This window comes from uncultured Alsobacter sp. (genome assembly GCF_945952055.1).
Classification (GTDB): Bacteria; Pseudomonadota; Alphaproteobacteria; order Rhizobiales; family Beijerinckiaceae; genus Alsobacter.
This window is the reverse complement of sequence record NZ_CAMFHB010000017.1, coordinates 1-57671: the sequence shown is the minus strand read 5'-3', so window position 1 is coordinate 57671 and position 57671 is coordinate 1. Positions and strand designations below refer to the sequence as shown.

Here is a 57671-nt window from a genome sequence, read left to right as displayed (position 1 = left end):
GCGATGGCCGGTCACAACGCGCGGCTGAGGGGCCTTGGCCTCGCCCGCGAGATCCTGCGCTACGCGATCGCAGGCACCGGTGTACTGAGCTACGGCGCCTCGGAAATGGGGGCCTTCGTCCGGTCCCGTCCGGAGGTGCCCTACCCCGATCTCCAGCTGTCGCTCTCGCCCTACACCTTCGCGCGCGGGCTGCTGCCCGGCCGGCTGCGGATGGAGCGCGAGCCCGGCCTGACCATGATCGGCTACATGCTGCGCCCCGAAAGCCGGGGGCGGGTCGGCATCCGCAGTCCGGATGTCGAGGTCCCACCGGTGATCACCCCCAACTGGCTGGCGACCGAGTCCGATCGCGGGACGGCAGTCGCCATGATGCGCGCGATGCGGCGCTTCGTCGACCAGCCGGCCCTGGCCGCGCTCCTCGAAACGGAGTTGTGGCCCGGGCGCTCGGTCGACGGCGACGCCGAACTCCTCGACGCTTTTCGCGGGCGGTTCGTATCGGGGCTCCATGCGGTGGGGACCTGCCGCATGGGCAATGACCCGCTCGCCGTCGTCGATGGCACCCTTCGCGTCCGGAGCGTGGACAACCTCAGAGTCGTCGACGCCTCCGTCATGCCGTCGCCCATCTCGAGCAACACGAACGGCCCGGTGATGGCCTTGGCGTGGCTGGCCGCTGATGTCATGAGCGGCAAAGCGGGCAGCGGACCTCAGTCGGCCCCACCCACCGCGAGCCCGTGAAACCGACGCGCCAGGTAGACCATCGCCATCCCCTCTTCGCCGGCGTGTGCTCGCTGGATCAGGCCGGTGAGGATGATGTGGTCTCCACCGGGCAGCATCTCGTCCCGTTCGCACTCGAACGTCGCGAGGGCGCCGTCGATAACCGGCTGGCCCAGCGCTCCTCGGGACCACGACACGCCGTCGAACTTGTCGGTGGCGTGCTTGGCGAAGCGAGATGCGAGGTCCCGATGCTCGGGCCGCAGCATGCTGACCGCGAACCGCCGCGCTTGAGAAAAAGCCGGAAGGCAGTGAACCGAGCGGTTCATGCAGACGAGCAGCATCGGCGGTTCGAGCGAGAGTGGCGTCACCGTGCTTGCCGTGAGCCCCTGCGGCACGCCGTCCGCGTCCATCGTGGCCACGATGGCAACCCCTGCCGGAATGCGGGAGAACGCGTGCTTGACCTGATGCGGGGGTGCGAGGGCCGACCGACACTCGGCCGGCATGAGGATGGATTCGGGGGACATGCTGGACATTCGATCTCCTCGGTCACGTTGAGGTTCGGGCCATGGCCGCCGGGTGCGGTGACCTCAGGCGAGGGCCAGCGCCGAAGATCTTCTCGCGCAGGGTTCCGGACCGGTACTCGCGCTTCAGAAGACCGCGCTCCTGCAAGGCGGGCACGGCGAGTTCCACGAAGTCCTGCAACGTCTCCGGCATGATCAGCCGGGCTACGTTGAACCCGTTGACCCCGGTCTTCGCCATCCAGTCCGCGAGTTCGCCGACGACGTGCTCGACGCTGCCCACGATCAGCAGATTGCGCGCCGAGAGCGCCATTTCCTCGGCGATCTGCCGCGGCGTGTAGGTCCGCTTCGCGTTGCGGGTGAACATCTCCATCGAGGTGCGGTTGGCGTCCGTCTCCTGATACGTCAGAGGCTCGTCCAGCGGGTAGCGCGACAGATCGACCCCCAGGCCACCCGCCGCATGGGCCAGCACGGCTTCGGGGTCGGCGCAGCGCCGATACGCGTCGGCCTTCTCGCGCGCCTCTGCATCGGTGCGGCCGACGATAATTGTCGCGCCGGCAAGCACGAGAACGTCGGCGGGATTGCGCCCCTGCGCGGCAGCGAGCCGGCGGATGTCCGCGACGTTGGCGGCCACGGACTCCTTCGACACCCCGTTCACGAACACACATTCCGCGTGGGTGGCCGCGAAGGCCTTGCCGCGCCCGGAGGCCCCGGCCTGGAACAGGAACGGCGTGCGCTGCGGCGATGGCAGGCAGGGATGGACGCCCTCCATCTTGAAGTAGCGTCCGTCGTGGTGGACCGGATGCACGCCACGGGGGTCGGCAAACAGGTGCTTCTCGCGATCGAAGCGGACCGCGTCGTCGTCCCAGCATCCCTCCCAGAGCTTGTACATCAGCTCCAGATACTCATCGGCAACATCGTAGCGTTCGTCATGGGCGACGATCTTGTCGCGTCCCATCACCTTGGCTCCACTGGCCAGGATCCCCGTGACGATATTCCAGCCGACGCGGCCGCCGGTCAGGTGGTCGAGCGTCGACATGCGCCGGGCAAAGAGATACGGCGGCTCGTAGATCACGTTGCCGGTGATGCCGAACCCCAGGTTCTTCGTCACGGCAGCCATGCCCGATACGACGACCGACGGATCGTTCATCGGAAGCTGGACGCCACCGCGGACGGCCGCGTCGATCGAGCCGCCGTAGACGTCGTAGGTCCCGATCGTGTCGGCGATGAACAGCATGTCGAACATGCCGCGCTCGAGCAGGCGGGCGTAGTCGAGCCAGTAGTCCAGCGTGTTCATCCGGGTCGATCGGTCGGCCGGATGTGTCCAGACCCCCTGGGCCAGGAAACCGACACAGGACATGTCGAGAGCGCTAAGCACCATTGGCTGCATGATGCGTACCTCCGAAAGGGTTGGTCAGGACCAGTTCGTGCGGATGGGATCGTCACCCCTCCAGGTCCGCCCGGCTTCCGCCACGAGGTCCTGGAAGGCGCGCCGAGGCGGGGTCCGTTCCGTGATTTCAAGGATGTCGTCCGGCGAGGCCGGGTTCTCGAGATAGACGAAGCGGCCGCGCGTCGTGGCGCCGTCCTGGTACACGCGATAGCCGCGGCCCAGCGCATCCGCGAGCGTCGCGTCATAGTCGTCGGGCCACAGGCACCAGTGGTGGAAAGCCTCGCGGATGAACGGCCGCGCGAGCGCGTCACGCCACATGCTGGGCTCGTCGTTGTCGAGCTGCATGAGCTCGAATTCGAGGCCACGGGCGCAGGCGAACGCCGTCGTCAGGACCGGCTGGCACGGGATTCCGCGGTAGCGGCATTCGCTGAAGCGCCCACCCTCGATCATGTACCAGGGCCCGATGCCGAGGTTCGACACGAAATGGGCGATCGTCCCCCGGATATCGCGGGTCATGAACGCGGACTGGGTGACCTGTCCAAGAGATGTCAGCACGTCGTTCCTCCCCGCTTTCGTCGGACTTTGCTTGCCCTCATCCGCGATTGCCAATACCGAGTTGAGAAGAGGTGATCTCGAATCGAGATAGGCCGGCATGAGCGAGTTCCACCAGCTTCGCTATTTTCTGGAAGTGGCCGAGCAGGAAAGCTTCCGACGCGCCGCAGCCGCGCTGAACATCGCCCAGTCCGCTCTTTCCCGCCATGTCAAGGAACTCGAGGACCGCCTGGGCACGGTCCTCCTGGACCGGCTTCCCAACGGCGTCAGGATGACGCCGGCCGGACAGGTCTTCGCCGTCGAGGCGCGCCGGGGGCTGGAGGTCCTGGACCGCGCCGGGACCCGTGCACGCCGCGCGGCGGCCGGCGAAATCGGACGCCTCGCCCTCGGCATGAACGACATCGCGGCCCGCAACAGGCGCGTGGCCCGCTGCCTGAAAGCGTTCACGCACGCCAATCCAGGCATCCAGCTGGACATCGTCTCCATGGTCTCGCAGGAGCAGGTGACAGCCCTGCAGGGCGGCAAGATCGACGCGGGCTTCATGATCGAGCGACCCGAACATGCCGGGCTCGACCACGTCTGCATCGAGAACGATCCTTTCTGGCTGGCCCTGCCGATCGGCCATCGCCTCGCGGCACGTCCCACGGTGCCTATCGGCGAACTGGTGGACGAACCGTTCGTCTCGGTGTCGATGACCGCCTACTGGCTCCCGCAGACCCGGCTCCTGGCGCAGTGCCGGACCTTCGGTCTCGTGCCGAAGATCGTCCAGGAGGCCAGCAACGACCTCATGCAGCTGAGCTTCATCGCCGTCGGCATGGGCGTGGGCTTCGTCAATGCGTCCTCGGCACTTTTGGCCGCCGACGACGTGGTGCTGCGGCCCGTGGAGGGGCTGACGGTGACACTCGGCCTCGACCTGGCCTGGATGAGGCAGTCTGCCCTGCCCTCGCTACACCGGTTCGTGGCGCTCGCCCGGTCCGACTTCGCCGACGCGCCACCCTGAGACATCGAGCGGCGTCACGGCGCCGAAGCCGACCTCCTCGAGAGGACCAGCTGGACCGGCACGACGACGACGACCAGCACCACGACCAGCAGCGTGGCGAGGGCCGCCGCACCGGGCAGGTTCGGGATGTCCCACATCGTCCACAGCACCGACGAAACGACCATGGTGTTGGCCGTCATCAGCATGATGGGAATGGTGAGGTCGCGGGCGCTGTGGGCCAGCACCCAGAGCCATGCGTTCACGAGCTGCGGGCGCAGCAAGGGCACCACGATCCGGCGCAGCATCGTCGGGCCGTTGGCGCCGCACACCAGGGCGGCGTCGGTCAGGTCGCGATTCAGCTGGACCAGCGCGCCCGACAGCGAACGTGTGCCGAAGGCCAGGTAGATCGTGACGTGCCCGATCACGAGCACCGCCATGGTGCCGTAGAGCGGCGTCCGCAGGTAGAGAAGCAGGATCGCCACAGCCATCACGACGGGCGGGATGGCGGCCGGCGCGAAGGACAGGACGTCGGCCGCCCGCGCCAGCGGCCCGCGTCCGCGCACAGAGATCCAGGCCACCAGGCCCGCCAGCAGGACCACGAGCGTGCTGCTGGACAGGACCAGCAGCCCCGTGTTGAGCGCGGCCCGCCGGACGGCCTCCGAGGTCAGCAGTTCCCGGTAATTGGCGAGGGTGAGCTGCGCGAGCGCCTGCGGCCCCGGGGTCTGGTAGAACGGCAGGAAGCTGGTCCAGACCAGGATGAGCACCGGCATGGCCATGACCACGAGAAGGCACCCCGCGCCGAGCCCCGCCGGAACGCGCCAGCGACCAAGCCAGATTCGGCGGGCCCTGAAGCCCCTGGCCCCGACGACCCTGTATTTCTCGCCCGCTCCGACGATGCGGAAGTACCCCCACATCAACACGGCCGCGAGCACCAGCAGGACGAGGCCGAAGGAGGCCGCGAGCCCGTAGTTCGGAACGCCCGCATCCGGAGAGGACAGGAGGAAGATGCGGGTGCTGAGCACCGGGATCCGGGCCGTCAGTCCGACGATGAGCGGGAGCTCGAAGGCCTGGACCACGGCGATGAGCATGTAGATGCCGACGGAGAGCAGGCCGGGCGCCAGGAGGGGCAGCGTGATGACCCGCGCCACGGTGCGGCTCCTGGCGCCATGGATGAGCCCGGCGTCCTCCAGCTGCGGATCCATGTTTCGGAAAAGTCCGGCAATCATGACATAGGCCGTGGGCGTGACGCTGAAGCTGGTCGTCACGATCAGCGCCCACATCGAGTAGATGGTGAAGGGCTCCGCGCCGAGCAGCGCTCGCGACCACACGTTGAGCACGCCGTTGCCCGGATTGATCAGGAGGATCCAGCCGAAGCCCAGCACGGCCGGCGGCACGGCCATCCACGCGAAGAAGACGGTCCGGACCACGACCGCACCCGGCATGTCGGTGCGCTCCGTGAGCCAGGCCAGGACCAAGGCCATCGTCGTGCCGAGCGCCATGCTGCCGGCTGCGTAGAGGGCGGTGTTTGCGAGCAGCCGCCCGAGATCGGGATTGGCGACGACGCCCACCAAGTTGTCCAGCGTGAGCCCCCGTGCCTCGAACGGGAGCAGGCCAGCCGGTGTCAGGGCCGACACCGCCAGGACCACCAGCGGCCCGCAGACGAGCACGGCCACGACGGCGACGACGAGCCAGACCGTAGTGCGCGAGAATCCGAGCGAGTTGGAAAGCGAAGACGGAACGCTGGCCACGCTACGACGTCCCGGCAACGATGACGCAACGCTCGGCCGGCACGCCGATCGTGACCGGAGCGGATGGGTCGACCGCGTCATAGGCGTTCAGCGACACCCTGAGCAGCCCCTCGCCCGAGCGGAAATCGGCCTCGATCCTGTCGCCGAGGAACACCGGACGATGCAAGGTCCCCGTGCAGACTGTCATGCCGGGCCGGCTTTCTGGCGCGACGACCACCGCACCGGGCCGAATGACACAGGCTCCGGCCTCCCCGACACGGAGCGAACACTCCAGCGTACTCTCGAAGACGCCCATGGCCGTTTCAAAGAGGACGCTGACCCCGCCGGCGTACGCGCGTCGCTCGACGACGCGACCCGGCAGGACGTTCGCCTGGCCCACGAAATTGGCGACGAACGCCGATGCGGGCCGGAAGTAGAGATCCTGCGGCGCGCCGATCTGCGCGACACGCCCCCCGTTCAGGAGCGCGACGCGATCGGCCATGCCCATGGCCTCGACCTGATCGTGCGTCACGAACACGGTGGTGATGCCGAGGTCCTTCACGAGTTGGCGCAGTTCCGTGCGCATCTCGTCGCGCAGGCGCGCGTCGAGGTTGCTCAGGGGTTCGTCGAGCAGGAGCAGGCGAGGCTCGTGCACGATGGCTCTCGCCAGGGCCACACGCTGCTGTTGCCCTCCGCTCAGGAACGGAGCGGGCCGCTCGGCCAGTGGCTCGAGCCGCACGCGCTGGAGTGCCCCCATCACGGCGGCGCGGATCTTGTCGTCCGGAACCCGCCGGTTCCCGTGCCGCAGGGGAAAGGCGACGTTCTCGTAGACCGTCATGTGCGGCCAGACGGCATAGGACTGGAACACCATGCCGAGCCCGCGCTCGTTGGCGGGGATGAAGCGCCGCGCGGCGACGTCGACCACCACGCGACCGCCAATGGCGATCGTCCCCGCGTCGGGGCTCTCCAGCCCGGCGATGCTTTGCAGCATCGTCGTCTTCCCGCAGCCGCTGGGCCCGAGCAGGGCGAAGAGTTCGCCCTGCCGGATGTCCAGGTCGATCCCGTCGATGGCGACGACCTGCGCCTCTCCGTCGCGCGGAGGAAACCGTTTCGTCAGCGACTTGATCGAGAGCATGACGCGTGGCGACGGCTCAATTGCCGGTACTGGTGATCAGCTTCGTCAGGTCCTCGCGCAGCTTGGCCTGGGCGGCCACTTCGGCGAGCGAAGGCGGGGCCGCAAGTTTGGCGCCCTTGTCCAGGGCCTGCTGGACCACGCGCGCCACGTCCGATCCCTTGTCGCTGAGCCGCGGCATCGCCTCGAACTGCGCCGCCACGCTCGTTCCCTCGGTGGCCAGCCACGCGAGGAAGAGCCGGGCGAGATTGGGGTTCGGGGCATTCTCGGGGATGTAGACCAGCCCCTCGTAGACCATGACGTAGTCGTCGAAGAGGCGGAACTTCACCGGCTGGCCCTGCTGCAGCGCACGTTGCGCGCCATGGTAGGTGATGATGCCGAGCGGGGCCTGTCCGACCGACAGCGCCTGCATCACGACAGGGCTGCCCTTCTGCATGATCGGCCGGTTTTCCATGAGCTTGCGCGCATAGTCCATGAGCGCCGGCTGGCCGATCACATAGGCGACCGTGGGGAGAGGATTGAGGAAGAACGCATTGAGCGACAGCTTGCCCTTCCACTTGGGATCGAGCAGATCCGTCGTTTTTCGCGGCACCTCCTCGTCCTTCAGCATGGTGCTGTTCCAGCCCACGCCGTAGACGGCGTCGAGGAGGTCGAACGAGGTCCCCCGCAGGTCCGGCATCACGCCGTTAACGGCCGCATCCAGCCCCGGAAGCTCCTTCCCGAAGACCTCGACCCAAGGATAGGTCTTCACGAGGCCGCGGCTGCGAAGCGCCTCCACGTCCTCGGCACTCCCGAGCCCGACGATGTCGACCGAACCGCGTCCGCTCCCGGCTTCGGCAATCACCCGGGTGTTCGTCTGCGGCGCGCCCTGCGGTGTCCATTCCAGTTTCGCGGTAAGCCCGAAGCGCTTGTTGAACGCCTCTTCGAGAGCCTTGTGCGTCTGCGGCAAGCTCGGATTGGTGATACGCACCACCAGGGTCCCCTCGCGCTTCGCGGCGTTGAGGACCGTCTGGAAGTCGGGGGCCTGGGCGCGGGTTTCAGCGACGCACGAGAAGCACACTGCGGCAGCGATGGCGATTGCGAGTCTGTTCATTGTCGACCTCCTCCCTGTCCCGTCCCCGCCTTTGGCAGGGGACCCTGTTTTTCCGATCGTGGCATGAGAAAGCCCGGACCGGATAGATCCTAAAGCTTGCAGCGCCCGCCTGCTCGGGCCCTCGACACGCGAAAGCCCGCAGGCTGCGAGCCTGCGGGCGAACCGTTCGCGAGGAGGCACGCGCACTCGGTGTGCGAGCCTTCAGAGCTTGACCATCGAGCATTCCTTGCTGAGCGCCAACGGACGGAATGCCTCGGCGGCAGGCACCATGCCGAGGACTTCGCAATAGTCCCAAGGATACTTGGATTCCTCTGGCTTCTTCACGCGAACGAGGACCCGGTCATAAACCATCTTGCCATCTTCGCGGATCTTGCCGTTCTTCGTGAAGACGTCGGAGATGGTCGTGGCCCGCAGTTCCTTCATGACGGCGTCCGCATCGAGCGTGCCGGCGCGCTGGACCGCTTTCAGGTACTGCAGGGTGGCCGAGTAGCAGGCGACCTGGGAGTCGCTCGCCATCTTTCCCCGCTGGGCGAAGAACCGCTTGGCCCAGGCGCGCGTCTCGTCGTTCATGTCCCAGTACGTCGATTGCGTGAAGGTCAGGCCCTGGGCGATCTCAAGACCGAGGCTGTGCACGTCGACGATGAACATCAGCGGCGTGAGGACAGACTGCCGTTTCGTCAACCCGAACTCCGCCGCCTGCTTGAGGCAGTTCGTCAGGTCGGCTCCGCCGTTCGCCAGTACGACGGCATCGGCCTTCGAGGACCGGGCGGCGAGGAGGTACGAACTGAAGTCGTTGGAATTGACGGGATGGAGCGACGTACCGACGACCTTGCCACCGCCTGCTTCCGCGGCCCCCGTTGCGTCCGCCTGCAACGAATGACCAAATGAATAGTCGGCCGTGATGAAGTAGAACGTCTTCGCTCCCTTCGCCATCGCCGCCCGCACAAGACCCGCCGAGATGGCCCAGGTGTCATGTCCCCAGAGCGAGCCGTAGGGCGTGCACGACTTGCCGATCAGTTCAGTTGTCGACACGCCGGTGAAGAGGCCGATCTTCTTGTTCGGTCCAAGGAGTTCGCGGACCCCCAGAGCGATGGAGGAGTTGGCGAAGTCGGTGATCATGCTGACGTCGCCTGGCCCTAGCCATTCCCGGGCGATGGCGACTCCGATGTCCGCCTTGTTCTGGTGATCCCCGACGACGATCTGGATGGGGCGCCCGAGAACTGTCGGGCCGAAGTCTTCGACCGCCATTTTGACGGCGACCACTGAGCCCGGCCCGGCCTGGTCCGAATACGGGCCATTCTGGTCGTTGAGGACACCGATCTTGACCGGGCTGCCCTGCGCGAACGCGCGGTTCATCCCGGCTCCCAGCAGGGCGAGCGAGCCCGCCATCTTCAACACGTCGCGCCGCTGCGGCGCCATGCCGCCAATCTTCGTCATCGCTGTTTCCCCCTTCGATGTCTGGTTTCAAGATCTGTTCAAGCCACGCCCAGCAGCCGTTCGGGATTGTCTTTTCCCATCCTGCGGATCACGGCCGGCGAGAGCCCTTTCTCGTGCAGGCCCTGAGCGTAGGTGCGCAGCGCCTCCGGCGGCTTCGGCATCCAGGGCTGGCCGGAGTCGCTCGAGATGATCGCGTAGTCCGGGCCGACGGCCTCCATCGCCTCCTTCATCCGGTCGAGCGGATAGGTGTGCGTCATGGGGAAGCAATTGACGGCGCAGAACTCCATGTAGATGCCCTGGCGTGACAGTTCGACCATGGCGTCGACGCCGATGTCGGGAACGGGAGCCTCGGGATGGGTGACGCACATCCGTTTGAGGCCCTTCTGCTGGGCATACTCCGCGACCGCGTAGATCTCTTCCTTGGAGACATGGGCCGTCGACAGCACGGCATCGTATTCGATGATGATGTCGATGACTTCCTTCGCTTCGGCGGTCAGGCGTTTTCCCTCGTCGAGCACCGTGTAGTTTCCCCGTGCCGAGTAACCCCCGCGAAAGCCCAACGACATGCTCTTGAAGCCACCGTACTTGCCGGCACCACCGTAGAAGTTGATGTGAGCGCAGGAATCGAAGGTTGGCAGCCAAACCATCTTCGCGCCCTGGTGCAGCGCGATTTCGACGGCTCCCGGGTTGATGCCCCCGACCCCGCGGTTGAGAGCAACACCGGCAAAGAGCTTGAAGCCGGGGTAGTCGGGGACTGCTTCCTGCCCATGATGAACCTTCGAGACCGTGCTCTCGAAATGGCTCTTGATGACTGCGCCGCCCATGCCGGCTTCAGCGCACCACTTCGCGACCTGGGCCGTGTCGCCGATCCGCGTGAAAGGTGCCGGAGCCGTATGGATGTGGATGTCGATGAAGCCGTCGATGGAGATCTTTTCAGCCATGAGTTGGCACCGTTCCAGATGAGTCCCGGTCCAACGGTGGATGTTCTCCCCGGCCGGCGACCCGCACGCTCACGGTAGGCTGCTGCCCGGAGGTCTCATCGTCCGTTTGGACGTATTCGATGCAGGAGCCTGCCTCGATCTTCCATGGCAGGGAGGAGGAAGTTCGGCGCCGTTGGCGTCGCCTGTCCCCTCCTCGTGACGTCGCGGGACGGAGAACTCCTCATCTTGCAGCCATGGGCCATTGAAACGTCGGGTCTGACAAAGGCCTTTGGTGACTTCTGCGCCGTGAAGGACGTCACGCTGCGCGTACGGCGGGGTGCGATCCACGCGTTGATCGGCCCCAATGGCGCGGGCAAGACGACCCTGTTCAACCTGCTCACGCGCTTCCTGCCGCCCACCGCCGGGACCATCGTGATCAACGGGCAGGATGTCACCACGCTCGCGCCGGCAGAGATCGCACGGCGGGGCGTGGCCCGCTCATTCCAGATTTCGTCGGTCTTTCCGCATCTCACGGCGCACGAGAATGTACGGGTGGCGCTGCAGCGGGACCTGAAGACCTTCTACCAGTTCTGGCGGTCCGACCGCTCGCTGGCCGTGCTCGACGCGCGCGCGGACGCGCTGCTCGAGTCGGTTGGCATCACGGCTTTTGCCCAGACACGGGCCGCCGACCTCCCCTATGGACGCAAGCGCGCCCTCGAGATCGCCACGACGCTGGCGCTCGACCCCTCCATCCTCTTGCTCGACGAGCCCATGGCCGGGCTGGGGATGGAGGACATCGAGAAGATCTCGGACCTTGTCGTCTCGGTGGCGCAGGGGCGCACCGTGCTGATGGTCGAACACAACCTTCGCGTGGTCGCTCGCCTGTGCAGCACGATCACGGTCCTCCAGCGCGGAGAGATCCTCGTGGAAGGTGCCTACGACGACGTGTCCCGGAATCCTGCCGTGATCGAGGCCTACATGGGACAGGGTCATGCCTGATCGAACCGGCACCGCCTTCCTGACGGTGGAAGGTCTTCACGCCTGGTATGGCGAGTCTCACGTCTTGCACGGCATCGACATCGATATCCGGGAAGGCGAGGTCGTGACGTTGCTGGGCCGCAACGGGGCCGGCAAGACGACCACGCTGCGCTCCATCATGGGCGTCGTATCGCGGCGGACGGGGTCCGTCCGTTTCGCAGGGCGCGAGCTCATCGCGTTGCCTCCCGAGCGGATCGCGAGGCTAGGGATCGGGTACTGCCCCGAAGAACGTGGCATCTTTGCCAGCCTCACCGTCGACGAGAATCTGATGCTTCCCCCCGTGATCAAGCCGGGAGGACTGAGCGTCGGCGAAATTCACGCCCTGTTCCCGAACCTCGCCGAGCGCCGGCGCAGCTACGGCAAGAAGCTCTCGGGCGGGGAGCAACAGATGCTGGCGATCGGGAGAATCCTGAGGACCGGAGCCAAGTTGCTGCTTCTCGACGAACCGACGGAAGGCCTGGCGCCCGTGATCGTCCAGCAGATCGGCACGGTGATCCGACTGCTCAAGCAGCGCGGATTCACCATCCTGCTGGTCGAGCAGAACTTTCATTTCGCCTCCACGGTCGCCGACCGGCACTTCGTCGTGGAGGAAGGCAGGACCGTGGACGTCTTCAGCAATGCCGACCTGACCAGGAACACGCAGAAGCTCGAGGCCTACCTTGGCGTCTGATCACGCAACCGGGAAAGTCTGAACGGACATGCCATCCTTCGACATCGAAGTCCTGCTGGGACAGCTCCTGCTGGGCCTGATCAATGGGTCGTTCTACGCCATCCTCAGCCTCGGACTTGCCGTCATCTTCGGCCTCCTGAACATCATCAACTTCACGCACGGCGCCCAGTACATGATGGGCGCGTTCACGGCGTGGATGCTGCTGAACTACCTCGGCATCAACTACTGGGCGGCACTGGTCCTCGCCCCCGCCATCGTGGCCGTGTTCGGCGTGGCCATCGAACGCTTTCTGTTGAGGCGCATCTACGAACTCGACCACATCTACGGCTTCCTGCTCACCTACGGCATCGCGCTCGTCGTCGAAAGCGCATATCGCGCCCAGTACGGCGTGTCGGGACAACCCTATCGGCCGCCACCCGCCCTGTCGGGCGCCATCGATCTCGACTACATGCTCCTGCCGATCTACCGGCTCTGGGTCGTGGGCGTTTCGCTGGTGGTCTGCATCGCCACCTGGCTGCTGATCGAGAAGACCCGGCTGGGAGCCTATCTGCGGGCAGCGACTGAAAACCCCGTTCTGGTCAGGACGTTCGGGATCAACGTCCCCCTCATGATCACCCTGACCTACGCGTTCGGCGTGGCCCTGGCCGCATTGGCCGGGGTCCTCGCGGCTCCGCTGTACCAGGTCAGCTCCATCATGGGCTCGAACCTCATGGTGGTCGTCTTCGCGGTCGTGGTCATCGGAGGAATGGGTTCCATTCCAGGCGCCATCCTCACCGGCTTCGGCCTGGGCCTGGTGGAAGGTTTGACCAAGGTCTTCTACCCGCCCGCCGCCAGCACCGTCATCTTCGTCGCCATGATCCTGATCCTGACCTTCCGGCCGTCGGGCCTCATGGGGAGGTCCGCGTGATGGCGTCGGCGAGCACCGCCGTCCCGTCGCGGGGGGCTAGTCACACAGCACGGCGCGCCGCGCTGGTCGCAGCAGCAGCCTGCGTGGCCCTGGTCGCGCCGTTCCTGCTCTACCCGATCTTCTTGATCAACGTTTTGTGCTTTGCGCTGTTTGCCTGTGCGTTCAACCTGATGATGGGGTTTGCAGGTCTCCTGAGCTTCGGCCATGCAGCCTTTTTCGGCGGATCGGCCTACGTCACGGCCTATGCCGCCAAGGCTTGGGGCTGGCCGGCCGAGCTGTCCATCTTGGCAGGCCTTGTCACCGGAGGAGGCCTCGGCGTGGTGTTCGGCTGGATCTCGATCCGGCGCCAGGGCATCTACTTCGGCATGGTCACCATGGCGCTGGCGCAACTCGTCTACTTTGCCGCGCTGCAGGCGAAATTCACCGGCGGCGAGGACGGCATCCAGGGCGTGCCGCAGCGGTCCGCCCTGCCCATGCTGGACCTCACCGACAACCGGGTCATGTACTTCTACGCGCTCGCAGTCTTCCTGGCGGGGTTCGCCGTCATCTACCGCACTGTGCATTCGCCCTTCGGGCACGTGCTCCGCGCCATCCGGGAAAACGAAGGTCGCGCCATCTCCCTCGGCTACGACGTCCCTCGGTTCAAGCTGCTCGCCTTTGCTCTTTCGGGCGCCTTGTCGGGTCTGGCCGGAGGCCTGAAGGCCATCGCCTTGCAGATCGCCACGCTCACCGATGTCGAATTCACGATGTCCGGCGAAGTCGTCCTGATGACGCTGGTGGGCGGCGTCGCGACGCTGACGGGACCCGTGGTCGGCGCGGCCGTGGTCGTAGCGATGCTGACCTACCTCGCGGCCTTCGGCGTGTGGGTGAAGGCCCTCCAGGGGATCATCTTCATCGCCTGCGTGCTGGCGTTCCGTCGAGGCATCGTGGGCGAGATCGCGGCCATGCTGGAACGATCGCGCCAGACATGACCTGCGGCGCCCGCTGCCGAGCCGTCGTCGATCACCCGCCGATGTCCCGAGCCACACGTGCCGCAGATGCCAGCGCTCCTTCGATGTAGCCGAGTGCGACCCGGTCGCCGATCTCGTGGACCGGAATGCGAAGATCGGCGAACGCGGCGGGCGAAGCCGGGTGGTCGGGCGTGGCTTCGGCGATGATGACGCTGTCGGCCTCGATTTTTCGCTCGCCGACGTCCCTGAACGCCACCCATCCATCCTCGATCCGTACGTCCTGCGCATCGGTGATGATGCTCACCCCGCCGCGCCGCAGGCGGTCCAGGACTGCAGCCCGACGGACGAGATAGAGCCCGCGTCCCGGTTGCGCATGGCGATGCACGACGGCGACCGCGTGTCCGTGATGGCTAAGGAACTCGGCCAGCTCGAGACCGACCAGGTCGCCGCCGATGACGACAACACGCCGGCCGAATGGGGTCCACACGCGGGCAAGGCGCCGAAGGCCTGCCGGCCCGGGCCTGACCCCGAGCCAGCCCGCAATGGTCCCGAGGGCACAGAGCATGGGTGAGGCGGGATCGGCTCCCGCGGCCAGAGCGCGCAGCCGTGCACCATCGAACACGTGGGGGAGTTCGGCGCCTGGAATATCCGACTGCGCTATCACCATGCCTGTCGCCAGGACGATTGCATCGGGCCTGAGCCGCAGGGCGTCTACTGCGTCGAACCGATGGCGCAGCCTGACGTCGACGCTGGCGTGCTGGACACCGCTCGTCAGCCAGCGCAGCAGCTTTTCGTTGGGGGGGTAGGCGAGCGCGGCGAAGCGCAGCGTCCCGCCGAGTTCGGCCCCCGTGTCGAAAAGAGAGACGTGGTGCCCAGCCAGGGCAAGGCGCCGCGTCACCTCGAGACCGGCCGGCCCGCCTCCCGCCACGGCGATCCGGAAAGGACGCGTCGCCGGTACCACCCGGACCTCGGCCTCTCGCCCAGTAGCGGGATTGACCGCGCACTTCACGGGTTCATCGAAGGAAAGCTGGCTGATGCAGGCGTAGCAGTAGACGCAGGGCCGGACGTCCGCCTCGCGGTTCCCGGCGAGCTTGTTGGGAAAGTCGGGGTCGGCCAGCATCGGCCTGCCGAACGCGATGAAGTCGACGGCGCCGCGGCGTACCAGCGCATTGGCCCGGGCAAAGCCGATGCGGCCTGCTGTGATGACGGGGATGTCCAAGGCCTTTCGCAAAGCGGTGGCGTTCCCCACCATCCACTCGTGCTCGTCCGGAATGTTGCTGCGCGTCAGGGCCGTGGGGTTCGCAAGGTTTGCGTTGCAGCTGGCCATGATCGCGGCGATGCCCTCCGCCTGGGCGAGGCGGGCGGTCTCGATCGCATCGGCTAACGTGATCCCACCCGGCGTGTCGTGCTCCTGGGTGTCGAGCTTGCACCAGATGGGGAAGCCGATGCCCGCACCGTCTCGCACGGCCCGGATCACTTCGAGCAAGAGCCTCGCACGAGCTTGCGTCGAGCCCCCGTAGTCGTCGGTCCTGCGGTTGCTCCGGGGCGACAGGAACGAGGACAACAGGAACCCGTGAGCGGCGTGGATCTCAATGGCATCGGCACCGACGTCGCGGACGTGGCGCGCGGCCTCGGCGTAGTGATCGAGGAGCGCCGCGATGTCTTGCCGGGACAATGCCGTGTACGTGACGGGGGGCGCACCGGCCCATTGCCGGCGGACGATGTCCGCCTCGTCCGGCAGGTAGGGTTGCCGTGCTCGTGGCCCGGGCTCCGGCTCCGAGGGCACGAGCAAAGGCTGGCCGGACAGCATGTCGCGCTTGGCGAGCGGACCATGATGATTGAGCTGCATGGCGATACGCGCACCGTGTCGCTGGACGGCCGCGACGAGCGCACGGGCAGCCTGGCGCTGGACCTCGTCGGCGAGAGCCAACGCGTGGGGACGACTGTAGCCGCTCGGGTAGGCGACCGGCACCGCTTCGGTGACGATCAATCCCGCCCCGCCAGCCGCACGCGCCGCGTAGTACGCGACGATGCGGTCACCGGCCCGCCCCTCTTCTCCGGAAAGGTCGCTCCCCATCGCCGACATCACGATCCGGTTGCGGGTTTGCAGCGTCCCGATGCGCCCTGGTGACAGGAGGTGGGCAAACGCTTTCGGCATCCGGCGTCCCTGGATCGTGCCCGCGCGGCATGGATGACGCGGTTCCTCCACACGGTCGCAGAGCGGCACGGGTGCGTCATAGTCTGTTCAGACGGTTCGGGCCGCAGGTGTTCGGCTAGGGTCTCAACTGGCCGTCCGCCGCCCGCGGACCAGCCGTCGTCCCATGATGTCCTGTCGAGGCCCTGAATGACGCTCGAGATCCCTTACTACTGCAAGTCGGTCGACTGGGACCAGTTCATGAAGGACTTCCCACCGCCGCCGCACTTCGCGGCGACGACCGGGCGACTGTCGGCCGACGGCATGCATGCCCTGCAGGAACATCGGTTCCTGGCGCGCATGGAGGACGCCTGGAATACCCCGTTCTACCGCAAGCGCTGGACGGCGGCCGGGCTGGAGCCTGGTGACATTCGCGGGCTCGAGGATCTCGACAAGATCCCGACATTCACGAGCGACGACCTCAAGGGCGCCCTGCAGGCAGCCCCTCCCTTCGGCGACCACTACGCCTTCACGCGCGAGGACTTCGGCCGCACGCCGCTCAAGATCCAGACGAGCGGCGGCACCACGGGCATGCCGCGGCCCACGCTGTTCGATCCGATCGCCTGGGAGGTGCAGGCCGTGCAGGCCGCGCGAGCCTTCTACGAACAGGGTGCGCGCCCCGGCGACATCGTCCAGATCACCTACACGAACTCGCTGGCCAACTCGGCCTGGAACGCCTTCGCGGGCCTGTTCCACTGGCTGGGGTGCGTGCCGGTGACCACCGGGACCGGAATCGTCACGCCCAGCGAGCGCAAGCTCGAGCTGGCCAGGGACTGGGGCGTGAACTGGTGGTTCGCCCGCGGCGAGTATCTGGGCCGGCTGGCGCAGGTGGCCGAGGAGATGAAGTTCGACCTGCACCAGCTCAAGACGCGGTTCCTCCACTCCTATCTCGGGCCCGACATCGAGGGTCACTTCCGGCGCAAGCTCGAGGAGGCCTGGGGTTGCCCCGTCTATGACAACTACGGCACCCACGAGATCGGCCTGATCGCGTTCGAGGGCCGCGAGCGCAAGGGCAAGCACATCAGCGAGGACACGGTCTACGTCCAGATCGTCGACACCGAGACGGGCGTGACGCTGCCCTACGGCCAGCGCGGCAACGTGGTCGCCACGAGCCTTCACAGGTCTGTGCCGCCGATCATCCGCTACGACCTGCGCGACCTGATGATCATGACGGACCGCGAGGAATCGGAGTCCGGCATCACCTCCCGCAAGCTTTCCACCTTCCTCGGCCGCGCCGACGAGATGGTGAAGCTGAGGGGCAACAACGTCTACCCGCTGGCGTGCCAGAACGCCGTGACCAAGGACGACCGCACCACGGGTGACTACATCTGCGTCGCCTACTACGTGGGCGAAGGTCTCGGCCGGCGCGAGGAGATGACGGTGCGCATCGAGCGCAAGTCCGCCGCGGTCGATGCGGCCGCGCTGGAAGCCGACATGAGACGCGCGCTGTTCAAGGACCTTGGCGTGAAGGTCGACGTGGAGATCGTTGAACCGGGAACACTCGCCGAGCACACTCGCCTTGGCCGGGAAAAGGTTCGACGCCTGCTCGACCTGCGCAAGGCGAACTAGCGGCCGGTGCCTGTGGACATGCCCAACCACGACGCATGGCCGGAGGTGAACTGGCGGACCGTGGACGACGCGGCGCGCACGGAACCACCTGCCCCGGCGCATGCCGCATCGAGCGCCCGCGCCGGGCGACTGCCGCCGCATCTGGCCGATCGAGTCGCCGCACTGATGGCCGAGGACGAGGGGTTCGCAACACGATTGCGCTCCCTGACCGGCATGCAGCGGGAGGTGCTCCTGCTTCTCGTTCTCGGACGCCTGAACAAGCAGATCGCCTTCGAACTCGACATCTCGGAGGCGACCGTGAAGTCGCATGTCACCGCGGTCTTGCGCCGGCTCCATGTCAAGTCACGCACCGAGGCCGCCGTCCGCTCAGCCGTGCACATCAGCAGGGACTTCGCCTGATCATGCAAGCCGACCTCGGCCGAGCGATCCGGCCAGGCAAGCGCCTTCGTGGATGACTTCGCCGAAGGGGCTGGACCACCAGCCCGCGAACGCAGGGGGACGACATGAACGACCGCGACATTCTCGGGCTGGACGGGCGCGTCGCCCTCGTGACGGGCGGGGGTGCGGGCATCGGCCGCGCCACGGCGCTGCTGCTGGCGCGCGCGGGCATGCGGGTGGCCGTCGCCGAAATCGACCCTGCCCGGGCCGAGACCATCCGCACGGACCTTGCAACCGCCGGAGCCGATGCGCTGGTCGTGGAGGCCGACGTGCGCCGCGAGGAGGACGTCGCGGGCCTCTTCGACGCGCTCGAGGGCCGTTTCGGGCGGCTGGACGTGCTCGTCAACAATGTCGGTGACTATCTCGGCTTCAAGACGCCGTTCGAGCACTCGAGCGACGAGGAATGGGAGGCGCTGTACGCCGTCAACCTCCTGCACATCTTCCGGGTCACGCGACGCGCCATCCCGTTCATGCGTGCCGGCGGTGGCGGGAGCATCGTCAACCTGTCCACGATCGAGGCGTTCCGGGGCATTCCGATGACGGTCGTCTACGCCTCGTTCAAGGCTGCGATCACCGGCTTCACCCAAAGCCTCGCGGTCGAACTGGGCGCCGACAACATCAGGGTGAATGCGGTCGCCCCGGAGACGACGAACACCGCGCAGATCGTGGCCACGCCCAGGGTGCCGCCGGCCAACCGCGACGCGATCTCCCGGTGGTTTCCCATCGGTCGTTTCGGCGAGGCCGAGGACTCGGCGGGGGCCGTGCTGTTCCTGGCCTCCGACCGACTGTCCGGTTGGGTGTCGGGAACCACGGTCCATGTCGATGGCGGCGCGCTCGCGGCGGGTGCATGGATGAGGCTGCCAGACGGGGCCGGCTGGACGCACCTGCCGATCATCGTGGCGGATGGATACACGCCGCCGGAGAAGTGGCACGATCCCCTAACTTGAACCTGTTTGCGAGGACGCCCTGTGATCTGCTGCGCTTCCAGAGTCGGTTTGTCGAAGGGCTGATCATGAACACGCCCGAGCATCCGGCAGCAAAAACTACTGAACATGGTTGGTAGCTTTATTTCCGGACCATAATCCCCGTTGCCTGTGTGTCTTGAAATAAAAAGACGATGCCCGCCTCTTCGAATGCAGCACGTATGTCACGAAGTGTGCGGTCGTAAGGGACGCTGAGCTCGCTTTCCATCACAGCGATCGTTTTTCGCCCAACACGCGCATGTTCCGCCAAATCTGACTGCGACCAACCCAGCCAAGCGCGGGCCGCGCGGATTTGCTGCGCAGATATCCGCTCGATGTCTGACGAGTAAGTATTCATCAACCCTATCTCGACTCAAAAGTGGTCGTCCGACATACTCTGTGCCATCCATCTCTCCACGTCAACGAGAGGAGAGAACCCATGACGATGCACAGCTTCATTACCGACACGTCCCTCGCTCAGCCGCTCGCCCACGGCGGCTCCCCGTTCGGGAGCTGCGCGCAGATCGTCTGGCCGACGATCTTCGTGCCGACGATGTTCCTGGGAACTCCGGCTCAGGTGGACGCGCTCCTCTGCACGAGCCAGATGGCGCGGCCCGGCGCCTACATGATCGTCCGCGCCTCGCACTCCCCGCTGGACCCGGTCCGCGTTCGGGTCGGCGAAGGAGGCAACGTGGCCGCGCGCCTCGCGAACAAGAGGGACGAGTGGCTCGACACCGGCTACGCGATGATGATCGTGGTGACCTGCAGCCATCCGGCCTTCGACAAGACCTGTGCGGAGGTGCTGGAGGGCGTGGTCACGGCCTCCATCGAGGCGAGCCGCTCGGCGGAGGTGGAGCGCGAGAGGGCCCCGAAGATTCGCCGCCTGTCGATCGAGGTTCACAGGGCGATGGACGACTTCGTCCAGGTGCTCAGGACCGAGCTCGAACGGCGTGGGATCTTCCTCCTTACGCAGCAGCCTTCGAAAGCCATGGGTACTGCTCGGTGGAACAGTCCGCAAAGTAGGTTGCCGGCGGCGGAGCAGGCTCCCGAAGTCGCGCCTGGTAGCGGGGGCGCCTTCAAGGAACCGGTCCGTACACTGTCTCTCGCCTATGGCGGGCTGCATGGACGTGTGGACGAGATGCACGATCACGTGGTCGTCCATGCAGGCACTGAGGTAAGCCTGCATGAGGTACCGGCGCTCCAGTCAGCATCCAGGACAGCGCGTCGGCAACTCATCGACGCGGGCATCATTGGTCCTCATCCGACAAAGGAGGACCGGCTGGCCTTCCGCAAATCGCACAGTGTCGGCTCGTTGACGACGGCTGCTCGCATTTGCACGGGGTCGACGAAGTCAGGAACGCAGGTGTGGCGTCAGACACAGCCCTCGCTCTTCTGAGCACGAGCCGTCCACGAGAGGCAAACGAATGACTGAAATCTGTCCTTACCGCGCTCGAGACAGACCAACTCTGGCGGCCTGCGGCCCGGCTCGACGTTCCACTCGCGGAGCGCCGAGCCGGGCCATGAGGCATTTAGAGAAGCATTGCCAAAGGCACATGCCTGCCATGCATTCGATTTACTTTGAAAGTCGAACGAATAGGGGTCGTCCTGCCTGGATTGCACTTGGCAGACGCACATCTTCGATTACTTTGCAAGCATTTCACTCAGTCATGGATCATATCTTATTATCTTGGCGTCCAGTCGACGGGACTTCCCCGAAACATGACGCCTCGCGCGGGGCGTCCCCTCGTCAGGAGAGACGCCGTGAACGGAGTAATGAAGCACCTTGACCAGTCTGTGCCGATCTACGAGGGCCAGGACGACGCGTACCGGCAGACCACTATCGCCCCCCCCTTGCTTGCCGTGCCGAAAGGTTGGCGCGACACCAGCGGAACCGAAAACCTTCGAACGTCGCTGGATCTGACATCCGACGGCTCGGAAGTCGAACCGGGTCAGCCACCCATCACGAGCGACTACTTGGCCGACGATCTCGTCGATCAGGCGGTCAACCAGACGCCGTCGGCCAATGCCGTCGAAAACGGAGCCGCATCGCTTCGGGTGATGGATTGCCCAACCACGCCCGACGCCTCAGATGGCCAGACGACTGTCGACGAGATAGACCGCGTTGAGGGCGCGGCGATCGAGGCTGGTTTCAGCGAGCCGGAGCGCGTCGAGGTCGCGGACGAAGGGAGCGACGGGCACGGAGAACTTCCGCCGACCGCACGCGGGGAGGTTGAACCGGGGAGCTGCAGAGCCGAGAAGAAGCAGCACGTTTCAGAGCAGCTCCAAGTGAAAGCCGAGGGCGGCGCGGTGACGCCTGGCATGCAGACGAGGGGCTCCGCCGGCGAGCTCTTGCCGCTCGCGCCGGATGACTGGCCGGACATTCAGGCCTTCGATCGCCCGGTCGACCTGGGCTGCCCCGCGCTTCCCTCCGCGTGCCTGCCGGAGCGCGTGGAGAGGCTGATCATGACGATCGCCTGCGCGCTCGGGGTTCCGCTGACCTACGTCGTCATGAGCCTGCTCGTGTGCGTCGCAGCTCTCGTCGGCTGCTGGCGGCGCATTCGCGTGAGCTTCGCGTGGGTCGAGCCCAGCACCTTGGCCGCGGTGCTCGTCGGCCCTCCAGGGCTGCTCAAGTCGCACATAATCGACACCATGCTGCACGAGCTGCGGGCGATCCAGGCGGCCGAGCACGCGGCCTATCTGGCCTACTGCGGTGCGCTTCGAGCAAAGAGGGACGTCGTCTGGGCCCAGGAGCAAATCTACAGGCGGGCCGTCGTCCAGTCGGTCGAGACCGGCCAGCCGCTTCCCTCCCCACCAGATGTGCGGCTCGCCGATCTCCAAATTCCAAGGCCGCCCGCCCTCGTCTCCACGTCAGGCACGCCGCAAGGCCTCCGCGATCTGGCGGCGAGATCACGCACGGGGCTGCTCAGTGCACCGGATGAGCTTCCCCGCTTCCTCAAGGACCATGACAGCCCCTCGGCCCGCGCCTTCCTCATGACCGCCTACGATGGCCGGCATGACGCGACGGATCTCGTCACACGCGGAAGGATCTCGGCCGATCATTTCAGCATCTCGCTCCTCGCGACAATTCAACCCGCGATGCTGCCACAGATCATCGGCCCGGATGACGGGCTGCTCGCCAGGCTCGCGTGGGTGCCTGCCGGTCGTGGCGATGCGATGCCTCGCTCGGGCAAACGGGTCCCCACGGAGAGTCTCCTGAGCATGTTCCAGAAAATCCGTGACCTCGTTCCGCAGTCGTGGGGAGCCAATGTGGCTTCAACGGAGGTCATGCTCGAGCCGAAGGCAGCGGAAGTGCTCCGCGAGACACGGGCGTTTTATGATGCCAAGGCGCGGGACCACGAGGGTCTCTTGGCGTCGGGCTACGCAAAGGCTGGGGGCTTGGCGGCGCGGCTGGCGAGCGCGATCGACCTGGCCACGTTCGGCCTTTCCAGCCGGGCTCATCCGGGCCGCATCTCCCTGCAGTCCGTCGAGGCGGCAGCGACGCTGGTCGAGGCTGTGCTCATGCCGGGCGCGGAAGCCGTCTTCGGGCTCGCCGCGGGCAGAATCGAAGATCGCGATGCACGCGACCTTCTCGCCATCCTCCGCCGCCGCGGATGGAACGAGGTCAACCAGCGAGATCTCCAGAGGGCCTGCTCCGGACGCCTGTCCCGCACCGACGTGCTCGACAAGGCAATCAGGGAACTGGCCGAGAGGGGCATCGTTCGCGTGCACCGGGTCATGCCGGGACCTGCAGGTGGCGCACCGCGCAAGACTATTCAGGTTAACCCGAGGGTCTTCACATAAGGGCACCGACAAAACTGACAGAACCGACAATACCTGGCGCTATCGAGAAGGCAGCGCTCCTGAATGTCGCGAAGCATGTGGCTAGCGGAAGCGCGAGCGCGACGGGGGAGAAAATACCACGTTCCCGCTTAGTCGCTCGAGGTCCGTTTACCCCGATGGCAAGACAGGCTTGAAGCACCTGTAATCTCGAGCCAGATACGGACCGCTCCGTCCTGTTCGCGGCGTTTCGGGTGCACTGGCACCTTGGACCGCACGATGCTGAGACGGCCCAGAGGTCTTCCGATGCTTATCCTTTTCAAGAGCGCGCCGTTCGGCGCCCGGGATAGCCGCCCGTTGGGGGCATCGGAGACACGTGCCATCCGCCGCGTGCCAAGACCCTCCCGCGAGATAGCGCGCATCCGCTGATCCGACGCTGCCGCCCTTCGCCTCGTGAACCTGGCCTGAAGCACTCCATCGGGAACACGCCTCTGACCATGATGGCGTAGGACTCGTGGTGCGGCCTGCGGCGTGACCGGCGCGGCTCTGCGCAACGAGCATTCCAACCCTTGTCTACCCCATCTCCGTGGTGCGCGCTGCGTGCCCGAGGAGCCTATCCATGTCTCTGAATCCCTTCCACAGGCGCATTGCGACGCCGCTCCTGGCCGGCCGCCTTCGGGTCCTCGCAGACCGGCTCGAGGCGGTCGCAGCCGGTCTCGCTCCCACCCAGTCCGATCTCGATCGCGCGCCGCGCCTCGATGAGTGGCACCTGGCCCAGTCTCCCGCTGGACCGGTCCTAGTGGGCCTAGTTACGGCGCACCCGCACTGCGGCCCCGGCCTCATCCACACGAGCCCGATCTGGATCATCGATCCCACGGAGCGCTGGGCTCTCAGCCTGTCCCGCTACTACCGGCTGGGCAAGGCCGCCGGATCCAAGGAGTGGGTCCAATGAGCGGCACACGGATCACGACAGTCCCTCTCTCGCTACCTCTCGATCTCGACCTCGAAGGACGCTTGGAGAGGGTACTTTGCCGGGGACATCTCGACGATGTCGAGGCCCTCCTCATGGCGGTTCTGCCGCCCTGGCTCGACGCATCCCAGGCTGCCAAGAGCGCGGCAGCACGGTGGAGCGTGGACAAGAGGGGCTGGCCGTCGGGCGAAATCGCGCAGAGCCTGCGCGACGCCGCGACGAGCACGAGGGGCGTGCCGTCGACCGTGGACGCGGTAGCCGCCGCCCTTCCGCACGCAGACGACCGGACGGACCGTGAGAGGATGCAAAAGCTGCTGGTCGAAGGCCTCGTGGCGCAGGCGTGGCTCGACCCCCGCGGCGACGGTGCGCCTATGGCCATGCTGGCTGCCTGCTCGACGGCGCGGTGCTCGGGTGACGAAGACTATCTCCACCTTGCTGCGGCAGCCTTCGCCTACACCGTCGTCGGGCTGCGTCACTGTGCCCGGCCGCTTGCCCACAGCCGTAGCCTGGCCGCAATCTGCAAGCGGAGCGCTTCCAGCATGGACCAACTGAAGGCCGCCTGGCGGGGCTGCTGGCGGCTCCTGGGATCGGCTGGCCGCGAGATCCAGAGGCGCCGCGCCAACAAGCGGAAGCCACTGCTCGTCGAAGGCCCCGTTCACGGGCCGGACATCGCCACGGCGGCATTGAACGGCAGCACGTCTGCCGCGCTGGAAACCTGGCGTGACGAAGCCCTTGCGGCACTGAGGGACCCGGCAGCACCTCCGGAGGTGATCACCGCACTGACGAGCATCGACAGTTGGGGCCCCACCATCCGTCGCACCCTGGCCAAGGCGGGGGACGCCATTGAAGCCAATGCCTACGATCCGCGGTGCCGGTCCGAACCGGTTCTCACGATTCGTCGCGATCTCGTCTTTTGGACGGCTCTCGCGGGCGACGCCGAGGCCGCGCGGTCCGCGGCCTACCTGTGCGCTTGCTTTGCGTCCGACGGAACCGAAGCCTTTACTCAGCGGGTCCGGGCCATCGGCCAGCTCGTGGCGCTCCTTCGGATCGCCGCGCCGGGGTCCCCGCTGGCACATCTCTCGTCCGATGACGCCACCGCGCCGCCTCGCTACACGGCGCTCGCTGGCGACGGGGCAGTCCGCATGGTCGGCGAAACGATGGATCGCTTCATCGCAGCGATCTCAAAGGCCGCATGGACCGAGCCGACCGCAGGCGAGGCCACGCTGGAAGCGATCTGGTCGCGGGCCGAAGCGATCCCCGCCTCGGCTCGGGACATCAGGTTGGTCGAGGCTAAGGCAGAGCCCTCATCTTCTGACACGGCGGACAGCCTTGTCGTGATCCCCCGCCTTCCGACCGGGCGATCGGGGAACAGCCGGGATGTCGATCACGACTGGCGCCCGCTCGTCGGGCGAGCCCTGCCGCTGGTGCCCGTACCCGAACTCCAACGGGCTCGCGACGAGATCCTGGCCCGAGTTCCCCATTGCGCGGAGATTGTCGACCGCATCCTGGGAGACCTCGCCGGACGCCGAACAATCCATCTTCGTCCGACGCTTTTCGTCGGACCGCCGGGATGCGGAAAGAGCACCCTCGCGCGGCTCATCCTGGACAACCTCGGACTGCCCCACATCATTTACCCGGCGGCAGGTATCGCCGACTCCTCCGTCGCGGGGACCTCGAAGCAGTGGTCGACGGGCCGGGCCTCGGTTGCTCTCCAGCAAGTGCGCTCATCCGGGATCGCGAATCCCGCCGTAGTCGTCGACGAAATCGACAAGGCCGCGAGGCATCCGGCGAACGGCCGCCTGGAAGACGGCCTTCTTCCTCTGCTCGAGCCCACGACGGCCTCTCGGGCCTTCGACTATCTGCTGGAGACGGAAGTCGACCTTTCGGCGATCAGCTGGATCGCAACGGCCAACACCGTCGAGGAGTTGAGCGCCCCGGTACGGGACAGGTTCCAGGTCTTGCGCGTACCCGACCCCGAGCCGCACCATCTTGGAGTGCTGCTTCCTACGGTCATCGCCGACATTCTGCGGGAGCGGGGGCTCCGGCCCGAATGGGTGGAGCCGCTCGCGGGCGACGAGATCGACCTGGTCGCCAACGCCTGGAAGCCCCGATCCCTGCGACGACTGGCCAAGGTCATGCAGATCGTGCTCCGCCGTCGCGACGCGCTGGCGGCGAGGCACTGATGACCACCTAGCAGGGATGCGATGCGAGATCTGGCTTCGGCAGATAGAGCGGATCGACGAGGCTCTTGCCCTCGCCGGCGCCGTCCGGGTCGGGCGGGTGATCCAGCGACGCTCGCGAGCGAGGTCCAGAGATCCGAGCCGGTCGTGGATCCAGGCTAGGAACCGTCTTTGGATCTGCATTCGTCGGCGGCGAGACATGTAACGCCGCTCCACGTTCCGTAACACTTTTCCTGAACTTCGAGACGTTTTTCCCGCAAGCCAATCGAGGCAAAACGCGCCCCAGACGAGCGCCGACAACACGCGAGGATTTGCGTTATCCAATTCAGGAAAAAGGTTACACAGTGATGGAGTAACGGGGGGACGAAAAATCGCGCTTGCAGAGTTCGTGATGAGGTCCCTGCATTTGCGCGTCCCCAGAACCAGACAATCCAGGAGCCCGTGCCATCATGGCGGCGTCCGTGTCGACCTGAGCAGACGAGGGCGCCATGACCGGAAATCCATGCGGCGAACCGGCGCCGTGACGTGACGCGCGGTACCTTTCCGGTGAGTTCACCGGCTTGAAGCTGTCGACGATGGGGTGGTTGCCTTGCCGTAGGTCTTCACCGCACCCGGCCCGGAAAGGCGCATCACTTACAGGCCCGTGGTCTCATTGGCCGAGATCACCTACAGGTCGATTCCTGCGGATCGTCGACGGCATCCGTGCTCTTCACCATGATCATCGCGGCGGCCAGGAAGCCGGTCATGTTCAGATCCTGCGGCGGGCTCAGCTCCTTCAGCTTCATTCCGTCGTCCATCAGTGCTTGCACCGAAGCCATGGCCGCCTTGGACACGTTGTGGGCGTGGCCGTCTTCACGACGTCCGCTGAGCCCTCACCTTCTCGTCCGGCGTTATCGCCTCCACGGTCGTATTGGTCGCTGCCGGAACCCGACGCTTAGAATGCGTCGCCGAGATAACCTTCGGCATGCCGCGCTGGAAGATCGGATTGCTTTTGACCCGGAGCGGCATTTGGGAACGTCCGGTCCCCCTGTAGCCTTCTGCTGCCGCGGAGCTGGGGGAGGCATTGGCAGTGGGGCAACGTGTGGCGGAGCTATGCCCGAGATGTCGGCGCCCGTCGATCTCGTCCGTCCTTGCTTTGGAGCATGTCGCGTAGACCAGGCATACTTGCTGGCCACCCGATCGCTCTTGGAGGACGAGACAGATGTCGCTGACCCTCTACGCTCACCCCTTCTCCTCCTACTCCCAGAAGGTGCTCATTGCGCTGTGGGAGAACGAGGTGTCCTTCACCTACCGGCACATGGAGCACGAGGGGGCGGCGAACGAACTGATGCGGCTGTGGCCCGAGCGCAAGTTCCCCGTTCTGGTCGACGGGACTGACACCGTCGTCGAGACGAGCATCATCATCGAGTATCTGGACCAGACGCGTCCGGGCCCGGTGCGGTTTCTGCCCGACGAGCCTAAGGCGGCCCTCGAGGTTAGGCTGCTTGATCGCTTCTTCGACCTGTACGTGATGACACCCGTGCAGCGCGCGGTGGCCGAAGCACTGCGCAGCTCGCCCGATCGGCTCCCAGAGGCCCGGGAAAACGCCGCAGAGGCGCTCGAGACTGCCTATGGCTGGCTCGAAGCGCGGCTCCGGGGGCGGAGCTGGGCGGGAGGGGAGCATTGGTCGTTGGCTGATTGCGCGGCAGCGCCGTCGCTGTTCTATGCCGACTGGGTGCACCGGATCGGGCCGATCCATCCCTGGCTCCTCGACTATCGCAAGCAACTGCTGGAGAGGCCCTCGGTCGCGCGGGCGGTGGAGGAGGGGCGTCCCTACCGCCATTACTTCCCGCTCGGCGCGCCGGATCGGGACTAGCCGCCCGTCGCTAGCGGCAGGGCAGGAGATGACCCGGAGCGGACGTTCAAAATGGAGCCCTGCTTCTCCGGCCGCCAGTCAAATCACGACTGGGTTAGGGATCTCAGCGGCTATCGGAAAAAGGCTGACCAGATCGGATGTTATGTAATATCTTCGAGGCCTGTTCCCGCTTCCTTTCTCAAGTAGTTCATTTGTATAGAGTGCAACGATAGATAACTGGAAAAGCGTCGTAGAAAGCGGAAATTGGCCTTTTTGACTCAGAAAAAACTCGCGAAGAATTGAAATCACAGGGCCAATGTTATGTCTTTTATCGCGTCGAATTGATTGAAAAATATTCTCACCGAGACGCCGTCCGTTTGATGGCCGCAGTTCTTTTGGAATAACGTCTTCCTCGACGAGTTTGTCGATCATTTCCGTTATCATTGAGCATGCAGACATATCCTTTCGGGTCACCAATTTCACAGTTCTAGATGTTGTCTTAAAACGAGAAAAATCGCGATCTGCTGCTTCCAGTTGTGCCATGAGCTCAGCAGCTAGGCGCCCGGCCTTTGCATCGAAGCCCCTGGATTTGTAGACTAAAGGGTGCGTGATCTTTGACCAAGCATGCTGGAGTAACGTCCTGATCTGAATCTCGAACACAAAATCGAAGATAGGTGTATTCAATCCAAGTTTGTCTTCGAGTTTACAATATATTCGCGTGCAATCGAAGTCGAAAATCCTCTCATCCTGCAGTGTAGAGCCGGCCCTAATATTTATAAGATTAAAATTTTTCCTCACGTAGCGTCGGACATCGCTCTCTTGTTTCGAGGTATCAATCACAACGGAGAAAGCTACCAGATCATCAACGCTTTGGAGATCTGGGTACCTGCCCGTTTCTATCTTGTCTCGAAGCGAATCAAGCGTCTTTGAGCGTCCGATCAGCAGATAGTTCTTCTGGCTGCAGTAGGGAGCAAGAATCTCACGAGCAAGGCTCTCAACTGTCGAGATAACTGTAACTTGCTCCGCAAACGCCTGCTCAAGCGTTTTCAAGCGCGCCTCCTAAAATTACGCTCTTAACAATATCTATTCGAATGCGACGCGGCCCTGCATCATTCGATGCAGCCCGGGCTGCATTTAGGTAACGTCGCACTGGGTGATCGGATGCGACTGGTCTCGCGTCTCTTTCATGTTGACGCAGTTCGGAAGACCATTCTGACAGCCTCTCCGCAACAATGTCAGGATTGGGCACTTGGCCATTGCGCTGGAGCTCAACTATAGCGGCAAACAGTGAATAGAAGTCGGCCTGATTGCGAAGCCTTGTTCCAGTTAATTGGCTTGCTCCCGGCTGCGATATTATCTCCTTGATATAGTTCACTGCAAGTAGGAAGGCCGAGCGAACGGCGGCCTCCTCCGGCCACTCCTCTTCCCGATCTCGGAACGCCGCATCAAGATCTGCCTGAGATGTCGACTTTTCTCCACTCTCAATGAAAAGCAGCATCGTTGCCGTGTTTTCTACATCCTTCATTTGCCGCCTTGATTGAGACACAATGTTGGGAAAATTTGAAGGTAATAGTTCAGATAGTCGCTCCGACAGTTCTTCGGCCGCCGTAATGAAGCGTCCGGAAAACATCGCGTGTCGCAACTCTTGCTGCGACAGCTTTGCGACGTTCTTGTTGATGCGATTGAAAATATCATTTATTAGACTTTCATTCTCCTGTTCGATGAACTCCACCGAAAATGAGTAGCGCCAAACGAGCAATCGGATTTCCGTATCCAGATCATCGAACAAGCGACCACGCAGGGATTGATTAGGGTAATCTTCCGCAATTTGTATTCCGTTAGATACAAAATCAAACAGTGCGGTAAGCCGCTGCTTTCCATCCACTACTTTATATACAAATGATCCGTCGTTGCGAATTTCTTCGAATAAAAAAATTGCCGGGCATGGATAGTTCATCAGTACAGTTGTTACAAAATCGCTTCGGAAGCGATCAGGCCAAACACTACGCCGCTGATACGGAGGGGATAAATCTAGTTGACCCCGCTTCCAAAGGTCGTGTAGCCAGCTAAACGGGCGGAACTCAGCTCGACGTTGCATAAATTCCCTCTGTCACAGATTGACCTTCGTGAAATGAATATCATCGCCTGTCTTTTGAGGCTAGCGTAGATGGTTGGATCTGGCCCCTTCAGACGGGCGGCTGGACAGGGGCTCAGAACTTCCGCTCCTGGCGCATAGCCGACCTGCCCTCCTAGCTCCAGGGCTCAGCTTCAGACCAACTCCAGCTTACTCCTGTGCGCCCCAACTTTCTTAGCCGCCCTCGACCATGGCGGCACAACTTTCTCTTCCACCCACGGCAGCAACCGGATCGGCCGAGGCTGCAGGTGGGCGGTCACGACATGCAGCTTCATCACGTACTTCAGCAACGTCTTGATCTTGTAGGCTTCGCAGTAGCGCTCGGAGGTCTCGCCTCGTCCGACATGGCCCATCAGATCTTCCCGGACCTCAAGGTTGACCTCCTTCTGCTTGAGGAAGTTGTTGAAGCCGTGTCGAAGGGAATGGATGACGATCGACTTGCTGTCCTTTCCGAGCTTCCCCAGCATGGGCACGAGCTCGTCGTAGAGCCGGTCGCCGGAGGGCGATCGCGACGTAGGCGAGTAGATGTCCGGAAAGACACGATCGTAGCCGAGATCCCGGATGCGGGCCACGTAGTCCAGGAAGCCGAGGCGGACGACTTCCGGGTGCAGTGGAATGCTCCTCCGGGACTGGGTGTTCTTGATGCGTCGATGATTGTTTGGTGCGATGTGAATGTAGGGCGTGGGGCCGTTGTCCGTGATCACGTCCGACACGTCGAGGCCGCAGATCTCCTCGCGCCGTGCACCGCTGTAGTAGAGCAGGAGCACGGCGAAATAGAGGGCGCGGTGATAGAGGCTGTCGCCTGGTTCGACCGGCTCCTGCCATGACAGGCAGCCGGTGAAGGGCGGCAGCGAGAAGAGTGCCCGGCAAGCATCCGCGGAAGGCTTCGGGCGAATGTCGCGGGCTCGCGTATCCTTGTTGTCCGGCGCGCGAAGTCCCGTGAGCGACAGATCGGTGGGGATGGCGAGCCCTTCGGCCCGGGCAAAGGCCAGAAGCTGGGTGAGATTGGACAGATGCCGGTTCAGCGTCGCTCCCTTCACGCCCCTCGCCTTTGCGTCCTTGGCGCGGAGATCGGCGATCGAGCACTGGAAGTCCTTCGGGCTCTTCCCGTAGGTGTGCGGCAGCTGGAAGGTGAGGAATGAGACGAACCCGGCAAGGTGCTTCTGCTGGACGTTCTCCACCGCCGTGTAGCCGTAGCTCTCGGACAGGAACCTCTCCAGGAGGCGATAGATGGATGCCGCCTGGCGGCGGGTCTTCTCGTCCCACTTTTTGAATTTGACGCGATAATCGGCGAGCTTCTCGCCCAGCGCCGTCACCGACATACCCGACAGCTGGGGTGCATCAACGCTTGGGGGGGCTGGGGGAAGCGCCTCGGGCGGGGACACGGGCGCAGGGTCGACAAGCTGAGCGACAACAGGTGTCGAGGCGTTCTGCACGCTCTCGATACCCGACCGAGGCGCCGCAGCCGGGCCCAGGCTCTCATCCGGCATCGCCATCAAACGATCGACGAGCGCAGAAACGCTTGCCGAAGTTTCCCTGCGCAGGCGCGCCTGCCGGAACAGCGCTTCGCTCATGCCCAGCAGGTAGATCTCATGAGCCTGTGCAATCCCTACGGCCGTCGTTTCGGCGCCAACGGTCTCGAGGAAGGCCGACAAGCGCTGCGGCTTCACTGACAGCATGCCGCGCCGCTGCATGAAGCTGAGGCGGGTGTGCACGTCGCCGATGACCGCGTCAGAAAGGCCCTCGCGCTGCATCCAGGCGACATCGGCCTCGGAAATCGTCACGGCCGGACCCCGCTCGGCCGCCAGGCGGTAGACCCACGCCATCGCGAGGTCCACCTGCGCCTCGGCCGCCGCGTCGTAGGGGACCGTCGCATCCGCCTTGGCGACGGCCGCGGCCGTGCGCAGACGCGCGAGGTGGTCCTGCACGACCGTCCTCAAGAGCGCGTCGAGCTGCTTCGTCGACAGATGTGGCGCGTCGGGCCTCAGCACGATCTCCTCCAGCCTGGCGTCGAGGCACACGGCGATGCGGCGGGCGAGGGCCGGATCCCATGTCCTCAGGCTTAGACAAAGATGCTTCCGTGACACGCAATGTTCAAGCTGGGAGGGCGTGCGACGCCTCCAGTGATAGACCGCGCCCCTGCGGACGACGTGGGCAGCCATGGCCATGCGGGACCCCGCAATGTGGTACAGGGTGTGGCACACCCGTGTGGCGCAAAGCTGCGAATTCCTCCCCAGCCACGGGGTGGAACCTGCAAACTCAATGACTTAGGTGAGCCTGGCTGGGGCGGGAGGATTCGAACCTCCGTATGGCGGAATCAAAATCCGCTGCCTTACCACTTGGCGACGCCCCAGCATGCGCCGGCGCGCGAGGCGACGGCGGGCGATCAATAATCGGGCGCGGGGCTCCGCGCAATGGCGGGCGTGGGGGTTTCGTTGCGACATGGCGCCGTTGTGGCGGCGGTCCGGTGCGTGCCAGGATCGGGGGAGAAACGCGAAGGGCCGGGGCGGCCCAGGGGAGGACGCCATGACCGAGGACGAGATGCGCCGGGGCGCGGAGGACGCGGACGCGCGGCGGATCGCGGCGCTGCTGGCGAAGGACTACGCGGCCTTCGCCGATGGCCTGGCCGAGACGCTCGTCTACCAGCACGCCTCCGGCAAGATCGACAGCAAGGCGAGCTACCTGCCCCAGTTCCACGAGGGGCGGGTCGTGTTCCTGGCGAGCCGGCTGGAGGACGTGCGGACCCACGTGGTGGGCGGCGCCGTGGTCCGGCAGGGCATCGCCCGAAACGAGCTCGTGGTGGAGGGCCGCCCGATCAGCGCGGCCACGCGGTTCTTCAGCGTGTGGGGGCACGACAAGGGACGCTGGCTGATGGCGGCCTGGGCGTCGGCCCCGCTGGAGTGATGCGGCAAAGAGGCCGCGGGTTTCTCGCGAACGAACTGCGTCGAAGCGGGTTCTAGAGGCGAACCGCACGGGCAGCGCCCGCGCCTTGAGGCGCGGCTGTGCCTGCGCGCACCCGCCCTTCGCAGCCCCACGGAGACCCGCATGCAGCCCGCGCGAACGCCCTCGGGACCGGACACGGTCAACCGGCGGGAACTCCTCGTCGCCACCGCGGCCGGAGCCGCCTTCACCGCAACGGGCACGGTGGCCCAGGCCCAGGCCGCAGCCGGAGCGGCTCCCACGGCGGGCCGGACGCCGGCGGGCGCGCACGATCCCTTCACCGCGACGGTCAACCTCACCGTCAACGGCTCGCGCCACAGCGTGGACCTCGACACCCGCACGACCCTGCTCGACCTCCTGCGCGAGCACCTGCACATGACCGGCACCAAGAAAGGCTGCGACCACGGCCAGTGCGGGGCCTGCACCGTCATCGCCGACGGGCGCCGGATCAATGCCTGCCTGTCGCTGGCGCTGATGCACGAGGGAGACGAGATCACCACCATCGAGGGGCTGGGCTCGCCCGAGCGCATGCACCCGATGCAGGCCGCCTTCGTGCGGCACGACGGCTACCAGTGCGGCTATTGCACGCCGGGCCAGGTCTGCTCGGCGGTGGCGGTGCTCGACGAGATCGAGGCCGGCATTCCCAGCCACGTCACGGCCGACCTCATGGCCAAGCCCGAGATCAGCAACGACGAGGTGCGCGAGCGCATGAGCGGCAACATCTGCCGCTGCGGCGCCTATTCCAACATCGAGGACGCCATCGCCGACGTGGCCGGGAGGAAGGCATGAAGCCGTTTTCCTACGAGCGCGCCGCCTCCCCGGCGCAAGCCGCCGCGGCAGCCGCCCGCCGGCCCGATGCCAAGTTCATCGCCGGCGGCACCAACCTGCTCGACCTGATGAAGCTGCAGATCGAGACGCCGGCCCACCTCGTCGACGTCAACGGGCTCGACCTCGACCGCATCGAGGAAACCCCCGAGGGCGGCATCCGCATCGGGGCCCTGGTCCGCAACACGGATCTGGCCGCCGACGAACGGGTACGGCGCGACTACGGCGTGCTCGCCCGGGCCTTGCTGGCGGGCGCGACCGGCCAGCTGCGCAACAAGGCGACGACGGCCGGCAACCTGCTGCAGCGCACGCGTTGCCCCTACTTCTACGACACGGCCCAGCCCTGCAACAAACGTGAGCCCGGCAGCGGCTGCTCGGCGCTGGAAGGCTACAGCCGGCAGCACGCGATCCTCGGGGTGAGCGACGCCTGCATCGCCACCAACCCGAGCGACATGAACGTGGCGCTCAGGGCGCTGGACACCGTCGTCGAGACGGTGAAGGCCGACGGGACGACGCGCAGCATCCCGATCGCCGACTTCCACCGACTTCCCGGCGACACGCCGCACCTCGAGACGGTGCTGGAGCGCGGCGAACTGATCACCGCCGTCACCCTGCCGCCGCCGGACGGGGGCGTTCACATCTATCGCAAGGTCCGCGACCGGGCCTCCTACGCCTTCGCGCTGATATCCGTCGCCGCGGTTATCCGGCCCAATGGCGCCAGTGCGCTGGCGCTCGGCGGCGTCGCGCACAAGCCATGGCGGGTGGAAGCAGCCGAGGCAGCCCTCACGGGCGGCCCGAAGGACGCCGCGGCGGCCCTGCTCGCCGGTGCCCGCACCACCTCCGACAACGCCTACAAGATCCCGCTGGTCGAGCGCACGCTCGGCGCGGTGCTGACCGACGCGAGGCGCTGACCCATGAAGTTCGACACCCCCGCCGAAACCAATCCCATCGATCGGCTGACCATCGTCGGCAAGCCCCTCGACCGCATCGACGGCCCGCTGAAGACCACCGGCCGCGCGCCCTACGCCTACGAGCACCACGGCGCGGCGCCGAACCAGGCGCACGGCGTGATCGTGGGGGCGACCATCGCCAAGGGCCGCATCCGTCGGCTCGACACCGCGCGGGCCGAGGCCGCGCCGGGCGTGGTGGCGGTCGTGACGGCCGAGAGCGCCGGCAAGCTCGGCAAGGGCGAGCACAACACCGCCACGCTGCTGGGCGGTCCGGAGATCGAGCACTACCACCAGGCCATCGCGCTCGTGGTGGCGGAGACCTTCGAGCAGGCCCGCGCCGCGGCCGTCCTCGTGGAGGTGGAGTACGAGCGCGCGAAGGGGGCCTTCGACCTGGCGGGCGAGCGCAACGGCGCGGAGAAGCCCGAGAAGGTCAACGACTCGCCGCCCGACACCGCCGTGGGCAACTTCGAGAGCGCGTTCGGCACAGCCGACATGACGCTCGACGAGACCTACACCACACCCGACGAATCCCACGCGATGATGGAGCCGCACGCCTCCCTCGCCTTCTGGGAGGGCCGCAAGCTCACCCTCTACACGTCGACCCAGATGGTCGCCTGGACAAAGAAGGACCTCGCCAAGACGCTCGGGATCGAGCCGGACGACGTCCATGTCGTGGCGCCGTTCATCGGTGGCGGCTTCGGCGGCAAGCTCTTCCTGCGGGCCGACGCCCTGCTCGCGGCGCTCGGCGCCCGCGCCGCGGGACGGCCGGTGAAGGTGGCGCTGCAGCGGCCCATGATCTTCAACAACACGACGCATCGGCCGGCCACGATCCAGCGCATCCGGATCGGGGCGAACCGCGACGGCGTCATCACCGCCATCGGCCACGAATGCTGGTCGGCGGACCTCGAGGGCGGCAAGCCCGACGGGGCCGTGGACCAGACGCGCATGCTCTATGCCGGGGCCAACCGCATGACCGCCACGCGGCTGGAGACCCTCGACCTGCCCGAGAGCAATTCCATGCGCGCGCCCGGCGAAGCCACCGGCATGATGGCGCTGGAGATCGCCATGGACGAGATGGCGGAGAAGCTCGGGATCGACCCGGTCGAATTCCGCATCCGCAACGACACGCAGGTCGTGCCGGACGACCCGAAGGCGGAGAAGAGCGGCGCGGAAAACGGGCAGCGCCGCTTTTCGCAGCGGCCTTTCGTGGAGTGCCTGCGGCTGGGCGCCGAAAAGTTCGGCTGGAGCCGACGCAGCGCAAGGCCAGGCAGCACGCGCGAAGGCGGCTGGCTCATCGGGCACGGCATGGCCTCCGCGTTCCGCAACAACATGTCGGTGAAGTCGGCGGCCCGCGTGCGGCTCACGCCGCAGGGCGGGGTCGTCGTCGAGACGGACATGACCGACATCGGCACCGGCAGCTACACCATCATCGCCCAGACCGCGGCCGAGATGATGGGCGTGCCGCTGGAGCGCGTCACCGTGCGCCTCGGCGATTCCAGCTTCCCGGTGTCGGCCGGTTCGGGCGGCCAGTTCGGCGGCAACTGCTCGACGGCGGGCGTCTACGCCGCCTGCGTGAAGCTGCGCGAGGCCGTCTCGGGCAAGCTCGGCTTCAACCAGGCGGACCTCACCTTCGCAGACGGCCAGGTCAATGCGGGCGGACGCAGCGTCGCCTTGACCGAGGCCGTGAAGGACGGGGAACTCGTGGAAGAGGACGGGATCGAGTTCGGCGACATCTCCAAGAAGGCGCAGCAGTCCACGTTCGGCTCGCATTTCGTCGAGGTGGCGGTGGATGCCTGGACGGCGGAAATCCGGGTCCGACGCATGCTCGCCGTTTGCGCCTCCGGCCGCATCCTCAACCCCAAGACCGCGCGCAGCCAGGTCATCGGCGCGATGACCATGGGTGTCGGCGCGGCGCTCCTGGAAGAGCTCGTCGTCGACAAGCGGGCCGGCTTCTTCGTCAACCACGACCTCGCCCAGTACGAGGTGCCGGTGCATGCCGACATCCCGCACCAGGAGGTGATCTTCCTCGACGAGGCGGATCCGATGTCCTCGCCCATGAAGGCCAAGGGCATCGCCGAGCTCGGCATCTGCGGGGTCGCCGCGGCCGTCGCCAACGCGGTCTACAACGCCACGGGCGTGCGCGTGCGGGACTATCCGGTGACGCTGGACAAGCTGATCGAGCGGATGCCCGACGCGGCGTGAGGGGGGCTCCCATTCCACAAAGCCCCTCATCCTGAGCCGCGGCCCGCAGGGCCGCGAGTCGAAGGACGCACCAGGGTCGAGCTGCACCGCTGTGCGTCCTTCGACTCGGCCGCTCTGCGGCCGGCTCAGGATGAGGGAGCTGGGAGTGGTTGAAAGAGAGCGCTAGCGTTTACCACGGCGCCGCCCCGTCGGCGCAGGCCCGCTCGACCCCCGCTCCACCAGCGTCTCGACGATCTGCACCCGCCGCGCCGGCGAGCCCGGCGGCAGCTTGCCCTCGATCCGGTCCAGCAGCAGCCGCAGCGCGGCGGCGCCGATCTCGGCGCCGTGAACGCGCACCGTGGTCAGCGGCGGGGAGATCTGGGTGGCCACCGGGAAATCCGAGAAGCCCACGACCGAGACGTCCTCGGGGATGCGAAAGCCCTGGCGCATGAGCACCGGGATCGCCTGCACGGCCAGCGCGTCGTGGGCGCAGAAGAGCGCGGTCGGCGCGAAGCCGTCCTTCATCTCGCGCTCCAGAACCGCCCAGAGCCCCTGGTCCTCGAAGCAGAGATTGCGGATCTCGAGCCCCGGCACGGCCTCGGCGACATCCCGCAAACCGCGCAGCCGCTCCTCGCGGCCGCGCAGGCCCGTGCGGCCCTGCACGTAGCCGATGTGGCGGTGGCCGAGGCCGACGAGATAGCGCCCCACGGCCTGCCCGGCCTCGCGGTTGGTGCCACTGACGTGGTCGACCGGCGCCAGCGGGTCGAGCCAGCCCATGCGCACGAGAGGCGAGCCGTCGTCGAGGATGCCCTGCATGGTCTCCGGCGCGTGCGGGCCGACGAGGAGGATGCCGCGGTTGGCCTTGGCGAAGCGGCGGATCTGGGCCGGGTCGTGGCCCCAGTGGATGCGGACCGAGCGGCCCCAGCGCTGCGCCTCGCGCTGCACGCCGTTCTGCATCTGCACCTGCAGGTCGGCGTTCACGGGGTCCTGGTCGTGGAAGACGAGGCCCACGTCCCCCTCGGCGGCCGCCTGCCCGCGATAGCCCATGGTGTCGGCGAGGTCGCGGACCACGCGGCGGGTGGCCTCGCTGACGCCGCCCTTGCCCGACAGGGCCCGGGACACGGTGAAGGCCGAAAGCCCCGAAGCCTCGGCGATCGCCCGCACCGTCACACGCGCCATGACCCGCTCCCCGAAATTCTTTCAACCTAACTCTTTACCTAACAAACTTGCGGGCGCAACCTCACCCTACCCTAACAACCTGCGCTCCGGAGAGGGCGCCCTGAAGGGGAGGAAACCCATGGTGACGATCAGCCGCCGCGGCTTCGTCGCGGCCGGATCCGCGCTCGTTCTCGCACCGCGCACAGCCTTCGCAGCGATGGACTACAAGGAGGCGCCGAGCCTCAAGGCGCTGGTGGACAAGGGCGCCCTGCCCCCGCTCAAGGACCGCCTTCCGGACAATCCCCTCGTCATCAAGCCCACGGAGCGGGTCGGCCGCTACGGTGGGGACTGGAACCATGCGCTCGTCGGCGGCGGCTCGCTGTCGATGCTGTTCCGCTACCAGGCCTACGAGCCGCTCTTGCGCTACACGCCCGACTGGTCCGGCGTGACGCCCAACGTCGCCGAGAGCTTCGAGGGCGACAAGGAGGGCAAGGTCTACACGATCCGCCTGCGCAAGGGCCTCAAGTGGTCCGACGGCAAGCCCTACACCACCGACGACGTGAAGTTCTGGTACGACGCCGTGCTCACCGACAAGCGCGTCGCCTTCGTCGGGCAGGACCACTGGAAGCAGGACGGCAAGCCGGCGAGGCTCGAGATCGTCGACGCCCAGACCTTCCGCGTCATCTTCGAGAAGCCCAACGGCTTCTTCCCGCTGAACGTCGCCTGGGTGAACAACGACCAGACCGCCCGCTGCCCCAAGCACTACCTGTCGCAGTTCCACATCGACTACAATCCGGCCGCCAACGACCTCGCCAAGAGCCGCGGCTTCGACAGCTGGATCGCCTCGTTCCAGAGCGCGGCCGGCTTCCAGGACGACAACGCCTTCTTCCTCAACTCCTCGAAGAAGCCGACGCTCAACGCCTGGATGTTCACCGTGGCGCCCGGCGAGAACACCGAGCGCGCCATCGCGGTGCGCAACCCCTACTACTGGAAGGTCGACACGGAGGGGAACCAGCTCCCCTACCTCGAGCGCATCGTCTACCAGATGGTCTCCGATCCGCAGGTCCTGCTGCTCAAGACGATGCAGGGCGAGATCGACATGATGGACCAGTATATCGGCACGCCCACCAACAAGGCCGTGCTCTACGACGCCCGCGACAAGGGCGGCTACGAGTTCTACACGCTCACCCAGACGGATGCGAACACGATGTGTTTCATCCTGAACCTGAACCACAACGACGAGACCAAGCGCGTCCTGTTCAACAACCGCGACTTCAGGGCCGCGATGTCGCTCGCCGTCGACCGGCAGGCGCTGATCGACGCGGTTCTGGTGGGCCAGGGCGAGCCGGCGCAGCCGTCGATCAAGAAGGGTGACCCGCTCTACAACGAGCAGCTCGCCACGCAGTACATCGACTACGATCCGGCCAAGGCGAACGCCATGCTGGACAAGATCGTGCCCAAGCGCGACGGCGCCAATTTCCGGCTCGACGAGAAGGGCCGGCGCCTCACGATCATCTTCGAGATCGACCAGGCGCGCACGGTCTTCCTCGACATGCTGCAGCTCGTGATGCCGATGTTCAAGGAGGTCGGCATCGACGCGCAGTTCCGCTCGATGGACCGCTCGCTGTGGGAAACGCGGGTGCGCCAGGGCCGCGACTTCGACGCGACCTGCCACATCTTCGGCGCCAATGGCGGCATCGCCGCCATGCTCGACCCGCGCTACTACGTGCCGAAGGACAACAACTCCTTCTACGCGCCGGGCTGGCAGCTCTGGTACCGCGACCGCAACAATGCGCGCGCCGTCGAGCCGCCCGCCTCCACCAAGAAGCAGCTCGAGATCTACGACAAGCTCACCGCGACCTCGAGCGACGAGGAGCGTGTCGCGCTGATGAAGCAGCTGCTCCAGGGTGCCGCGGAGGAGTTCTACGTCTTCGGCGTCTCGGTGCCGCCCGACGGCTACGGCGTCGTGAAGAAAAACATGCGCAACGTCACCAAGACGATGCCGAACTCCTTCGGCTGGCCGACGCCCGGCCCCACCCGGCCCGAGCAGTTCTTCAAGAGCTGAGCCCGGCGCCTGCCCCGTCTCGCCTCCCCGCCTGAGCGGCGGGGAGCGCCTCTCGCATCGCTCATCCGGCGTCAGGACCCATCATGACCGGCACGACTTCCGCCACGCTGCGCACCGCCGACTGGTACCGCACGGCGACCCGCTGGACACAGCTGACGCTGGTCGAGGACGACCCGGAGAAGTTCGATCCCGAGTTCTGGATCGAGGTCTTCCGACGCACGAAGTCGAACGCCACCTGCATCAGCGCCGGCGGTTACATCGCCTACTACCCGAGCAAGGTGCCCTACCACTACGTCAGCCGCTTCCTGGGCGGGAAGGACAGCTTCGGCGCGCTGGTGGAAGGCGCCCGCAAGCTCGGCATGCATGTCATGGCGCGCGTCGATCCGCACGCGATCCACGACGATGCGGCCAAGGCCCATCCGGATTGGGTGCAGGTCAATGCGGACGGCACGCCGCGCCGGCACTGGGCCTATCCGGACATCTGGGTGACGAACGCCTACGGCGCCTACAACAGCGAGTACATGCCGGAGATCGTGAAGGAGATCGTGCGCGAGTACGACATCGACGCGATCTTCGCCAACCGCTGGCAGGGCCACGGCATCGACTACGGCGAGGACAGCCGGCGCCGCTTCAAGGACTTCTCCGGCCACGATCTGCCGCTCAAGGCCGACGCGTCGGATCCCGCCTGGCAGGCCTGGACGCAGTGGCGGCGCAAGGTGCTGACCGACGTCATCGCCCAGTGGGACGACGCGGTGAAGGCGATCCGCCCGCATGCGAGCTTCATCCCCAACATGAGCGGCGCCTCGCTCATGGAGTTCGACCTCAAGGTCATCACGAAGCACTGCCCCTTCCTTGTGGTGGACCACCAGGGCCGGCACGGCGTCGAGGTCGGCTGGTCGGCCGGGCGCAACGGCAAGCGCATCCGCGCCACCTTCCCCGACCGCCCGGTGGTCCTGATCACCTCGATCGGACCCGAGGAGGAGTATCGCTGGAAGGACGCGGTGACAGCGCCCGAGGAAATCCAGCTCTGGATCAACGACGGCACGGTGCACGGGCTCTCGGCCTGGTTCACCAAGTTCAACGGCGTGGTGCCGGACAAGCGCTGGGTCGCGCCGGTCGCCGAGGCCTTCTCGCTGCAGGCCAAGCTCGAGCCCGTCGTCGGCGCCATGGCGCCGGTGGCGGAAATCGCCGTCATCGACCCCGCCACGACGCTCCGCCACTGGGCGCCGGAGGACCGGCACAAGGCCGAGAGCCACGACCTCGGCTTCTACCATGCGCTGGTCGAGGCCCGCCTGCCCTTCGAGCTCCTCTCCGACCAGGCTCTGACGGCGGAAAACCTCGACCGGTTCAAGGTCATCGTGCTCGCCAACGTCTCGTGCCTTTCCGACGACCAGTGCCAGGCGATCCGCGACTACGTGAAGCGCGGCGGCAGCATCGTCGCCGCGTACGAGAGTTCGCTGCGGGATGCCGTCGGCAACAAGCGCGCGGAGTTCGGCCTCGCGGACGTGCTGGGCATCACGTTCGGATCGGGGCCGCGCGGGATCGTCAAGAATACCTACGTGGCGCTGAACGGCGACCACCCGGTCAGCGCCGGCTACGACGGCGCCAACCGCATCATGGGCGGCACCCGGCTGCTGGCGGTGGAACCGGCCGCGGGGGCGTCGCAGCCCTTCCTCTACGTCCCCGACTTCCCGGACCTTCCGATGGAGGAGGTCTATCCCCGCGAGGCACCGCGCGGCGCGGCCGTGGTGGCGCGTGACACGGGGCATGGCGGGCGCAGCGTCTACATTCCCTGGAACATCGGCGAGATCTTCTGGGAGGTGCTGGCCGCGGACCACTCCCGCCTGATCGGCAACGCCGTGCGCTGGGCCTTGGGCACGCCATCGCGGGTCACCGTCGAGGGGCCGGGCATCGTCGACCTCTCGGTCCGGGAGGATGCGGCCGGCCTCGCCGTGTCGCTGATGAACCTCACCAACCCGATGATGCTGAAGGGCCCGGCCCGCGAGGTCCTGCCATTGCCGCCCCAGACCGTGTCGGTGGCGCTGCCGGAAGGCCGCTCGGGCGCGAAGGCGCGCCTGCTCGTGGCCGACAGGGACGTGCCGGTCGAGGTGGCCGGCGGGCGCGCCACGGTGAAGGTGCCGTCCGTCGAGCGCGTCGAGGTCGTGCACCTCGCCTGGACCTGAGCGCCGGGAGGGAGGTCCCGCATGGCCGGCTACATCCTGCGCCGCATCCTCTACATGATCCCGACGCTGTTCGGGATGTCGCTGATCTCGTTCCTGATCATCGAGCTGCCGCCGGGCGACTACCTGACCTCCCTGCTCGCCACCATGTCGGACAGCGGGCAGACCATCGACCCGGCGCAGGTGGAGTTGCTGAAGTCCATCTACGGCCTCGACCAGCCCTTCTACGTCCAGTACTTCAAGTGGATCTGGGGCATCCTGAGCCGGGGCGACTTCGGCTATTCCTTCGAGTGGAACCAGCCGGTCTCCAAGCTCATCTGGGAACGCATGGGCTCGACCCTGCTGATCTCGATCCTGAGCCTCGTCTTCGTCTGGGTGGTCTCCTTCCCCATCGGCCTCTACTCGGCCGTGAAGCGGCATTCGATCGGCGACCACGTCTTCACGCTGATCGGCTTCCTCGGCCTCGCCATCCCGAATTTCATCCTGGCGCTGGTGCTGATGTACGTGGCCTTCGCCTGGCTCGGTCAGAGCGTTGGCGGGCTCTATTCGCCCGAGTTCGCGGACGCACCGTGGTCGTGGGACAAGTTCGTCGACCTGCTGGCACATCTGTGGATCCCGATCATCATCATCGGCTCCTCGGGCACCGCCGCCCTCATCCGCATCCTGCGCGCCAACCTCACCGACGAGCTCAACAAGCCCTACGTGCTGACAGCCCGCGCCAAGGGCCTGCCCGAGCACGAGGTGGTGCTGATCTATCCCGTCCGCATCGCGCTCAACCCCTTCGTCTCGGCACTGGGCTGGGTGCTGCCGCACCTCGTCTCGGGCGTGACGATCGTCGCCATCGTGCTGAACCTGCCGACCGCCGGGCCGCTGCTCTTCCGGGCGCTCGTCTCGCAGGACATGTACCTCGCGGGAAGCTTCATCCTGCTGCTGAGCGCGCTGACGCTGGTCGGCATGCTGGTCTCGGACGTGCTGCTGGCGCTGCTCGATCCGCGGATCAGGCTGGGCTGAGAGGACGGTGATGGCTTTCTCCCTCTTCACTTTCAACGCCCCTCATCCTGAGCCGGCCGCAAAGCGGCCGAGTCGAAGGACGCGGAGTGGCGCAGCGGCCCTGTTGTGCGTCCTTCGACTCACGGCCCTGCGGGCCGTGGCTCAGGATGAGGGGTTTGGGTGCGGGGTTGGTGCAGCGGCGCTCGGAGGCACCGATGTCCGTCTCTGACACCACCGCCCTCCCCCTCGCCGAGGAATCCGGACCCGCCATCACCCCCCTGCGCAAGGGCACCGACCCCATGGCCACGGCCGCGGCCGGCCCGTGGCGGCTGGTCGCGCGCAAGCTCGTCCGGCAGAAGCTCGCCATGGCGGCGGGCGCCATGATCGTGCTCCTCTACCTCGTCGCCCTGTTCTGCGAGGTCATCGCGCCGGGCCTGCCGGAAACGTCGCGGGCGCAATACACCTTCGCCCCACCCCAGCGCCTCGGCCTGTTCGTCAACAAGCCCGACGGCACCAGCACCTTCCAGCTGCACGTGAAGGGCTACCGCACCGAGATCGACAAGGTCGCGCTGCGGCGCACCTTCGTCGTCGACGAGACCCGCATCGTGCCCGTCGGCTTCTTCGTGAAGGGTCCGGCCTACACGCTGTGGGGCCTCATCCCCATGGACACGCACCTGATCGGCCCGCTGCGGCCGAGCGATCCCATGTACCTGCTCGGCACGGACCGGCTGGGGCGCGACCTGTTCTCGCGGCTGATCTACGGAACGCGGGTGTCCATGTCGATCGGGCTCATCGGCGTCAGCCTGTCGCTCATGCTCGGCGTGGTGCTCGGAGCGCTAGCGGGCTTCTACGGCGGCTGGGTCGACATGCTGATCGGCCGGCTCGTCGAGGTGGTGAGCGCCATGCCGACGATCCCGCTGTGGCTCGGCCTCGCGGCGGCGATCCCCGTCACCTGGTCGCCGCTGCAGGTCTACTTCGTCATCACCATCATCGTGTCGCTGCTCGCCTGGACGAGCCTCGCCCGCGAGGTGCGCGGCCGCTTCCTCGCGCTGCGCAACGAGGACTTCGTCACGGCGGCCCGGCTCGACGGCTCGCGCGAGCGCCGGCTCATCTTCCGGCACATCCTGCCCTCGCTGACGAGCCACATCCTCGCCGTGGTGACGCTCGCGATCCCCACCATGATCGTGGCGGAAACCTCGCTCTCCTTCCTCGGCATCGGGCTGAAGCCGCCGGTGGTGAGCTGGGGCGTGCTGCTGCAGGACGCGCAGAACGTGCGCACGGTGGCGACCGCACCGTGGCTGCTCTTCTGGCCGGCCGCGGCCGTGGTGCTCGCCGTGCTCTCCTTCAACTTCTTCGGGGACGGGCTGCGCGATGCCGCCGACCCCTATCACGGGTGAGGGCAGGATGAGCGGCCTGCCCCCGACCCAGTCCCTGCCTCCCGACGTCGTGCTGTCGGTCCGCGATCTCTCGATCGACTTCACCATGCACGACTACATCCTGCACGCGGTCCGGCAGGTGAGCTTCGACCTGCGGCGCGGCGAGACGCTCTGCCTCGTGGGCGAAAGCGGCTCGGGCAAGAGCGTCACGGCGCGCTCGCTGATGGGCCTCGTCGAACGGCCCGGCCGGCTCGTCGGCGGCAGCATTCTCCTGCGCGAGGGTGACGGCGCCGTCGACGTCGCGACGCTCGATCCGAAAAGCCGGGCCATCCGGGCCATCCGCGGCAAGCGCATCGGCCTCGTGTTCCAGGAGCCGATGAGCTCGCTCTCGCCGGTCCACACCATCGGTTTCCAGATCGGCCAGGCCGTGCGCCTGCACAGCGGGCTCTCGAAGGACGAGGCCCGCGAGCGCACCATCGAGCTGCTGCGGCAGGTCGAGATCAGCAATCCGGCCGCCATGGTCGACCGCTACGCCTTCGAGTTTTCCGGCGGCATGCGCCAACGCGCCATGATCGCGATGGCTCTCGCCGGCAACCCGGAAATCCTCATCGCCGACGAGCCGACCACCGCCCTCGACGTGACGACGCAGGCCGAGATCCTCGATCTCGTGCGCCGGCTCCAGGTCGAGAAGGGCATGTCCATGCTGCTCATCACCCACGACCTCGGGGTCGTGGCCGAGACGGCCGACACGGTCGCGGTGATGCGCTACGGCAAGGTCGTCGAGACCGGCGGGGTCGACGCGATCTTCCACGCCCCGCAACACCCCTACACGCGCCAGCTCCTGGCCGCGACGGTGAAGCTCGAGCGCGGCGCCCGCACCGTGGCGCCCGCGGGCGAACCGGTCCTGTCGGTCAGCAACCTCTCGAAGGTCTATTCGACCGAAGGCAGCTTCTTCGGCCGCAAGCCCTTCTCGCTGAAGGCCGTGGACGACGTGAGCTTCGACCTGCATGCGGGCGAGAACCTCGGCATCGTCGGCGAGAGCGGATCGGGCAAGACCACCATCGGCAAGCTCCTGATGCGGGTCATCGAGCCCACCGCCGGCAGCATCTCCTACCGGGGCGCCGATGGCGCGATGCGGGAAGTCACGACGCTCGACGCCGGGGGCCTCGCGGCCTTCCGCCGCGACGTCCGCTTCGTCTTCCAGGACCCGTTCGGATCGCTCAACCCGCGCATGACCGTGCGCGAGATCATCGCCGATCCGCTCGTCGTCTCGGGCCTTGGCCAGGACCGCAAGCAGGTGCAGGCCCGCGTCGCCGAACTGATGACCATGGTGGGGCTCGACCCCAAGGGCATGGAGCGCTATCCGCACGCCTTCTCGGGCGGCCAGCGCCAGCGCATCGGGATCGCGCGCGCGCTGGCGCTCGATCCCCGCGTCATCATCGCCGACGAGGCGACGTCGGCGCTCGACGTGTCGATCCGCAGCCAGGTGCTCGACCTGCTGCTGGAGCTGCAGCAGCGCCTGTCGCTCTCCTTCGTCTTCATCTCCCACGACATCTCGGTGATCCGCTATTTCTGCGACCGCGTCGCCGTGATGCATCGCGGAAAGATCGTCGAGATCGGGCCCGCCGCAGAGATCTGCTCGGCCCCGCGCGAGCCCTACACCCAGAGCCTCATCTCGGCAGTGCCGAGCCCCGATCCGCGCCACAAGCGCATGCTCAACCGGCGCCGCTTCGTGGCGCCGGTCCCCGCCTGACCAATCCTTCGACGCGCCAGAGACTCCCGGAGACACCGATGGCCCGACTTCCCATGCAGCTTCCCTTCGGCGCGGTCTATTTCCGCAAGTCCAATCCGCCGCGCGAGCACTGGGAGCGCGACTACGGCGTGGCGGCGGAAGACGGCATGAACGTCTTCCGGCACTGGTTCATGTGGGGCTCGATCGAGGTCGCGCCCGGCGAATACGACTTCGAGGAATACGATCGCCAGCTCGACCTCGCCGCGAAGAACGGCATCAAGACCGTGGTCGCCGAGCTCATCCACGCTGTGCCCGACTGGGCCGTGCGGCGCTATGCCGACGCCCGCCAGATCCGCGCGGACGGGCGGCCCCTCTCCTCCCTCATGGGCGTCAGCAGCGCCACCGGCGGCTTCGCCAACAACGGCTGGGGCGCCGGCGTGCTGACGCTGAACAGCCCGGCCGTGAAGGAGGCGGCGGGCAAGTTCCTGACCGCCATGGCGACACGCTACAAGGGCCATCCGGGACTGCTCGGCTACGACATCTGGAACGAGTGCAACATCGGCGCCGACGTCGAATACAGCACCTGGACCAAGGCCGCCTTCCGCGAGTGGCTGAAGGCACGCTACGGCTCGCTGAAGACGCTGGCGCGGGCCTGGAACCGCTACAGCTACGCCGAGTGGGAGGACATCGAGCCGCCGGTGCAGATGGCGCCCTACCCCGAGGTGCTCGACTGGCTGCAGTTCCGCCGCGACAACGCCTATGAGCAGATGCAATGGCGCATCGACCTCGTGCGCTCCATCGACCCGGACTGCATGATCGCGGCGCACGGCATATCGAGCGCCGTGCCGTTCTACTCGGCGAATGCCTGCGACGACTGGCTCGCCGCCTCCAAGGTCGAGGTCTACGGCTTCACCTGGATCCAGGCCCGCAAGGGCACCGAGCCGTGGAAGAGCTGGTACGGCGTCGACATCGTGCGCGGCGCCTCGCGCGGCAAGCCGTTCTGGCACGCCGAGCGCCAGGGCGGCCCGCTCTGGCTGCAGCCCCAGGTGATCGGCCGCGACAAGGAGGACGGGCGCGTCGCCACGCCCGAGGACCTGCGCATCTGGACGCTGCTCTCCTTCGCCGGCGGCGCGCGCGGCGTCCTGAACCTGCGCTGGCGCCCACTCCTCGACGGCCCGCTCTTCGGCGCCTTCGGCGCCTACGGCATGGACGGCTCGCGCACGCCGCGCTCCGACATGCAGAGCCGTATCGCCAAATGGGCCAACGATCCGGCCCAGGCCGGCATGTGGGAGGCCAAGCCCGTGAAGGGCGAGATCGGCATCCTGTTCGTGCCCGAGGCCATGGACTTCGACTACGCGCTCTGCTTCGAGCGCAAGGAGAAGCCCTCGCCGGCCGCCCTATGGGGCGCCTATCGCGGCTTCCTCGAAACCGGCATCCAGCCGGACTGGGTCCACATCGACGACATCGACGCCTACGACACGATCTACGCCCCCTATCCGATCATGCTGACGCAGGCCCACGCCGAGAAGCTGAAGACCTGGGTGGACGCCGGCGGCACGCTCGTCAGCGAGGCCTGCCCGGGCTATTTCGGCGACCGCGGCCATGTCGGCCAGGCCCAGCCGAACTTCGGCCTCGACGCGGTCTTCGGCGTGGCCCAGGACGAGGTCGAGTTCATGCCCGACATCGGCGACCGCATCCGCTTCGACTACCAGGCCCAGCCGGTGCGCGGCGGCGGCCTCCTGCAGTCCTACGTGCCCACGACCGGCAAGGCGCTGGGCCATTTCGAGGGCGGGCGCGTGGCGGTCGTCGAGAACAGCTTCGGCAAGGGACGCACGCTCCTCGTCGGCACCAATCCGTCGATCGGCTACTACGAGAGCAGCGCCCCGGAGAACCGCCGCTACTTCCAGGACGTCTTCGCCTGGACCGGCCGCGAGGCCCATGTCCGCCTCGACGACCCGCAGCTTTTTGCGCGCATCCACGAGGGGGAGGCGGGGACGTTCCTGTGGCTCGTGAATCCGACGGCGCAGGAGCGCAGCACGCGGGTGGTGCTGTCGGGCCGGCTGGCGGGCGCGCGCCCGGTCGCGTGCCATTGGCCGCTGGGTGGCGAACTGCCCGGCGACCAGATCACCGTCCCCGCGAAGGACGTCCTCGTGCTGCGGCTGGCGGGGGAGTGAGGGGCGGCCTCTGAACAGGCACCCTCAGGGCCCACGCCTTCCGCTCCGATGTCCTCCCCTCGCGAGACGACGGGACTATCGCCGCTCCCGGCTCCCTCCCTGCGCGCGTCATGCCCAGGCTCGGCCCGGGCATCCACGCCTTCTGGGCGGCCCCGGCAAAGTCGTGGATGACCGGGCCAAGCCCGGCCATGACGGCCGAGAGGTCGAGGATGAACGTATCGAAGCCCTCCATCCACCGACTTTGTGCTATTGTCTAACAATCTCGTTTCGGCCACTCTCAAGCTTACCGATCGGCAATGCGGGAAGGTGGCTTCATGACTGGCAAGAAACTCGGCGTCGGTGTCCTGGGCGCCCATACCTGGGCGGAGAAGGCCCACCTGCCCGGCTACGCCAATGATCCGCGCGTGGATCTGGTGGCCGTGTGCGACGTCGTCCCCGAGCGGGCGGCCGCCATGGCGAAGATGTTCAACATCCGCAAGGTCTACACGAAGCCCGAGGACCTGATCGCGGATCCCGAGGTGCAGATGGTGGACGTCTGCACGCCCACCGACACGCACTATGCGCTGGGCATGGCGGCCATCGAGGCCGGCAAGCACGTGCTCTGCGAAAAGCCCATCGCCCGCAGCGCGACGGAGGCCTTCGCGCTCGCCCGTGCCGCGGAGGCGGCGAAGGTCCGCACCAAGGTGGGCTTCACCTTCCGGTACTCGCCGGCGCTGCGCCAGATCCGCGCCTGGATCGAGGACGGCACGCTGGGCGAGATCTTCCACATCCACGGCCTCGAGCAGAACAGCCAGTTCCTCGATCCGTACTTCCCGCTTCGGCAGGTTCCGCAGGGTGCGGATTTCCAGCCCAAGCACCCGATCCCCATGTCCATCGTCGGCTACGGGTCGCACCTCGTCGATCTCGTCCGCTGGATGGGCGGCGAGTACAAGGCCGTCGTATCCTCCATGAGCAACTACATGGTCGAGCGGACCGTGCGCGGCTACGAGGGCCTGCAGAAGATCAACGTCGACGACGGCACCGTGGCACTCGTCGAGTTCGCCTCCGGCGCGCAGGGCATGCTGCAGACCTCGATCGTCGCGGTCGGCAACTATCCCGGCATCGAGATCCGCGTCTACGGGTCCAAGGCCGCGGCCGTCGGCCGCCTCGTCACCGAGCGCGGCATCGCCGAGACCCTGCACTTCGCCACCGCCGACAAGGTCGAGTTCGAACCGGTGACGCTGCCCGACAGCCACTTCCCGCCCGGCACCAGCCTGCGGACGGAATGGCGCGAGCTTTACTACCGCAACCTCGTCCGGCTGTGGATCGGCGAGATCCTGGAGAACCGGCCGCCGGAAGGCGACTTCCTGGACGGCGCCCGCAGCCAGGAAATCGTCGACGCCTGCGTCATGGCCCACGTGGAGCGCCGCTGGGTGGACCTGCCGCTCTATCCCGATGCCTGAGGCCCTGGAGCGCCTCGTCGGGGGCTTCCTCGACCACCTCGCGCGGTTCCATCCCGTCGATGCGTCTTTCATCGGCATCGCGGGACACGACCACCGGCTGCCGCCGGCCGCACCGGACACCGCGGAGGCCGAGCGGGCCTCCGTGGCGGCCTTGCTTCAGGCACTCGACCGGGCCCCGCCGCAGGACAGCGCGGGCGGCCGCCTCGACGCGCGCCTGATGCGGGCGAGCCTGCTGCACGCGCAGGCCGCGCTCGACCACTGGCCGCGCTTCGTCCAGCCGAGCTGGTACACGGGCGAGGTCGCCTTCGGCCTCATCTCCCTGCTGCTGCCGGGCGCACGCGACATCCCGCCGGACGCCCTGCGCCAGCGCCTCGAAGCCGCACCGGCCTTCCTGGCGGACGGGTTGCGCCACATCGGGCGCCGCCCGACGCCGGCCGACTGGTGCGAGCGGGCCCGGCGCGAATGCGCGGCCCTCGATCGCCTGCTGGCGACGGGATTGCCGATGCATCCTTCGTGGACGCAAGCCCTTGAACACCCCGCGGGCAAGGCCCGCGAGGCCCTCGCCGCCTTCTCGCAGGCGCTGCAGGGGCTGCCGGATCGCGCACCGGCCTGTGGTCGCGACTATCTCGCTCTCCTCATGCGGGAGGTCCACGGCCTGGCGTGGAGCCCCGAGGAGGCGGTCGCCTTCGCCTCCGACGCCTTCCGGGACCTGTCCGCGCGGATCGAGGCCCACCCGGCCCGTACCGCCGCGCCGGACCCCGTCGTCCCCGTCGCGGACCTGCCCTCGGCCTATCGTCACTGGCATGAGCGGACCATGGCCACCGCCGGCGGGCTGGTGACACCGGCCACCGACTACGACCTGTCCTTCCGCCCGCTGCCCGACTGGGCCGCTGGCGTGGCCGGAGACCTCTATTTCCTGTCCTACCGCTGTCCCTCGGCCCTCGCGGCGGGCACGGGCAGCATCTACTGGACCGCGCCGGTGCCGCAGCCGCTCACGGCGGTGAAGCAGACGCACGCCATGCACCACGGCTCGATCGGGCATCACACCCAGAATGCCAGGGCCCGCAAGGCCGCCTCCCGCCTCGCGCGCATCGGCGGCAACGACTGCGCCAGCGGCATCGCGCTGCTCGCAGCCGGTACCATGATCGAGGGGTGGGCCTGCTACGTCACCGAACTCGCCAGCGAGCTGGACGGCCTCTACGACGAGCGGGACGATCTCGCCTCGCTCGTGGCGCAGCGCCGCAACGCGGCCAGCGTGCTCGCCGACATCGGCCTGCATGCCGGCGGCTGGGGCCTCGAGCGGATGCGGTCCTTCTACACCGACGAAGCCGGCTTCCCCGCCCCCCGCGTCTGGTCGGAAACGACCCGCAACTCCATCCTGCCCGCCACCCGGCTCATGTACTTCCTCGGCACCCGGCAGATCTGGGACCTGCGGCGGACGATCGGCGGCGACACGCGCGCCTTCCACGACGGGTTCCTGTCGTACGGCCACGTGCCGGTGAGCTGGATCGGCGAGGAGATGGCGCGGGGCTAGGCTTGAGGGCCTTCACGCCAACATCCCCCTGACGTCCTCATCCTGAGCCACGGCCCGCAGGGCCGTGAGTCGAAGGACGCAGAAGCGTGCCGTTGCAGCATCCGACGTCCTTCGACTCGGCCGCCTTGCGGCCGGCTCAGGATGAGGACGTTGGGGGGAGCGGATCGTTTCACAAGCTCTCAGGACGAGGCGTGGGGGGCTCTGCCAAGCCAGAGCGTTCAGCCCCCCACCGCCACCTCGTCCGCGAAGTGGCAGGCCGACCAGTGCCCCTCCCCGATGCGGACGGGCGCCGGCACGCTGGTCGTGCACACCGCCTGCGCGCGGGGACACCGCGGCGCGAAACGGCAGCCGGTGGGCTTGCTCGACACGGACGTGGCCTCGCCGGTGAGCCGCACGCGGGCGCGCCGGCTGCCGGCCCGGTGCTCGGGCACGGCGCCCACGAGCAGGCGCGTGTAGGGATGGGCGGCGCCGGAGACGAGCGTCTCGGTCGGCCCCTCCTCGACGACCGCGCCGAGATACATCACGGCGATGCGGGTCGACATGGCGCGCGCCACGGCGAGGTCGTGGGTGATGTAGAGCGAGGCGAGGCCGAGCTCGGCGCTCAGCGACAGCATGAGGTTCATCACCCCGGCGCGCACCGACACGTCGAGCATGCTCACCGGCTCGTCGGCGATCACCAGCTTCGGCCCCAGCACGAGCGCCCGCGCGATGGCGACGCGCTGCAGTTGCCCGCCCGACAAGTCCGCCGGATAGCGGTTGGCGAAGCGGCTGGTGGGCCGCAGGTCCACCTTGGCCAGCATCGCCTCGGCCACGTCCTTGCGCTCGCCGGGCGTGCCGACGCCATGGATCTCCAGCGGTTCGACGATCGTCCGCAGGATCGTGTAGCGCGGGTCCAGCGCCTCGTAGGGGTTCTGGAAGATCATCTGCACGCGTCGGCGGTAGTCCTTGAGCTCCGCCCCGCGCAGGCCGAGCACGTCGCGCCCCTCGAACCGGATCGTGCCCGAGGTCGGCTGCTCCTGGAGCGTCACCAGCTTTCCGGTGGTCGTCTTGCCCGAACCGGACTCGCCGACGATCGCGACGATCTCGCCCGCCGCCAGGCGTAGCGACACGCCGTCGACGGCGCGCAGCATCGGCGCCTCGCCGCCGCGCAGCGTCGCGAGGAGACCGCGCCGCAGCGGATAGAGCTTGCTCAGGTCGGCGATGTCGAGAAGCGCGGTCATGGCGCGGCCTCCCCGACCGGGAAGTGGCAGAGCACCTCGTGGCCGGCGCCCGCCACATGCCGGGGCGGCGCCTGTTCGCGGCACAGCGCGGTGCTCCGCCCGCAGCGTGCGGCGAAGCGGCAGCCGGTGATCGGCTCGGTAAGGGACGGCGTCTCACCGGGGATCGAGGTCAGCGGCTTGCGCGGCCCGGTGACGGAGGGCAGCGACGACAGCAGGGCGACCGTATAGGGGTGGCGCGGGGCATCGAAAATGACGTCCGTCGGGGCGATTTCCACGAACTCGCCCGCATACATCACCGCGACGCGGTCGCAGGTCTCGGCCACCGCGCCCATGTCGTGCGAGATGAGGATCAGCGAGAGGCCCATGCGCCGGCGCAGCGCGTCGATTTCGCCCAGGATCTGGTCCTGCACCAGCACGTCGAGCGCGGTGGTCGGCTCGTCCGCGATGACGAGGCCCGGCGCGTGCAGCAGGCTGAGCGCGATCATCACACGCTGGCGCATGCCGCCCGAAAGCTCGTGCGGGTAGGCGGAAAGGCGCCCGATCGGAATGCCGATGAGCTCGAAGACCTCGCCGATGCGGGCGCGCGCCTGTTCGGCCGTGGCTTCGGGCCGGTGCAGCCGGTAGGCCTCGGAGAGCTGCCGCTCGATCGTCATCACCGGGTTGAGCGCGTTCATCGCGCTCTGGAAGATGATCGACGCGTCCTTCCACCTCAGCGCGTCAACCACGGGCTTTCCATCGACCCGCACCGTGTGGCCGTCGCGCAGCACGGGCCGGCCCGCGATCGACACGTCGCCAGCCTCGAGCCGCGCGTTCGGCGCCAGCACCTGGAGGATGGCGGCGCCGAGGCTCGACTTGCCGCAGCCGCTTTCGCCGACCACGCCGAGGCTCTCGCCCTTCGCCAGGCTGAACGACACGCCGTCCACCGCCCGCAGCGCCTGCGTACCGATCGCATAGGACATCGCGAGGTCGCGCACCGCGATCATCGGCGCGGCGGGCGTCGGCTCGGCCTCCGCCGCCGACAGGTCGAGCGGCTTGCGCGGGGTGACACGGTTGGCGAGGCGGCGCAGTTGTGGGCTCAGCGCCTGGTTGAGGCCGTCGCCGAGCAGGTTGAACGCGGCGACCAGCAGCAGCAGCGACAGCCCCGGGAAGAACGACATCCAGGGGGCGAGCCGCAGCTGGCGCTGGCCCTCGAAGATCATGCGGCCCCAGCTCACCGCGTTCTGGTCGCCGAGGCCGAGGAAGCTCAGGCCCGCCTCGGTGAGGATGGCGAGGCCCATCAGGATGGTGGCGTCGGTGACGATGGGGCCCAGCCCGTTCGGCACGACATGGCGCAGCAGCACGTGGGTGTTGGACGCGCCGACCGCGCGCGCCGCCTGCACGTAGGTGCGCTGCTTCAGGCTCAGCACCTGCGCCCGCATGATGCGCGCCGAGCGCGGCCACGTCGTGAGCGCGATGGCCACCATCGTGTAGGCGATGTTGGAGCCGAACAGCGCCACGATGAGCAGCACGAGGAAGAACGAGGGGATCAGCAGGAACACCTCGAAGGCGCGGCTCAGCACCGCGTCGACGGGCCCGCCGAAATAGCCGGCGATGGAGCCCAGCACGATGCCGAGCAGGCTCGCGATGGCCGAGGAGACGAGCGCCACCGTGAAGGCGAGGCGCGTGCCCCAGATGAGCCTCGACAGGATGTCACGTCCGAAATTGTCGGTGCCCAGCCAGTGCTCGGCGCCCGGGGGCGAATAGGGCGCGCCCTCCATGGCGTTGGGATCGGCGAGCGGCAGGAACGGCGCGAGCAACGCGATGACGGCCGCGGCCACGATGATCGCGGCGCTGATCCAGAAGGGAGCGCGCGACGCCAGCGCGCGGAACAGGTTTCCGGTCACGCCAGCTTCACCCTGGGATCGAGGGCGGCATAGACGAGGTCGGTCGCGAGGGAGGCGAGCGCGACGGTGACCGACATGACGATAAAGGAGCCCATGATGACCGGCGTGTCGCGCGCCAGGATCGCGTCGTAGATGAGCCGTCCGAGGCCCGGCCAGGAGAACACCGTTTCGGTGAGGACCGCGCCCGTCAGCACGAGGCCCAGCTGGAGTCCCAGCACGGTCACGACCGGCAGCAGGGCGTTGCGCAAGGCGTAGTGCATCAGCACGGTGCGCTCCGGAAAGCCGATCGCCCGCACCGTGGTGATGTAGCTCTCGCCGAGCACCTCGGCGACCGCGCTGCGCGACAGGCGGATGTACTGCCCGAGCGAGACGGTCGTCAGGGAGAGCACCGGCAGCACCATGTGCTGGGCGACGTCGAGCACGCGGCCGAAGCCGTCGCGGGGACCGTCCACGCTGGACATGCCCATGGCGGGGAGCACCTGCAGCTGCACGGCGAAAAGGAGCACCATCATCAGGCCGAGCCAGAACACGGGCATGCTGAACAGGGCGACCGCGAGCGCGCTGACGCCGCTGTCGAGCGCCGAGCCGGGGCGCCGCGCGATCCAGGCGCCGATGATGGTGCCCAGCACGACCGACAAAGCGAGGCTCGTGCCGACCAGAAGGAGCGTGGCGGGCACGCGCGACATGATCTCGGCGAAAACGGGCTCGCGCGAGCGGAACGACACGCCGAGGTCGCCCGACCCGACCTGCACCAGATAGCGCCAGAGCTGTTCGATGAACGGACGATCCAGGCCGTAGCGTTCGCGGATCGTCGCCAGATAGGCCGGATCGGCGCTGTCGCCGGCGAGCACGATCGACACGTCCCCCGGCGCCATGTGCACGAGCAGGAAGTTCAGCACGATCACGACGAGGGTCACGGGCACCAGCTGGAGCACCCGCAGAAGCAGATAGCGCTTCATGGATTCACCCGCAAAGGGAGCCGCGCAGGCGCGGCTCCCGTCTCTGTGTCAGACCTTGTGAGTCTTTCCGCACACCGCCCCCATGCTCTTCGGGGGCGGGCCTCGTTCCACAAGCTCTCACTTGCCGGGCGGCACCACGCTGTAATAGCCGAACCAGGTCACGGCCTTGTCGAAGGCCTCCGGTTCGGTGTTGAAGCCCGACCAGCCTGTCCGGATGAGCGTCGTCTTCTGCTCGTTGAACAGGTTGATGTAGGGCAGGTCGGTGACGATGATCTCCTGGATGCGGTGATACATCTTCCGACGCTCGTCCTTGTTGTTGAGCGTGGCGGCCTTCTGGGCGAGCGCGTCGAGCTCCGGGTTGGAGTAGCTCATGTTGTTGCGCCCGCCACCCGTCATGAAGTGCTCGCGGAAGGCGTCCGGATCCGGCCCATAGCGGGTGAAGTAGCACGAGATGTCGAACTGCTTCTCGGCCTGGCGGCGGAACCAGGTGGCCTGGTCGAACTGCTCGAGCTTGGCGTTGATGCCGACCTGGCGCAGCTGCTGGACCAGCACCTCCATCATCGCCTTGCAATCGGGGAAGTTCGGGTTCGTCACCGACACGTCGAAGCGCCACCCGCCGGCGCCGCGCGGCAGCCCGGCCTCGTCGAGCAGCTTCTCGGCCCGTGCCTTGTCGAAGGCCGGGAACTTGGCGTCCCGGTTGATCAGATCGCCCTGGCTCTCGACGCTGGCATTGATCGCCGGCTTCCACAGCCCGTTGAAGGCGAGCTTGTTCATCGCGTCGCGGTCGATCGCATGGCCGATCGCCTGGCGAACCTTGACGTTGTCGAGCGGCGCCTTCTTGAGGTTGATCTGGATGTCGCGGCTGAAATGCGACGGCGTGAAGACCACCTTCACCTTCGGGTCGCGCTGCAGGGCCGGGATCTCGGCCAGCGGCGGCGCGTACTCGTAGTTCAGGAACTGCAGGCGCCCGCTGTCGAACTCGGCACGCGCCACGTTCACGTCCGTGATCTGCCGGAACACCAGCCGGTCGACCTTCGGGGCGCCCTTGAAGTAGTCCTTGTTGGCTTCGAGCTCGACGAGCCCGCCCTTCTCCCAGCGGGAGAACTTGAACGGTCCGGACCCGACCGGCGCGTTGACGAGCGGGCCGGCGTCGAAGCCGTCCTGCCCCTCCCAAAGGTGCTTCGGATAGATCTTGGCCGTCCAGGTGGACACCTGGGCCAGCATCGGCACGAAGCCGACCTCGGGATCGATGAGGTTGAGGACGACCGTCTGGTCGTCGGTCACCGTGATGTCCTTGACGTTCTTGAGGACGACGAAGGCCGGGTACTTCTTGCGGATGATGGTGTCGAAGGTGAACTTGACGTCGTGGGCCGTGACCGGCTTGCCGTCGTGCCACTTGGCGTTCTTGACGAGCTTGAAGGTGACGGTCTTGCCGTCCTCGCTGGTCGTCCAGCTTTCCGCCAGGTCCCCGTAGGCGCCGGTGCCCTTGTTGACGCCCCAGTCGATCGCCACGAGGTGGCTGTAGACGTTGGACGTCGGTGCGAAGCCCAGCGAATCGGATGCGAAGTTCGGGCTGAGCGTCTTCGGTTCGCCGAGCTGCGGCACCACCAGGGTCGCCGGTTGCTGGGCCGCTGCGCTCACCACGGAGCCCGCGACCACGGCCGCGGCGAGCAGGATCTGTCGTCGGAACGTCTTCATCGCCTTGTCCCCTTCCCTCTGCCTCGAAAGGCCCTTGTATTACAATCTTACATATCGCCAATGTACAGCGGAAAAGATGGGCAGGGGATGATCACGCAAAGAACGCCGGGGCGGTGGCCGGCCTCGCGCGCAGGATCTCAGAAGGCGGCTTTCAGCCCCGCACTCCCCTCAACCTGGAGACCAATGCACGGGGCAACCTTGCCGCCGGACAGCGCAATGTCCTCATGCTGGAGACCTTTGCGCGAAGACACTGCGAGTGATGTGGCTCAGCGATTGGTGCGT

Annotated in this window: 44 protein-coding genes, 1 tRNA gene and 1 pseudogene (1 of these 46 running past the window's edge); 26 read left to right on the top strand and 20 right to left on the bottom strand. The window is 66.8% G+C overall.

Annotated elements, in window-relative coordinates:
• Positions 1–732 carry the end of a GMC family oxidoreductase gene (locus Q0Q47_RS14460; RefSeq protein WP_293860966.1) on the top strand. It extends 897 nt beyond the left edge of the window, so 732 of the gene's 1629 nt are visible here — the last part of the coding sequence; its start codon lies off the left edge, out of view; the stop codon is at positions 730–732.
• Here the strand turns inward: Q0Q47_RS14460 and Q0Q47_RS14455 are convergent.
• From Q0Q47_RS14455 to Q0Q47_RS14445, 3 genes are read right to left on the bottom strand one after another with little or no spacing between them, the layout of a single operon-like run.
• Complete coding sequence (locus Q0Q47_RS14455; RefSeq protein WP_293860963.1) at positions 702–1244, bottom strand: flavin reductase family protein; 543 nt, start codon at positions 1242–1244, stop codon at positions 702–704. The two genes, Q0Q47_RS14460 and Q0Q47_RS14455, sit on opposite strands and share 31 nt — an antisense overlap.
• A gap of 13 nt (positions 1245–1257) precedes the next feature.
• On the bottom strand, positions 1258–2589 hold the full coding sequence (locus tag Q0Q47_RS14450; protein WP_367278254.1) for an LLM class flavin-dependent oxidoreductase: 1332 nt from the start codon (positions 2587–2589) through the stop codon (positions 1258–1260).
• 54 nt (positions 2590–2643) lie between these two features.
• Entirely contained in the window at positions 2644–3174 is a 531-nt protein-coding gene (locus Q0Q47_RS14445) for a VOC family protein (protein WP_293860957.1), read from the bottom strand.
• Between the two features lie 97 nt (positions 3175–3271).
• Between Q0Q47_RS14445 and Q0Q47_RS14440 the strand changes: the two genes are divergently transcribed.
• Positions 3272–4171: a LysR family transcriptional regulator gene (locus tag Q0Q47_RS14440; RefSeq protein WP_293860954.1), complete on the top strand. Its 900-nt coding sequence runs from the start codon at positions 3272–3274 to the stop codon at positions 4169–4171.
• Positions 4172–4185: 14 nt separating this feature from the next.
• On the opposite strand, the gene Q0Q47_RS14435 is transcribed toward Q0Q47_RS14440, so the two are convergent.
• The 5 genes from Q0Q47_RS14435 to Q0Q47_RS14415 form a co-directional block, all read right to left on the bottom strand.
• Positions 4186–5898 (bottom strand): iron ABC transporter permease, encoded by a 1713-nt coding sequence (locus Q0Q47_RS14435; RefSeq protein WP_293860951.1) that lies wholly within the window; start codon positions 5896–5898, stop codon positions 4186–4188.
• 1 nt (position 5899) lies between these two features.
• Positions 5900–7012 carry an ABC transporter ATP-binding protein gene (locus Q0Q47_RS14430; protein ID WP_293860948.1) on the bottom strand — a complete coding sequence of 371 codons (1113 nt, stop codon included), beginning with the start codon at positions 7010–7012 and terminating at the stop codon, positions 5900–5902.
• A gap of 16 nt (positions 7013–7028) precedes the next feature.
• Positions 7029–8102, bottom strand: coding sequence for an ABC transporter substrate-binding protein (locus Q0Q47_RS14425; RefSeq protein WP_293860945.1), 1074 nt, complete (start codon positions 8100–8102; stop codon positions 7029–7031).
• 201 nt (positions 8103–8303) lie between these two features.
• Complete coding sequence (locus tag Q0Q47_RS14420) at positions 8304–9539, bottom strand: ABC transporter substrate-binding protein (RefSeq protein WP_293860942.1); 1236 nt, start codon at positions 9537–9539, stop codon at positions 8304–8306.
• Between the two features lie 38 nt (positions 9540–9577).
• Complete coding sequence (locus Q0Q47_RS14415; RefSeq protein ID WP_293860939.1) at positions 9578–10480, bottom strand: DUF6282 family protein; 903 nt, start codon at positions 10478–10480, stop codon at positions 9578–9580.
• Positions 10481–10702: 222 nt separating this feature from the next.
• Here Q0Q47_RS14415 and Q0Q47_RS14410 point away from each other — a divergent pair, with 222 nt between their 5' ends.
• From Q0Q47_RS14410 to Q0Q47_RS14395, 4 genes are all read left to right on the top strand, one after another.
• Entirely contained in the window at positions 10703–11458 is a 756-nt protein-coding gene (locus Q0Q47_RS14410; protein WP_293861117.1) for an ABC transporter ATP-binding protein, read from the top strand.
• Positions 11451–12167 carry an ABC transporter ATP-binding protein gene (locus tag Q0Q47_RS14405; protein WP_293860936.1) on the top strand — a complete coding sequence of 239 codons (717 nt, stop codon included), beginning with the start codon at positions 11451–11453 and terminating at the stop codon, positions 12165–12167. The genes Q0Q47_RS14410 and Q0Q47_RS14405 overlap by 8 nt, the downstream gene beginning before the upstream one ends.
• Before the next feature lie 28 nt (positions 12168–12195).
• Positions 12196–13074 carry a branched-chain amino acid ABC transporter permease gene (locus Q0Q47_RS14400; RefSeq protein WP_293860933.1) on the top strand — a complete coding sequence of 293 codons (879 nt, stop codon included), beginning with the start codon at positions 12196–12198 and terminating at the stop codon, positions 13072–13074.
• An 83-nt stretch (positions 13075–13157) separates the two neighbouring features.
• Positions 13158–14045 (top strand): branched-chain amino acid ABC transporter permease, encoded by an 888-nt coding sequence (locus tag Q0Q47_RS14395; protein WP_293860930.1) that lies wholly within the window; start codon positions 13158–13160, stop codon positions 14043–14045.
• Positions 14046–14076: 31 nt separating this feature from the next.
• Here the strand turns inward: Q0Q47_RS14395 and Q0Q47_RS14390 are convergent, their stop codons facing one another.
• A complete protein-coding gene (locus Q0Q47_RS14390; protein WP_293860927.1) occupies positions 14077–16182 on the bottom strand; it encodes an FAD-dependent oxidoreductase in 2106 nt (701 codons plus the stop codon).
• A 186-nt stretch (positions 16183–16368) separates the two neighbouring features.
• Here Q0Q47_RS14390 and Q0Q47_RS14385 point away from each other — a divergent pair, with 186 nt between their 5' ends.
• The 3 genes and pseudogenes from Q0Q47_RS14385 (at position 16369) to Q0Q47_RS14375 (ending at position 19172) form a co-directional block, all read left to right on the top strand.
• Positions 16369–17787, top strand: a complete 1419-nt coding sequence (locus tag Q0Q47_RS14385) for a phenylacetate--CoA ligase family protein (protein WP_293860924.1) — start codon at positions 16369–16371, stop codon at positions 17785–17787.
• Positions 17788–17979: 192 nt separating this feature from the next.
• Positions 17980–18186, top strand: a pseudogene (locus Q0Q47_RS14380) (helix-turn-helix transcriptional regulator); the annotation flags it as partial.
• Between the two features lie 104 nt (positions 18187–18290).
• A complete protein-coding gene (locus Q0Q47_RS14375) occupies positions 18291–19172 on the top strand; it encodes an SDR family NAD(P)-dependent oxidoreductase (protein ID WP_293860921.1) in 882 nt (293 codons plus the stop codon).
• 118 nt (positions 19173–19290) lie between these two features.
• Here Q0Q47_RS14375 and Q0Q47_RS31150 read toward each other — a convergent pair whose 3' ends face one another.
• Complete coding sequence (locus Q0Q47_RS31150; RefSeq protein ID WP_367278251.1) at positions 19291–19545, bottom strand: multiprotein-bridging factor 1 family protein; 255 nt, start codon at positions 19543–19545, stop codon at positions 19291–19293.
• A gap of 81 nt (positions 19546–19626) precedes the next feature.
• Here Q0Q47_RS31150 and Q0Q47_RS14370 point away from each other — a divergent pair, with 81 nt between their 5' ends.
• From Q0Q47_RS14370 to Q0Q47_RS14355, 4 genes are all read left to right on the top strand, one after another.
• A complete protein-coding gene (locus Q0Q47_RS14370; RefSeq protein WP_293860918.1) occupies positions 19627–20583 on the top strand; it encodes a DUF4357 domain-containing protein in 957 nt (318 codons plus the stop codon).
• A 377-nt stretch (positions 20584–20960) separates the two neighbouring features.
• The gene (locus Q0Q47_RS14365; RefSeq protein ID WP_293860915.1) at positions 20961–22988 is read left to right on the top strand and encodes a DUF3987 domain-containing protein; all 2028 of its coding nucleotides are present in this window, start codon (positions 20961–20963) and stop codon (positions 22986–22988) included.
• 595 nt (positions 22989–23583) lie between these two features.
• Positions 23584–23916, top strand: a complete 333-nt coding sequence (locus Q0Q47_RS14360; RefSeq protein WP_293860912.1) for a DUF6634 family protein — start codon at positions 23584–23586, stop codon at positions 23914–23916.
• Between the two features lie 113 nt (positions 23917–24029).
• Complete coding sequence (locus tag Q0Q47_RS14355) at positions 24030–26117, top strand: AAA family ATPase (protein ID WP_293860909.1); 2088 nt, start codon at positions 24030–24032, stop codon at positions 26115–26117.
• A 659-nt stretch (positions 26118–26776) separates the two neighbouring features.
• On the opposite strand, the gene Q0Q47_RS14350 is transcribed toward Q0Q47_RS14355, so the two are convergent.
• Complete coding sequence (locus Q0Q47_RS14350; RefSeq protein WP_293860906.1) at positions 26777–26947, bottom strand: hypothetical protein; 171 nt, start codon at positions 26945–26947, stop codon at positions 26777–26779.
• A 368-nt stretch (positions 26948–27315) separates the two neighbouring features.
• Between Q0Q47_RS14350 and Q0Q47_RS14345 the strand changes: the two genes are divergently transcribed.
• Positions 27316–27969, top strand: a complete 654-nt coding sequence (locus Q0Q47_RS14345; RefSeq protein WP_293860903.1) for a glutathione S-transferase family protein — start codon at positions 27316–27318, stop codon at positions 27967–27969.
• 78 nt (positions 27970–28047) lie between these two features.
• On the opposite strand, the gene Q0Q47_RS14340 is transcribed toward Q0Q47_RS14345, so the two are convergent.
• From Q0Q47_RS14340 to Q0Q47_RS14325, 4 genes are all read right to left on the bottom strand, one after another.
• A complete protein-coding gene (locus Q0Q47_RS14340) occupies positions 28048–28998 on the bottom strand; it encodes a hypothetical protein (RefSeq protein ID WP_293860900.1) in 951 nt (316 codons plus the stop codon).
• On the bottom strand, positions 28985–30046 hold the full coding sequence (locus Q0Q47_RS14335) for a DUF262 domain-containing protein (RefSeq protein WP_293860897.1): 1062 nt from the start codon (positions 30044–30046) through the stop codon (positions 28985–28987). Before Q0Q47_RS14335 ends, Q0Q47_RS14340 begins: the two co-directional genes overlap by 14 nt.
• A 170-nt stretch (positions 30047–30216) precedes the next feature.
• Complete coding sequence (locus Q0Q47_RS14330) at positions 30217–32250, bottom strand: DUF6538 domain-containing protein (RefSeq protein ID WP_293860894.1); 2034 nt, start codon at positions 32248–32250, stop codon at positions 30217–30219.
• 110 nt (positions 32251–32360) lie between these two features.
• A tRNA-Gln gene (locus Q0Q47_RS14325) sits at positions 32361–32435 on the bottom strand.
• 173 nt (positions 32436–32608) lie between these two features.
• Between Q0Q47_RS14325 and Q0Q47_RS14320 the strand changes: the two genes are divergently transcribed.
• From Q0Q47_RS14320 to paoC, 4 genes are all read left to right on the top strand, one after another.
• Entirely contained in the window at positions 32609–32986 is a 378-nt protein-coding gene (locus tag Q0Q47_RS14320) for a nuclear transport factor 2 family protein (RefSeq protein WP_293860891.1), read from the top strand.
• Between the two features lie 141 nt (positions 32987–33127).
• Complete coding sequence (gene paoA / locus Q0Q47_RS14315; protein ID WP_293860888.1) at positions 33128–33811, top strand: aldehyde dehydrogenase iron-sulfur subunit PaoA; 684 nt, start codon at positions 33128–33130, stop codon at positions 33809–33811.
• Positions 33808–34758 carry a xanthine dehydrogenase family protein subunit M gene (locus tag Q0Q47_RS14310; RefSeq protein WP_293860885.1) on the top strand — a complete coding sequence of 317 codons (951 nt, stop codon included), beginning with the start codon at positions 33808–33810 and terminating at the stop codon, positions 34756–34758. Before paoA ends, Q0Q47_RS14310 begins: the two co-directional genes overlap by 4 nt.
• A 3-nt stretch (positions 34759–34761) precedes the next feature.
• On the top strand, positions 34762–36999 hold the full coding sequence (paoC, locus tag Q0Q47_RS14305) for an aldehyde oxidoreductase molybdenum-binding subunit PaoC (RefSeq protein WP_293860882.1): 2238 nt from the start codon (positions 34762–34764) through the stop codon (positions 36997–36999).
• A gap of 162 nt (positions 37000–37161) precedes the next feature.
• On the opposite strand, the gene Q0Q47_RS14300 is transcribed toward paoC, so the two are convergent.
• Positions 37162–38157 (bottom strand): LacI family DNA-binding transcriptional regulator, encoded by a 996-nt coding sequence (locus tag Q0Q47_RS14300; protein WP_293860879.1) that lies wholly within the window; start codon positions 38155–38157, stop codon positions 37162–37164.
• A 118-nt stretch (positions 38158–38275) separates the two neighbouring features.
• Here Q0Q47_RS14300 and Q0Q47_RS14295 point away from each other — a divergent pair, with 118 nt between their 5' ends.
• The 8 genes from Q0Q47_RS14295 to Q0Q47_RS14260 all read left to right on the top strand — a co-directional run bounded on the left by Q0Q47_RS14295 (position 38276) and on the right by Q0Q47_RS14260 (position 51629).
• Positions 38276–40201 carry an ABC transporter substrate-binding protein gene (locus Q0Q47_RS14295; protein WP_293860876.1) on the top strand — a complete coding sequence of 642 codons (1926 nt, stop codon included), beginning with the start codon at positions 38276–38278 and terminating at the stop codon, positions 40199–40201.
• A gap of 83 nt (positions 40202–40284) precedes the next feature.
• The gene (locus tag Q0Q47_RS14290) at positions 40285–42384 is read left to right on the top strand and encodes a family 10 glycosylhydrolase (RefSeq protein WP_293860873.1); all 2100 of its coding nucleotides are present in this window, start codon (positions 40285–40287) and stop codon (positions 42382–42384) included.
• A gap of 21 nt (positions 42385–42405) precedes the next feature.
• Complete coding sequence (locus tag Q0Q47_RS14285) at positions 42406–43392, top strand: ABC transporter permease (protein ID WP_293860870.1); 987 nt, start codon at positions 42406–42408, stop codon at positions 43390–43392.
• Positions 43393–43586: 194 nt separating this feature from the next.
• Positions 43587–44768 carry an ABC transporter permease gene (locus Q0Q47_RS14280; protein ID WP_293860867.1) on the top strand — a complete coding sequence of 394 codons (1182 nt, stop codon included), beginning with the start codon at positions 43587–43589 and terminating at the stop codon, positions 44766–44768.
• Positions 44769–44775: 7 nt separating this feature from the next.
• Positions 44776–46500: an ABC transporter ATP-binding protein gene (locus Q0Q47_RS14275; RefSeq protein ID WP_293860864.1), complete on the top strand. Its 1725-nt coding sequence runs from the start codon at positions 44776–44778 to the stop codon at positions 46498–46500.
• Between the two features lie 38 nt (positions 46501–46538).
• Positions 46539–48653, top strand: coding sequence for a beta-galactosidase (locus Q0Q47_RS14270; protein ID WP_293860861.1), 2115 nt, complete (start codon positions 46539–46541; stop codon positions 48651–48653).
• A 314-nt stretch (positions 48654–48967) separates the two neighbouring features.
• Entirely contained in the window at positions 48968–50095 is a 1128-nt protein-coding gene (locus tag Q0Q47_RS14265) for a Gfo/Idh/MocA family oxidoreductase (protein WP_293860858.1), read from the top strand.
• Entirely contained in the window at positions 50088–51629 is a 1542-nt protein-coding gene (locus Q0Q47_RS14260) for a DUF885 family protein (RefSeq protein WP_293860855.1), read from the top strand. The genes Q0Q47_RS14265 and Q0Q47_RS14260 overlap by 8 nt, the downstream gene beginning before the upstream one ends.
• A 218-nt stretch (positions 51630–51847) precedes the next feature.
• Here Q0Q47_RS14260 and Q0Q47_RS14255 read toward each other — a convergent pair whose 3' ends face one another.
• The 4 genes from Q0Q47_RS14255 to Q0Q47_RS14240 form a co-directional block, all read right to left on the bottom strand.
• Positions 51848–52849: an ABC transporter ATP-binding protein gene (locus tag Q0Q47_RS14255; protein WP_293860852.1), complete on the bottom strand. Its 1002-nt coding sequence runs from the start codon at positions 52847–52849 to the stop codon at positions 51848–51850.
• Positions 52846–54732 (bottom strand): dipeptide/oligopeptide/nickel ABC transporter permease/ATP-binding protein, encoded by a 1887-nt coding sequence (locus tag Q0Q47_RS14250; protein ID WP_293860849.1) that lies wholly within the window; start codon positions 54730–54732, stop codon positions 52846–52848. Before Q0Q47_RS14250 ends, Q0Q47_RS14255 begins: the two co-directional genes overlap by 4 nt.
• The gene (locus tag Q0Q47_RS14245; protein WP_293860846.1) at positions 54729–55691 is read right to left on the bottom strand and encodes an ABC transporter permease; all 963 of its coding nucleotides are present in this window, start codon (positions 55689–55691) and stop codon (positions 54729–54731) included. The genes Q0Q47_RS14250 and Q0Q47_RS14245 overlap by 4 nt, the downstream gene beginning before the upstream one ends.
• A 117-nt stretch (positions 55692–55808) precedes the next feature.
• Positions 55809–57389, bottom strand: coding sequence for an ABC transporter substrate-binding protein (locus tag Q0Q47_RS14240; protein WP_293860843.1), 1581 nt, complete (start codon positions 57387–57389; stop codon positions 55809–55811).
• Between the last annotated feature and the right edge of the window lie 282 nt (positions 57390–57671).

Excerpts from the sequence above, each read along its gene's own strand:
- Q0Q47_RS14455 (WP_293860963.1), bottom strand. The coding sequence starts at position 1,244 with ATGTCCAGCATGTCCCCCGAATCCATCCTCATGCCGGCCGAGTGTCGG.
- Q0Q47_RS14450 (WP_367278254.1), bottom strand. The coding sequence starts at position 2,589 with ATGTCCTGTGTCGGTTTCCTGGCCCAGGGGGTCTGGACACATCCGGCC.
- Q0Q47_RS14440 (WP_293860954.1), top strand. The coding sequence starts at position 3,272 with ATGAGCGAGTTCCACCAGCTTCGCTATTTTCTGGAAGTGGCCGAGCAG.
- Q0Q47_RS14430 (WP_293860948.1), bottom strand. The coding sequence starts at position 7,012 with ATGCTCTCGATCAAGTCGCTGACGAAACGGTTTCCTCCGCGCGACGGA.
- Q0Q47_RS14425 (WP_293860945.1), bottom strand. The coding sequence starts at position 8,102 with ATGAACAGACTCGCAATCGCCATCGCTGCCGCAGTGTGCTTCTCGTGC.
- Q0Q47_RS14420 (WP_293860942.1), bottom strand. The coding sequence starts at position 9,539 with ATGACGAAGATTGGCGGCATGGCGCCGCAGCGGCGCGACGTGTTGAAG.
- Q0Q47_RS14415 (WP_293860939.1), bottom strand. The coding sequence starts at position 10,480 with ATGGCTGAAAAGATCTCCATCGACGGCTTCATCGACATCCACATCCAT.
- Q0Q47_RS14405 (WP_293860936.1), top strand. The coding sequence starts at position 11,451 with ATGCCTGATCGAACCGGCACCGCCTTCCTGACGGTGGAAGGTCTTCAC.
- Q0Q47_RS14400 (WP_293860933.1), top strand. The coding sequence starts at position 12,196 with ATGCCATCCTTCGACATCGAAGTCCTGCTGGGACAGCTCCTGCTGGGC.
- Q0Q47_RS14390 (WP_293860927.1), bottom strand. The coding sequence starts at position 16,182 with ATGCCGAAAGCGTTTGCCCACCTCCTGTCACCAGGGCGCATCGGGACG.
- Q0Q47_RS14385 (WP_293860924.1), top strand. The coding sequence starts at position 16,369 with ATGACGCTCGAGATCCCTTACTACTGCAAGTCGGTCGACTGGGACCAG.
- Q0Q47_RS14375 (WP_293860921.1), top strand. The coding sequence starts at position 18,291 with ATGAACGACCGCGACATTCTCGGGCTGGACGGGCGCGTCGCCCTCGTG.
- Q0Q47_RS31150 (WP_367278251.1), bottom strand. The coding sequence starts at position 19,545 with ATGAATACTTACTCGTCAGACATCGAGCGGATATCTGCGCAGCAAATC.
- Q0Q47_RS14370 (WP_293860918.1), top strand. The coding sequence starts at position 19,627 with ATGACGATGCACAGCTTCATTACCGACACGTCCCTCGCTCAGCCGCTC.
- Q0Q47_RS14365 (WP_293860915.1), top strand. The coding sequence starts at position 20,961 with ATGAAGCACCTTGACCAGTCTGTGCCGATCTACGAGGGCCAGGACGAC.
- Q0Q47_RS14360 (WP_293860912.1), top strand. The coding sequence starts at position 23,584 with ATGTCTCTGAATCCCTTCCACAGGCGCATTGCGACGCCGCTCCTGGCC.
- Q0Q47_RS14355 (WP_293860909.1), top strand. The coding sequence starts at position 24,030 with ATGGCGGTTCTGCCGCCCTGGCTCGACGCATCCCAGGCTGCCAAGAGC.
- Q0Q47_RS14345 (WP_293860903.1), top strand. The coding sequence starts at position 27,316 with ATGTCGCTGACCCTCTACGCTCACCCCTTCTCCTCCTACTCCCAGAAG.
- Q0Q47_RS14335 (WP_293860897.1), bottom strand. The coding sequence starts at position 30,046 with ATGCAACGTCGAGCTGAGTTCCGCCCGTTTAGCTGGCTACACGACCTT.
- Q0Q47_RS14330 (WP_293860894.1), bottom strand. The coding sequence starts at position 32,250 with ATGGCCATGGCTGCCCACGTCGTCCGCAGGGGCGCGGTCTATCACTGG.
- Q0Q47_RS14320 (WP_293860891.1), top strand. The coding sequence starts at position 32,609 with ATGACCGAGGACGAGATGCGCCGGGGCGCGGAGGACGCGGACGCGCGG.
- paoA (WP_293860888.1), top strand. The coding sequence starts at position 33,128 with ATGCAGCCCGCGCGAACGCCCTCGGGACCGGACACGGTCAACCGGCGG.
- Q0Q47_RS14310 (WP_293860885.1), top strand. The coding sequence starts at position 33,808 with ATGAAGCCGTTTTCCTACGAGCGCGCCGCCTCCCCGGCGCAAGCCGCC.
- paoC (WP_293860882.1), top strand. The coding sequence starts at position 34,762 with ATGAAGTTCGACACCCCCGCCGAAACCAATCCCATCGATCGGCTGACC.
- Q0Q47_RS14300 (WP_293860879.1), bottom strand. The coding sequence starts at position 38,157 with ATGGCGCGTGTGACGGTGCGGGCGATCGCCGAGGCTTCGGGGCTTTCG.
- Q0Q47_RS14295 (WP_293860876.1), top strand. The coding sequence starts at position 38,276 with ATGGTGACGATCAGCCGCCGCGGCTTCGTCGCGGCCGGATCCGCGCTC.
- Q0Q47_RS14290 (WP_293860873.1), top strand. The coding sequence starts at position 40,285 with ATGACCGGCACGACTTCCGCCACGCTGCGCACCGCCGACTGGTACCGC.
- Q0Q47_RS14285 (WP_293860870.1), top strand. The coding sequence starts at position 42,406 with ATGGCCGGCTACATCCTGCGCCGCATCCTCTACATGATCCCGACGCTG.
- Q0Q47_RS14280 (WP_293860867.1), top strand. The coding sequence starts at position 43,587 with ATGTCCGTCTCTGACACCACCGCCCTCCCCCTCGCCGAGGAATCCGGA.
- Q0Q47_RS14275 (WP_293860864.1), top strand. The coding sequence starts at position 44,776 with ATGAGCGGCCTGCCCCCGACCCAGTCCCTGCCTCCCGACGTCGTGCTG.
- Q0Q47_RS14270 (WP_293860861.1), top strand. The coding sequence starts at position 46,539 with ATGGCCCGACTTCCCATGCAGCTTCCCTTCGGCGCGGTCTATTTCCGC.
- Q0Q47_RS14265 (WP_293860858.1), top strand. The coding sequence starts at position 48,968 with ATGACTGGCAAGAAACTCGGCGTCGGTGTCCTGGGCGCCCATACCTGG.
- Q0Q47_RS14260 (WP_293860855.1), top strand. The coding sequence starts at position 50,088 with ATGCCTGAGGCCCTGGAGCGCCTCGTCGGGGGCTTCCTCGACCACCTC.
- Q0Q47_RS14255 (WP_293860852.1), bottom strand. The coding sequence starts at position 52,849 with ATGACCGCGCTTCTCGACATCGCCGACCTGAGCAAGCTCTATCCGCTG.
- Q0Q47_RS14245 (WP_293860846.1), bottom strand. The coding sequence starts at position 55,691 with ATGAAGCGCTATCTGCTTCTGCGGGTGCTCCAGCTGGTGCCCGTGACC.
- Q0Q47_RS14240 (WP_293860843.1), bottom strand. The coding sequence starts at position 57,389 with ATGAAGACGTTCCGACGACAGATCCTGCTCGCCGCGGCCGTGGTCGCG.